Raw genomic sequence first — 55252 nt, 5'->3', positions numbered from 1 at the left:
CGGCTCGCTCATCATGCGCGAGGGCGACATCCACAAGGTCCCCGCCGGGTCCGCGCTCGCGGTCGATCGCGACGGCTTCTCCGCCGGAGTCACCGCTGCGCTCGAGGCGCATCCCAACATCACGATCGTCCGCGAGCGCGTCGACACGCTCCCCGAAGGCCCCGCGATCGTCGCCACCGGCCCGCTCACCGCGCCGTCGCTGTCGGAGGCGATCGCGGGCGAGACGGGCAAGGACGCGCTCGCCTTCTTCGACGCGATCGCCCCGATCGTCCACCGCGACTCGATCGACATGGAGCAGGCCTGGTTCCAGAGCCGGTGGGACAAGGGCGAGGGCAAGGATTACATCAACTGTGCGATGAACCGCGAGCAGTACGAAACCTTCGTCGCCGGCCTCGTCGCGGGCGAGAAGACCGAGTTCCGCGAATGGGAGAACGTCCCATATTTCGAGGGCTGCATGCCCGTCGAGGTGATGGCGGAGCGCGGGCCGGAGACGCTGCGCTTCGGCCCGATGAAGCCCGTCGGGCTCGACGATCCGCGCACCGGCCGCTGGCCCCATGCCGTCGTCCAGCTGCGGCAGGACAACGCGACCGGCACGCTGTGGAACATCGTCGGCTTCCAGACGAAGCTCAAGCATGCGGAGCAGATCCGCCTGTTCCGCACCATCCCCGGCCTCGAGAACGCCGAGTTCGCGCGGCTCGGCGGGCTTCACCGCAACACCTTCCTCCGGTCGCCCGAACTGCTCGACCCGACGCTACGGCTGAAGTCGCGCCCGAACGTCCGCTTCGCCGGGCAGATCACCGGGTGCGAGGGCTATATCGAAAGCGCCGCGATCGGGCTGATGGCGGGCCGCTTCGCCGCTGCGGAGCTCGCTGGCGCCACGCTTGCCCCGCCGCCGCCCGAAACCGCGCTGGGCGCTTTGCTCACCCACATCACCGGCGCCGCGGTCGCGGAAACCTATCAGCCGATGAACGTCAATTTCGGACTCTTCCCCCCGATCCCCGGCCGCACGAAGAAGGCCGATCGCAAGCGCATGTACACGGACCGCGCCCGCGCCGCGCTGGCGGAATGGATGGCGGCGTAGCCCGCCGGATCGCAAGTCCAATGACGAACGGGTGCAGGGGCGAATAGGGGACTTCGTCCGAACGCCCCCTAATCCTCCTCCGCCTTCACCGCCGGGCATACGCAGCGCGGCTTCGCGCTGCGCTTGGGCTTCGTCGACACGAACTCCGCCGGCGACATCGCGCCAGACTTGTCGACGTCGGCCGCTGCGAACTTCGCGGTGGTCTTCACCGCCCACTCGTCGAACGACAGCACGCCGTCATGGTTCGCATCGAGCTTCGCATAGGCCTTGCGCCGCGCCGCCAGATACTCCTCGCGCGCGATTCTGCCGTCCTTGTCCTTGTCGTATCGCGAGAACCGCTTTTCCTCGCGCGTCTTCTCGCTCGCCTCGGGCACGCTGTCGGGCAGCGGCGCGTCGGCGGACGCCTGCCCGGCTGCCGCCACCGGTTGCGGCGGGAGGGCGGGATCGCTGCGCGCGCGACCGTTGAACAAAGCCAGCCCCGCCGCGACCATCAGCAACGCCGCCACGCCACCCGCCAGATACCGCCACATCGCCCCTGCTCCCGCCAGATCGATTCCCGCCAGATCGATGCCGATGCTAACCCGCCGATCCGCATTGGCAAGGCCGGACGCTATCGCCCGCTCACCCGGTGCCACGCCAGCCGCGCAACCCGCCAGGGCGACCCCGGCGGCCGGCCGCACAGGTCCATCCGGGCCGCCAGCGCCGTCGCCCCCAGCATCCGCCCGCGCGCGCTCCAGCGCGCCGCACGTGCCCGGTCGAGCGCGCGCAGCGCATCCTCCGCCGCCGCCTGCCGCTCGCCGGAATCGCGAACCCGGCGTGACAGGTCCGCCAGTGCCCAGCCCCGCCCGGCCTCGCCGACCGGGTCGTCCGCCCCCGCGTCCAGCACCTGCCCCGCCGCCGCGAACAGCGCCGCACCCCGCGCCTCGGCATAGTCCGCACGCGCGGCGTCATCGAGCGTCTCGGCCGCGAGCAGCACCTGCCAGCCATCGACGACCGTCGCCAATCGCGTGCCCGCCACCCCCTTCGGAAGCACCACCGCCGCCAGCGCCTGCAACACCGGCTCCGCAGGCGCCGTCGCATCGTCGAGCCGGACGAGCGCATCGTGCCACCACGTCAGCCGCATCTGCCCGATCAGCGGTTCGCGCGCAGCCGCTACGATCGCGCCGAGCCGCGCGTCGAGCGCGAACAGCGCCCCCACCGCGCCGCGCGCCTCCCTGGCCGCATAGTCCAGGATCAGCGCGCGCTCCGCTGCACGAGCATCGTCCACCGCGATCGAAAGGGGAGCGTCCATGGCGTCGATGATCTTCTCGTTTCATGCTCGTCGATGTCGATCCGCCCCCCTTTCCGGGGTAGCGCCGCAGCGCGCGCTATACGCAAATTTAACGCTCCATCTATATCGCGCGCCGACGGAGATACACGCCCCTATGCGCATGCCGACTTCCCGATCGTTCCCGATCCGCCTCCTGCGCGATCGCGCAGGGGCGACCGCGATCGAGTTCGCGATCGTCGCGCCGGTGTTCCTCGGTCTGCTGCTCGCGATCCTTCAAATCACCACGACGTTCTTCGCGCAGCAGGCGCTGGAGACCGCGACGGAAAAGGCGGTCCGTCAGTTGATGACGGGACAGGTCCAGCAGGCCGGCATGTCGCAGGGCCAATTCAAGACGCTCGTCTGTTCGAAGCTGCCGATGTTCATGAAGTGCAGCAAGGTCGTCGTCGACGTGCGCCGGGCCGGATCGTTCGCGGACGCCAGCACGGCCGCCCCTTCTCTGACGCTCGACTCCAGCGGCAACCCGACCTCCGCCGGTACATACAGCCCGGCCGCCGCGGGCGAGATCACGGTCGCGCGCGTCCTGTATGTCTGGAACGTCGACAAGGGGCCGCTCGGATTCGACCTGTCGACGATGTCGGGCGGCGTCCGCATCCTCAACGCCACCTCGGTCTTCCGGACGGAATCCTATTCGTGACGATCCCGGCACACCTCCGCGCGATCGCGACGACCGCACGCCGCCTTCGCGACGACAGCCGCGGCGTCGCGCTGATCGAGATGGCGTTCGCGCTGCCGATCCTCGTCACGCTGTTCGTCGGCGGGTATCAGATCAGCGACGCGGTCTTCGCCTATCGCAAGGTCACCACCACGACGCGCATGATCGCCGACGTCGCCTCGCAATACGACGTCATCACGCCGGGGGACATCGATCAGATCCTCGATGCGTCGACCCAGGTCATGTATCCCTATTCTGCGACGGGCGCGAAGCTGTTGGTGTCGCAGGTGACGACCAATTCCAGCGGCGTCACCACCGTCAGCTGGAGCCGCGGGCGCAACGTGTCGGCGCTGGTCGAGGGATCGGCCTATACCCTGCCCGCCTCGATCAAGCAGAACGGCACGTCGCTTATCGTCGCGGAGACGGTCTACCCGTACCAGCCACGGGTCGCGACGTCGGTCCTCGGCGCCTTCAACATGAAGGACGTCATCCTGATGAGCCCAAGAAAGAGCAACTCGGTCCTATGCGACGCCTGCTGAACCCGTGCCGCCACGCCGGGGGGCGGCGCGTGCCCCTCCTGGCCGACACGCGCGGCAACGTGATGATGATCATGGCGTTCGCGCTCGTCCCGCTCACGTTCGCGACGGGAATGGTGATCGACTATTCCCGCGCCGCGCGCCTGCAGACGAAAATCAACGCGATCGCCGACGCCGCGTCGCTCGCCGCGGTCACGACGCCGATGATGAATGATACCAGCAACGCCGGCTGCGCCGCGGCGCGGCGGATGTTCGTCAACCAGGTCACCAACATCCCCGGCCTCGTCATGAATGTCGCGGACACCGCACAGCTCGCGATCGCGGTGACGGACAATGCCAGCGTCACAAGTTGCGCGACGACGCGCCTCACCACGACGTCCTCCTACAGTCGCGTCTCCAAGGTGACGTGGTCCGCCAAGTCGCAGAACTCGTTCGCCGCCGTGCTCGGGCTGACCGCGATCGAGATCGGCGGGATCGCGCAGAGCAAGGCGACCGCGGCGACCAACATCGATTATTTCGTGCTGCTCGACAGTTCGTCGTCGATGGCATTGCCGACGACCAGCGCCGGCATCAACTTCCTGAAAGCGCGCACGGTGCGCACCGACTATATCTGGAACCCCAACGGGTGCGCGTTCGCGTGTCATCAGTCCAATCCCGACAACCCCAACGTCCGCGACTCGTCCGGTAATATGATCGACTACTACACGCTCGCGCATCTCAACGGGGTGGAATTGCGGATCGATGCGGGCAAGCATGCGATCGTCGACATGATCGATCGTGCGAAGCTGACGATGGCGTCGGCGAACAACACCTATCGCTTCTCCGTGTCGACCTTCGACAAGAAGACCAACTTCAAGAACATCGCCCCGCTGACCGCGAATCTCGATACGGCCAAGGCGCAGGCGGCGACCGCGGAGACGGTCGCGGTCGCGATGCATTCTGCGAACTATGATCGCCAGACGGAGCCAGCCTACGCCTGGTCGAACCTGGAACCGCAACTGCCCAAGCCGGGTCCCGGCAACGGCTCGAAACTGCCAGGTGACACGCCCCAGGGCGTGATCGTGATGGTCACGGACGGTCTTCAGGACGAGACGGTCGGCAGCGGCCGGGTGATTGGGCCGTTCTCCGCCGATCAGTGCACCGCCCTCAAGGCGCGCGGCTTCCGTATCGCGGTACTGTACACCACGTACCAGCCCGAATCGATCAACTATGACGGCTGGTCGATCGACAACGTCCTCTGGCGACTGCCACAGATCAGCCCACCGCTCCAAAGCTGCGCGACCCCGGGGCTGTTCTTCGAGGTGTCGACCGACCAGAGCATCTCGGACGCGATGAAGAAGCTGTTCGACGCCACGGTCCAGAACGCACGCGTGACCCAGTAAACGCCCCCTGGCCGATCAGGAAGCGGGGACGGCACCAACGGCGCCGCCCCCCAAGCCTTCAGCGTCCGAGCCTTGCGCCCTAGCCTTAACCGCCCTAGCCTTAACCGGTGGTGGTCGTCACCGGTAGGTCACCTTCTTCACCGTCGCGACGATCTTGTCCGACGAGATCAGCGCCAGCTTCTCCAGGTTCGCCGCATAGGGCAGCGGCACGTCCTCGTTCGTCACGCGCAGCACCGGCGCATCGAGATCGTCGAACGCCTCTTCCATCACCACCGCGGCGATCTCAGACGCGATCGAGCAGGTCGGCCAGCCTTCCTCGACCACCACGATCCGGTTGGTCTTGGCCAGCGACTTCAGCACCGTCGCGGTGTCGAGCGGGCGCAGCGTGCGCAGGTCGATCACCTCCGCCTCGATCCCCTCTGCCGCCAGCTTGTCCGCGGCCTCGAGGCTGAGCCCCACGCCGATCGAATAGCTGACCAGCGTCACGTCCTTGCCCTCGCGCATGACGCGCGCCTTGCCGATCGGCAGCACCCAGTCGTCGAGCTTGGGCACCTCGAACGAGCGCCCGTAGAGCAGCTCGTTCTCGAGGAACACCACCGGATCCTCGCTACGGATCGCGGCCTTGAGCAGACCCTTGGCATCCGCCGCGTCATAGGGCGCGATCACGATCAGGCCGGGGACGCTCGCATACCACGGCGCGTAGTTCTGCGAATGCTGCGCACCCACGCGCGACGCCGCGCCGTTCGGTCCGCGGAACACGATCGGGCACCGCATCTGCCCGCCCGACATGTAATTGGTCTTGGCGGCCGAATTGATGATGTGGTCGATCGCCTGCATCGCGAAGTTGAACGTCATGAACTCGACGATCGGCTTCAGCCCGCCCATCGCCGCGCCCGTGCCGATGCCCGCGAAGCCATATTCGGTGATCGGCGTGTCGATCACGCGCTTCTCGCCGAACTCGTCGAGCAGACCCTGCGTCACCTTGTACGCGCCCTGATACTGCGCGACTTCCTCGCCCATCACGAACACGCGGTCGTCGGCGCGCATCTCCTCGGCCATCGCGTCGCGCAGCGCCTCGCGGACCGTCGTCTTGACCATCTCGGTGCCCGCCGGGATCGCGGGGTCGCTCACCTCGGCCTTGTGCTCCGCCGCCTCGAACATCTGGCGCGCGCCGGTCTCGACCTTCTCCTGCGCCGGATGCGCGGAGTCCTCGACCGCGTTGTCCTTCGTTGCGTCCGCCTTCGCCTCGGGCGCGGGCGTGTCATCCTTCGGCGCGGCGACCGACGAGGCGTCCTCGCCCTCCTCCAGCAGCTGCATGATGACGGTGCCGACCTTCACGTTGTCCGTGCCCTCGGCCACCAGGATCTTGCCCACGGTGCCCTCGTCGACCGCCTCGAACTCCATCGTCGCCTTGTCGGTCTCGATCTCGGCCATGATGTCGCCGGACTTGACGGTATCGCCTTCCTTGACCAGCCACTTGGCCAGCGTGCCCTCTTCCATCGTGGGCGAAAGCGCCGGCATCTTGATGTCGATCGCCATCTCAGTACGTCTCCACCAGAATGTCGGTATACAATTCGCCGGGCTCCGGTTCGGGTGTGCTCTCGGCGAAGTCGGCCGCGGCGTTCACCACCTTGCGGATCTCCGCCTCGATCGTCTTCAGCTCGTCTTCCTTCACGCCGGCCGCGTCGAGCAGCTTTTTCACGTGGTCGATCGGGTCCGACTTGTCGCGGACCGACTGGACCTCGTCGCGGCTGCGATACTTGGCCGGATCGGACATCGAATGCCCGCGATAGCGATAGGTCTTCATCTCGAGGATGACCGGCCCCTTGCCCGCGCGCACCCATTCCAGCGCGGTCTCGGCCGCGCCGCGCGACGCGAGCACGTCCATCCCGTCGACCTGGATGCCTGGGATGCGGAAGCTCTCGCCGCGGCGATACAGCTGGTCCTCGGCGGAGGCGCGGTTCACGCTGGTGCCCATCGCATACTGGTTGTTCTCGATCACGAAGATGATCGGCAGCTTCCACAGCTCGGCCATGTTGAACGCTTCGTACACCTGGCCCTGGTTCGCCGCGCCGTCACCGAAATAGGCGAGCGTCACGCCGCCATCGCCGCTGTACTTGTGCTTAAACGCCAGCCCCGCGCCCAGCGACACCTGCGCGCCGACGATGCCGTGCCCGCCATAAAATTTATGCTCGGTCGAGAACATGTGCATCGACCCGCCCTTGCCCTTGGAGATGCCCGCGGCACGCCCCGTCAGCTCGGCCATGATGACCTTGGGATCGATGCCATAGGCGAGCATGTGGCCATGGTCGCGATACCCGGTGATGACCGAGTCCTTCTCGTTGTCGAGCGCGGACTGGAGGCCCACCGCGACGGCTTCCTGCCCGATATACAGGTGGCAGAAGCCGCCGATGAAGCCCAGGCCATACAGCTGCCCGGCCTTCTCCTCGAAGCGGCGGATCAGCAGCATGTCCTTGTAGAAGGCCAGCAGCTCGTCCTTCGACGCCTGGTACGGTTGCGGTTCGCCCGGGCGCTCGCGATTGGGAATGGGGGGTTCTGCACTGTCGCGAACGGGGGCTTTTGCCACGAGAAACCTCGGTTTTCGTAAGGGAGAGCGCGCCTATAGTCCGGGAATGCCGGCCCGTGCAATCGCCGCGCGCCAAATCCGCGGGACACATGCCCGTCACCCCGGCGAATAATCCCGTCACCCCAGCGAAAGCTGGGGTCGCTCCACAACGAAGCGCAAACCCGGCCCCGCCAGCCCCCGGCCTCCGCTGGGGTGACGCCACGCAAAAAACAGATGCTCCCCGACGCATCCCCGCCTAAGCCACATCCGACATGGCCACCGCCCCGCATCCCTTCCGCATCCCGAACTTCCGCGCCTACTGGCTCTCGCGCCTCACCGGCACGATCGCGACCAGCGCGCTGGCGATCATCCTCGGATGGCAGGTCTACGGGCTCGCGCGCCAGACGATGGACATCCGCGAATCGGCGTTCCTGCTCGGCATGATGGGCGCGGCGCAGTTCGTGCCGCTGTTCCTGCTCACCCCCGTCACCGGGCTGATCGCGGACAGTTTCGACCGGCGCTGGATCGTCCGGGCCACCACCGCGCTGCTCGTCCTCGTCGCCGCGACGCTCGGCGTGCTGACGTGGCAGGGCGCGCTGACCTTGCCGATCCTTTATGTCGCGGCGGTCTTCATCGGCATCGCGCGCGCCTTCGCCGGCCCCGCCTATTCCGCGCTCGCCCCCAACCTCGTCCCCCGCGAGAGCCTGCCGACCGCGATCGCGGTGTCGTCGATCGCGTGGCAGGTCGGCACGATCGCAGGTCCCAGCGTCGGCGGGCTGCTCTACGCGATCCACCCGGACGTCGCCTACGCCACCATCTCCGCGCTGTTCGCGCTCGCGCTCGTCACGATCTTCCTGATCGGCCCGGTGCCGCAGCCGCCGGCGCAGACCGATCACCGCCCGCTCGCGCGCATCCTCGAAGGGTTCGCCTATGTCCGCGACAACCGGCTGGTGCTGGCGACGATCACGCTCGATCTGTTCGCGGTGCTGCTGGCGGGCGCGACCGCGCTGCTGCCGATCTACGCGCGCGACATCCTCCATGTCGGCGCCAGCGGGCTCGGCTTCCTGGCGGCCGGTATGGGGATCGGCGCCGCGGTTACCGCGGTCTGGTTCTCGGTCCGCCCGATGACGACGCGCGTGGGCGAGAAGATGCTGGTCGCGGTCGTGATCTTCGGCCTCGCGATCCTGACGTTCGGCGTCTCGACGAACTTCTGGCTCAGCCTCGCGGCGCTGATCGTCGCGGGCGGGGCGGACATGGTGTCGGTCTATGTCCGCCAGTCGCTGATCCAGCTCCACACCCCCGATTCGATGCGCGGCCGCGTCTCGGCCGTCTCGCAGCTCACCATTTCCGCCTCGAACGAACTCGGCGAGGCGGAGAGCGGGCTGATGGCCTCGCTGCTTGGTCCGGTCGGCGCGGTCGTCTTCGGCGGGGTCGGCGCGATCGCGATCACGCTGCTATGGGCGCGGCTGTTCCCCGAACTGCGGCTTGCAAAGACGTTCGACCCGCCCGAAATCCTCAAGACTGAACCCGAACACGGAGTGGCACAGCCATGAAGGCCAACACCATCCTCGACACGATCGGCAACACCCCGCACATCCGCGTGAGCAAGCTGTTCCCCGACAGCGAAGTGTGGATCAAGTCCGAGCGCTCGAACCCCGGCGGCTCGATCAAGGACCGGATCGCGCTCGCGATGATCGAGGCGGCGGAGGCCTCGGGCGAACTCAAGCCCGGCGGCACGATCATCGAGCCCACCTCGGGCAACACCGGCGTAGGCCTCGCGATGGTGGCCGCGGTCAAGGGCTACACGCTCATCCTCGTCATGCCCGAATCGATGTCGCTCGAGCGTCGCCGCCTGATGCTGGCCTATGGCGCCACCTTCGACCTGACCCCGCGCGAGAAGGGCATGAAGGGCGCGATCGAACGCGCGCTCGAACTGGTCGAGCAGACCCCGAACAGCTGGATGCCGCAGCAGTTCGAGAACCCCGCCAACATCGACGTCCATGTCCGTACCACCTCGCAGGAGATCCTCGCGGACTTCGCCGACACGCCGATCGACGTGCTCATCACCGGCGTCGGCACCGGCGGCCACATCACCGGCGTCGCGGAGACGCTCAAGAAGGCATGGCCGAACCTCAAGGTCTATGCGGTCGAGCCCGCCGCCTCCCCCGTCATCGCGGGCGGCCAGGCCGGGCCGCACCCGATCCAGGGCATCGGCGCGGGCTTCATCCCCGCCAACCTTCACACCCAGGCGCTCGACGGCGTGATCGAGGTCGATGCCGCGGTCGCCAAGGACATGGCGCGCCGCGCCGCGTGCGAAGAGGGGATGCTCGTCGGCATCTCGTCGGGCGCGACGCTCGCCGCGATCCTCCAGAAGCTGCCCGACCTGCCCGAGGACGCGCGCGTCCTCGGCTTCAACTACGACACCGGCGAGCGCTACCTCTCGGTCCCGGATTTCCTGCCGGAGAGCTGAGACCCGGCGATTCCCCCCGTCACCCCCGCGAACGCGGGGGTCCCGCTTCCTTCCACGTTCCGCCGATAGCGGGACCCCCGCCCTTGCGGGGGTGACGGACAAAGAAACACCGGCCCCTTGAAACCCTCCCCCCTCCTCCGCCTGATCCTGGTCGCGATCGCCGCGCTGGCGATCGTCGTCCCCGCGCTCGTCGCCACCCACGTTACCGTCGTGCCCCAGCGCGCGAAGGTCGTCCGTCCCCAGCGCGTCGTCGCGAAGACCGAACTGCCCCCCGTCGAGCCCGTCGAGCTCCAGCAGCTCGATCCCGAGGACGCGCGTAGCTTCAACGCCAGCGTCCCCTTCGTCACCGGCCCGAACCCCGCCGCGCGCGCCTTCCGCTTCGCCGGCGACGCCACCGCGCTGGCCCGCGCGACCGACTGCCTCGCCGCCGCGGTTTGGTACGAGGCGGGCGACGACGCGGTCGGAGAGCAGGCGGTCGCACAGGTCGTCCTCAATCGCGTCCGCCACCCGGCCTTCCCCAAGACCGTCTGCGGCGTCGTCTTCCAGGGGTCGGAGCGGACCACCGGCTGCCAGTTCACCTTCGCCTGCGACGGCGCGATGACGCGCACCCCCTCCGACGTCGCCTGGCGCCGCGCGCGCGACGTCGCGCGAGACGCGCTGGCCGGGCAGGTCTACGAGCCCGTCGGCTACGCGACGCATTACCATACCGACTGGGTCGTCCCCTATTGGCAGGCCAGCCTCGACAAGATCGCCGCGGTCCACACCCATCTCTTCTTCCGCTGGACCGGCTGGTGGGGCACCCCCGCCGCCTTCAACCGCATCGTCGACCCAGCCGAACCCGCCATCGCCGCGCTCGGCCGGCTGTCCGAGGCGCACCGCATCGGCGGCGCGCTGGTCGAAGCGGATGCCGCGATCGCGGGCGCGACGCCGTTCTTCGGCCGCGCGGTGATGCCGCTCGCCAGCGACCAGGACAGCTTCCTCACCAGCCTGAACCCCGCCCAGTCCGCCGGTTTCGCCGCGCTCGCCAGACAGGCCTGCGGCGAGCGGGCGAAGTGCAAGTTCATGGGCTGGACCGATCCCGCCGCGATGGGCCTCGGCCTCCCGCTCGCGCCCGATCAGATGGCGGCGATGTCGTTCAGCTACATCCGCGACCGCGCCAGCGGGCTGGAGCGGACGCTCTGGAACTGCACCGAGTTTCCCGCCACCCCGCGCGCGCAGTGCATGAAGCGCCAGGTCCTGCGCATCGAAGCCCCCGTCACCAGCGAAGCAGCGACCGTCGAGTCCGCCAAGTTCGACGAACTCTTCGGCGTCCGCCGCAAGCCCCAGCCCCAATACACGACCGCGCAGACGCCCCAGCCCACGTCCCAGACCCAGCTCACGAAACCGACGTTAAAGCGCGATTAGCCCTGTTCGGCGGCGGCGCATTCACCGCTCATGCGCTAGCCTCCGTATTCCATCACCCGGAGGCCAGAGTGGCCATGGCAGACACGGCGCTCATTCCGCGCACCGCCCCCCGCCGCAAGGTCTTCCTGCCCGGCACGATGCGCACCGGCGAGCGCAGCGTGCGGATCCATGTCCTCGACGTCTCGACGACCGGCGCGCGCCTCCACTGTGCAGGCGAAGCGGAGGCCGGCCAGACGATCGCGATCGAGATGCCCGCGGGACTCGGCATGGCACGCATATGCTGGCGCACGAATGACCGGATGGGCGTGATCTTCGCTACCCCGCTGTCGCAAGCCGCGGTGGACATTCTCCTGTCGCGTTGACGCACGCCGCACAGGCTGATCGAGATCAGGCAGACTCTTGGGAACGGACGCGCGTTCGAAGCGTCGTCACCGCCACATGTCTCTTCACGCCAAAGCTCCCCCCACCCCGATGTTCCCTTGGGCGCACGCCGCCCAGAGCGATCTGGAATCGCTGATGTACGATCATGTCGGCGCGCGGGAGTTTCCTTGCGTCGGCGCCAAGGCCGCGCTCGCCAAAGGCACGCTCAACATCCTCGCCTGCAATCGCATCGACAGCGGATGGGACGATCTGCGAATCCACGACGCGCTGCTTGCCTTCGCCGCCGCCTATCGCGAATCGCCGGGCCTGTTCCGCAGCCTCGCAGTCATTTTCGAAGGCCCCGACGATCTCACCGAAGCCGCATTCGAGACGATGCTCTGGAACCGCGTCCAGTCGCTGTCCGACAAGGATGTATGGCGCGCCCAGTCCTACGATACGCGCGTCAGCGACGATCCCGACAGCCCGCATTTCTCGCTCAGCTTCGGCGGCGAGGCGTTCTTCATCGTCGGCCTCCACCCGCGCGCCAGTCGCCCCGCCCGCCGCTTCCCGCGCCCCACGCTCGTCTTCAACCTGCATGACCAGTTCGAGACGCTGCGCGCCGACGGCCGCTACGAGCCCATGCGCGAGACGATCATGGTCCGCGACGAAAAGCTCGCGGGCTCGCGCAACCCGATGCTCTCGCGCCACGGTGACGGCAGTGAGGCACGGCAATATTCGGGCCGCGCGGTCGGCGAGGACTGGCGCTGCCCCTTTCACTATGCCGGAAAATCCGCCGAGTGACCGACATCGTCACCATCCCCGAACGTAGCGGCACCGCATTTCGGCTCATGCAAGGCAAGTACCTTACCGTGATCGATCCGAAGGGCGTTCAGGTCGCCGACCTCCTCGCCTACAACGCCGACGATATCGACGAGGTCATCTCATCGGGCCGCACGCTCGATTATGCCGAGACCATCTATCTTACGACCGGCCACATCCTCTATTCGAACCGCTCGCGCCCGATGCTCGAGATCGTCGCGGACGATGTCGGCCGGCATGATTTCCTGCTGACGCCCTGCTCCTACGACACCTTCCACCATTTCTATCCAGACCTGCCCCCGCATCGCGGCTGCTTCGGCAATCTCGCCGCCGCGCTCGAGCCGTATGGCATCACCCCAGACCGGATCCCGACCGCGTTCAATTGCTTCATGAACGTGCCGGTCAACGGCGAAACCGGCAGGCTCGAGGTCCTGCCCCCGATCAGCAAGGCCGGCGATACGATCGTCTTCAAGGCCGCGATGGATCTGGTCATCGGCCTGACCGCCTGCTCCGCTCCCGCCTCGAATGGCGGCAGCTTCAAGCCGATCCAGTACCGCGTGGATTGACGGGAAGCCCGACCCGTTCGTGCTCAGTCTGTCGAAGCACCGCCCGTCTTCCTCACTGCGGACGAATGGAAGGTATTCCGACACACTCGGCACGAACGGATGAGAACTTCAGTCCCCCGTCACCCGCACCGGCCCCAGATCCCCCTGCCCCACGCTCGCCGAGGCCATCGCCAGCATCGCATCAAGGCTCTTCTTGGCCTGCACGCGCAACCCTTCCTCGATCTCCACCCGCGGCGTCAGATCGCGGAGCGACAGGTACAGCTTCTCCAGCGTGTTGAGCGCCATGTACGGGCAAATGTTGCAGTTGCAGTTCCCGTCCGCCCCCGGCGCACCGATGAAGTGCTTGTGCGGCAAAGCCTTTTCCATCTGATGGATGATGTGCGGCTCGGTCGCGACGATCAGCGTGTCGCCCGCGAAGTCCGCCGCATAGGCCAGGATCCCGCTGGTAGATCCGACATAGTCGGCATGGTCGAGGATGATCGCCGGGCATTCGGGATGCGCCGCCACCGGTGCGCCCGGATACTGCGCCTTCAGCTTCAGCAGTTCCGTCTCGCTGAACGCCTCGTGGACGATGCACACCCCCGGCCATAACAGCATCTCGCGCCCCGTCTTGCGCGTCAGATAGCCGCCCAGATTACGATCCGGGCCGAAGATCACCTTCTGGTCCGCGGGGATCTGCGACAGGATCTTCTCCGCCGACGACGACGTCACGATGATGTCGCTCAGCGCCTTCACCTCGGTCGAACAGTTGATGTACGTCAGCGCGATGTGATCGGGGTGCGCCGCGCGGAACGCCGCGAACTGGTCGGGCGGGCAGCTGTCCTCCAGGCTGCATCCGGCGTCCATGTCGGGCAGCACGACGATCTTGTCGGGGCTCAGGATCTTGGCGGTCTCCGCCATGAAGCGCACGCCGCAGAACGCGATCACGTCCGCATCGGTCGCCGCCGCCTTGCGGCTGAGGTCGAGGCTGTCACCGACGAAGTCCGCCAGATCCTGGATCTCCGGCTTCTGGTAGTAATGCGCGAGGATCACCGCGTTGCGCTCCTTGCGCAGCCGGTCGATCTCGGCGCGCAGGTCCAGCCCAGCCAGATTGCCAACGTTCACGGTCATTCGCGTCTCTCCCTCGTGCGGCTCACATAGGGGCACCGCGCCGCGTGCGCTACCCGCGGTTCCCCAGCACCTCTGCCAGCGAGCGGCTCGTATCCCACCGTTCGTCCGGCCCGCGCCGCTCGCCCGGGAAAGTCACCACCACCCGGACGTCGCCCAGCCCCGCCGCGCGCAGCGGCCCGCCGAGCAACGACGACAGCGCGCGCCGCGCATTCTCCCGCGCCACCGCCACGCGCTCGGGCTTCTGCGCCTCCGCCTGCGCGGTCCGCTGCGCGCCCTGCGACACGCGCTGCGCCAACGCATCGGCCGCCTGCCGCGTCACGTACAGCCCGCGCGTCTGGCTCAGCGTGCGCGCCGCCTCGTCGACATTGGCCTTGCCGACCGTCACGGCGGGCGCATCGACGATCAGCGTGCGCGAGGCGGCATCCCAGCGATAGTCGCGCATCCCCATGCGCGCCATGTCGACGAAATACTCGACCTCGAACGGCGCCTTCACCACCCGGTCCGACGTCAGCATCCCGAACCCGCGGGTATCGGATGCGCTGCTCTGCACCGTGCCGGACAGTGCGCCGACCTTCAGGCTGCTGGCGTTGGCGAACGTCGCGCGGACGACCTGCGTCACCGCCGCCCCATCATCACGCCGCGCGACGGTGTAGGATGCGGTATAACGGTCATACCCCGCCTTCAGCACGACGCCGAGCACCGCCAGCACCGCGATCGCGGCAACGATGCGCCACGTCTCGCGCGCACTCACGCTACGCTCCGCCACCGGTCCCCCTCACCCCTCGCCAGCCCGCGCCGCTCCAGATCGATCAGGTGCGCCAGCACCGACCGTTCCGCCGCCGGAAACAGCCGCGGATCGATCCCGACATACATTTTCGCCACCATGTCCGGGATCGCCCCCGTGCCGCCCGCGATCAGCCGCATGATCTGCCCCTCGCGCTGCCGCCTGTGCCCCAGCAACCCGCGGACGAACCGCTTCGGCGTCTCGATCGCCTCGCCATGCCCCGGATAATAGACCCGGTCGTCGCGCGCCTGCAGTTTCTCCAGGCTCGCCATGAACTGCGTCATGTCGCCATCGGGCGGCGACACCACCGTCGTCGACCAGCCCATCACGTGATCGCCGGAAAACAGCGCCCCCGTCTCGCGCAGCGCGAAGGCGAGGTGGTTCGACGTATGCCCCGGAGTCGCGATCGCCTCCAACGTCCAGCCCTCGCCCGATACCGTGTCGCCCTCCGCCAGCACGCGATCGGGCGCATAGTCCGCATCGAACGCCGCATCCGCGCCCGTTTTCACGTCGGGCCCCACATCGGACAGATGGAACGGTGCCGCGCCCACGATCGGCGCGCCGGTCGCCGCCTTCAACGCGGGCGCGCCGGGACTGTGGTCGCGATGGTGATGCGTGATGACGATCGCGCGGACCGGTCGCCCGTCGATTGCCGCCAGCAGCGCCGCGAGGTGCGCGTCGTCCGCGGGTCCCGGATCGATCACCGCCAGGTCGGTCGCGCCGACGACATGCGTCTGCGTGCCGGTATGCGTGTAAGGCGAGGGGTTCGGCGCCAGCACGCGGACGACGAGCGGCTCCAGCGTTATCGGCAGTCCGGTAGGGGCATCGGCCATGTCAGCGCAGATGGCGGCTATCGGCGCGCGGCACAAGGTGCGCGCAAAAGAGGGCCGGCCCGCGCAGAACGCGCGCCGGCCCGGTCGGGGTCACCTCGCCTTGGCGAGATTCGCTTCGAGTTCCGCGATCGACGTGTCGATCGAGGACAGCGCCTGCAAGCGCCCTTCCGCCGGGATGTTGGCGTTCGCCTCGATTCCCGCACGTGCGCTGCGCAATCCGTTCAGCGCGCTGGCATAGGCCGATCGCTCGGACATCGCCGCCCGGGTGGCCTGCTCGGCGGCCACCTGCCCCAGCCGCTCGACCCGGTTCTTGCAGATCAACACGATGCGCTGCCCCTTTTCGGTCCGGTTGATGACGGGTTGCCCGTCGACCGGCGAGCAGGTTTCGCTGCGGATCAGCGGCATCGCGATCGAGAAGCTCTCGCCCGCCTTGCTCGGCCACGAACCCTTCGACCGGAACGTGAAGGTCCGCACCTTGGTCGCACCATCCGCGAGAACCCCCGGCGGCAGCGGCGGTGCGGGCACGGTCGGCCCCGTACCCGGCACGGGCGGCACCGGCGGCACGGGCGCCGCTGCGACCGGGTTCGCCGCGATGAACGCGTCTGCCTCGGCGCCCTCATAGGTCGTCGCCTTGCCGTCCTTGACGATCACCACGCGGTGGCGGCGCGTCTTCCCGGGCTCAGCCGGGGTCGCAGGCGCAGGCGGCGGCGTCGCCTGCACCGCCGCAACGGGTGGGACCTCCGGAAGCGACACGCCCGTCACCTCCTCCACCGTCGTCCGCACCGTCGTCCTGACCGCCGCCGCCGCGCCGCCCGACGCGGTCGCGCCGAGCCCCGCGAGCGTCAGCGCCGCGACCCCCGCGCCGCCCATCATCATCCGCGTCCGCGACGCGCGCGCCGTGCCCAGCATCCGCAACCTCCCTTTCAGATCGTCGATGGTATGAAGATGGCACACCGCGCTGATCGCGCCGCCATGCGCGGCCTTCACGATCGCGCAGGCATAGGCGTGGCGATCCCCCGCCCCGCGCCCGGCCATCACGCGCGCGTCGTTCGCCATTTCCTGGTCGTTGCGGAATGCCCGGAACGCGATCCACGCCAGCGGCGAGAACCACTGGAACGCCAGCACCGCCAGCGCCACCCAGTTCGCGATCAGGTCGCCGCGCGCATGGTGGCCGATCTCGTGCGCCAGCGCCATTTCGCGCTCGGCCGCGTCGTATCGCCCTGCGAAATCGCGCGGAAACGCGACGTAGCGATGCGCGACCCCGAACGCGAGCGGCCCCTTCGCCGCTGCCGTCTCGATCACGTCGACCCCGCCGACGCGATCGACCCGCGTCGCTCCGCGCAACAGCCGTGCGCGCAACCGGAAATAGGCCAGAGTATGCCATCCGATCAGACCGAGCATCCCGACGCCCCACGCGACCGCGATTACCGTCGCCACCGGAAACGCAGTCGCCGCCGCCGCGACAGGCCCCGCCACCGCAGCCCCGGAATCCGCAGGCACGATCAGCACCGTCACCTGCTCGCCCACCGCTGCGATCGGCGTCGTCACCGCCGCGGGCAGCGGCGGCAGCGCGAGCCGCAGCACCGGCAACGCCCACAGCGCATAGGCGACCCCGGGTCCGAACGCGCGCCGCACAGGCCCGCGCACCAGCAGAACCAGCACGATCAGGATCGACGACGCGACCAGCGCCCCGATCGCCCATTGCATCGCGGCCGCGCTCACTGCTTCAGCGCCTTCAGCAGCGCCTCGATCTCGGCGATGTCATCCGCGCTCAGCTTGTCGCGTTCCGCCAGATGCGCGACCAGCGGGGTCAGCTTGCCGCCGAACAGCCGATCGATCAGCCGCGACGATTCGCCCTCGACGTAATCACCGCGCGCGACGAGCGGGCGGTACAGATAGCGCCGGCCATCTTCCTCGTGCGCAATCGCGGTCTTGGCGAGCAGCCGCCCCAGCAGCGTCTTGACGGTATTGGCGCTCCACGCGCGCTCCGGCGCGATGCGTTCGGCGACGTCCTGTGCGGAGAGCGGGGATTCGTCCCACAGCACCTCCATCACCACATGCTCGGCATCGCTGATTCGCTCGACCACGGCGCATCCCCCCTATGACTACGGACGTAATCGCATCGATTACGGCTGTGGTCAAGAGGGTGGCGCGTCAGCAGACGACGAAGGGGCACAGTGCCTCATCCCCGTCACCCCGGACTTGATCCGGGGTCCCGCTCCTTCTCAACGCGACCGACAAAAGCGGAACCCTGGCTCAAGGCCGGGTTGACCGAGGTGACCTGATTACCCGAAGCGTCGGAAAAGTTTACACCAAGCCACCCACCCAATCACCCGTTAACCACCGGATCCCCAGCAAATGCGCGCATCCCGCCCGCTGGCACACGCCCTGCAATACGTCCCATGTACCGAGCGTCGCGACGCTTCATCGGGGCGGGCGGGTCACCAGATCCCCCGCCCCAACCCGGCCGACCTCAGTCCGCCGCGTCCGCGCCCTCGAACAGCGAGGCCAGCTCGCCGCTCTCGTACATCTCCATCATGATGTCCGATCCGCCAACGAATTCGCCGCCGACATAGAGCTGCGGGATGGTCGGCCAGTCCGAATAAGCCTTGATGCCCTGCCGGATGCCCTGGTCCTGCAACACGTCGACGCTCTCGAACTCGACGTTCAGGTGATTGAGGATCGCCACCGCACGGCTGGAGAAGCCGCATTGCGGGAACAGCGGCGTGCCCTTCATGAACAACAGCACCGGGTTCGCCTTGACCAGCTGGTCGATGCGCGCGTTCGAATCGTCGGTCATGCTCGTGCTTCCTGTCTGTCGAACGCGTTACTTCGGGACGACGGTCGTCAGTTGCAATGCGTGGAGCACGCCGCCCATCCGCCCGCCGAGCGCCGCATACACCGCCTGGTGCTGCTTCACCCGCGACACCCCTGCAAAAGAGGCGCTGGCGACGGTCGCGGCATAATGGTCGCCATCTCCCGCCAGATCGGTGATCTCGACGGTCGCGTCGGGAATGCCTTCGCAGATCAGCGCAGAAATCTCATCCGCGGTCATCGCCACCGTGGTTACTCCGGCTGCATCAGCTGGCGACGTGCCTCGACGAGCTTGTCGTCGAGCGCGCGGCGCACCGCCGCGTCGTCGATCTCCACGCCCGCCGCGTTCAGGTCACCGATCAGCTTGCGGATCACGTCCTCGTCGCCGGCTTCCTCGAAATCGGCATGGACGACCGCCTTGGCATAGGCGTCCGCCTCTTCGGGGGTCAGCTTCATCTGCTCGGCCGCCCATTGTCCGACCAGCCGGTTGCGCCGCGCGGTGATGCGGAACGCCATCTCCTCGTCGCGCGCGAACTTGGTCTCGAAAGCGCGCTCGCGATCGTCGAAGGTGGTCATGGTCGCTCCCTGATTACGGTTCGCGGCCGGGAATAGGCCGGGGTGTCCCGGAGCGCAACCGTACCCCGGCGCAGGCCGCGGCCCAGCCCCAAAACAAAAGCGGGCAGCAGCGCGTTCGACCCTGGCCACCGCACCCGCACCCCGGCCTGCGCCGGGGGTACGCTCCGCCCTATTCCCCCACCCGAACGACCAGCTTTCCGATCGCCCCGCGCGCCGCCATCTTCGCGATCGCGTCCCCGCCGCGCTCGAACGCGAACGTCTCGCTGACGACCGGCCCGATCTTCCCGTCCTTCCACAACCGGAACAGTCGCTCGATGTGGTCGCGGTTGCGCTGCGGATCGCGCGCCGCGAACGCGCCCCAGAACACGCCGCAGATATCGCAGCTCTTCAGCAGCGTCAGGTTCAGCGGCAGCTTCGGGATCCCCGCCGGGAAGCCGACGACCAGATATCGCCCCTCCCACGCCATCGATCGCACTGCGGGCTCGGCATAGTCGCCTCCCACCGGATCATAGACCACGTCGAACCCGTTCGGCCCCGCCGCCGCCTTGAACTGCTCGGCAAGCGCCTTGGACTGATCCTTGTCGAATGGCGCCCGCGCATAGACGAGGGTCTCGTCCGCACCCGCCGCCTTTGCCGCCGCCGCCTTTTCGTCGGACGACACCGCCGCGACGACGCGCGCACCGAACGCCTTGCCCAGCTCGATCGCCGCCAGCCCGACGCCGCCGGCCGCGCCCATCACCAGCAGCGAATCGCCTTCCTCCAGATGCCCGCGGTCGAGCAGCGCATGGATCGTCGTGCCATAGGTCAGCAGCAGCGAGGCGCCCTCCTCGAACGATCGCCCCTCGGGCAGCCGGTACAGCGCGCCCTCCTTGACGAGCACTTTCTCGCTGAGTCCGCCCATGCTGGTGTTGCACATCACGCGGTCGCCCGCGGCGAACCCCGTCACGCCCTCGCCGACGCTGTCGACGACGCCCGAAATCTCGCCGCCTGGCGCGAAGGGGCGCTGCGGGCGGAACTGGTACTTGTCCTCGATGACGAGCACGTCCGGGAAGTTGATCGCGCAGGCCTTTACGGCCACGACGACCTCGCCCTTCCCCGCCGCCGGATCGGGCAGCGTATCGATCTCCAGAGTTTCAGGTCCGCCCGGAGCCTTCGACAACAACGCCCGCATAACCGCTTCCTCCGCCGATCCAGGGTCGCTCGCCGGCGAGTGCCCCTTCATATTTCGAAATCGCGGTATCCCTTGCCAGCGTCAGGCCGATCTCGTCCAGCCCCTCCATCAGGCACTGGCGGCGGAACGCGTCGAGTTCGAAGACGAAGCGGTCCTGATACGGGGTGGTCACCGTCATCGTCTCGAGATCGACGGTGATCGGCTGATCTTGCGCGACCTCGACCAGCCGGTCGATCGCCGCCTGTGGCAGCACGACGGGAACGATGCCGTTCTTGAACGCATTGCCCGAAAAGATGTCGGAAAAGCTCGGCGCGATCACCGCCGTCACACCCATGTCCGCCAGTGCCCATGCAGCATGCTCTCGGCTCGATCCGCAGCCGAAATTGTCCCCCGCGATCAGGATTGGCGCCCCCGCGTAGCGCGGATCGTCGAACACATTGCCCGGCTGTGCGCGCACCGTCTCGAACGCGCCCTTCGCCAGCCCCGATCGCGTGATCGTCTTCAGCCAGTGCGCGGGGATGATGACGTCGGTGTCGATATTCTTGGCGCCCCACGGATAGGCGCGCCCCGACACGGTCGTGACCGGATCCATCGGCGTCAGCGCGCCCGCGGCTTCACGCTGGCGACCGCGGGCTTCGCGATCGCCGCATAGGCCGCGACGCCGCTCAACACCGATCCCGCGACCAGCAATACCAGAACCTTACGCATCGTTCTTCCCCTTACGCCACAAGCTCACGCACGTCCGCCAGCCGCCCGGTCACCGCCGCCGCCGCCGCCATCGCGGGGCTCAGCAGGTGGGTGCGCGCGCCCGGTCCCTGCCGTCCTACGAAATTGCGGTTCGAGGTGGAAGCGCAGCGTTCGCCCGGCGGCACCTTGTCCGGGTTCATCGCCAGGCACATCGAGCAGCCCGGCTCGCGCCACTCGAACCCCGCCTCGACGAACACCCGGTCGAGCCCCTCGGCCTCCGCCTGCCGCTTCACCAGGCCCGATCCCGGCACCACCATCGCGCGCACGCCGTCGGCTACATGCCGCCCGCTCGCCACCGCCGCGGCGGCGCGCAAATCCTCTATCCGGCTGTTGGTGCAGCTGCCGATGAAGACATGCTGGACGGGCACGTCCTGCATCCGCGTCCCCGGTGTCAGCCCCATATAATCGAGCGACTTGCGCGCCGCCTCCTGCTTCGAGGGATCCGCGAAGCTAAGCGGATCGGGCACCACCCCGGTGATCGACACCACGTCCTCCGGGCTCGTGCCCCAGGTCAGCGCCGGCCCGATCTCGTCGGCGTGCAGCATGACGACCTTGTCGTAGCGCGCCCCCGCATCGGTCGGCAGCGTCCGCCACCACGCGACCGCCCGTTCCCAGTCCGCGCCTTTCGGCGCCAGCGGCCGCCCCTTCAGATACGCGAACGTCGTCTCGTCGGGCGCGATCAACCCCGCACGCGCGCCGCCCTCGATCGACATGTTCGCGATCGTCAGCCGCCCCTCGATCGACATCGCGCGTATCACCTCGCCGGTGAACTCGATGACATAGCCGGTGCCGCCCGCCGCGCCGATCTTGCCGATGATCGCCAGGATCACGTCCTTGGGGCTGACGCCGAACCCCAGCGTCCCGTCGACGCGAATCTCCATCGTCTTCGATCGCTTGAGCAGCAGCGTCTGCGTCGCGAGCACATGCTCGACCTCGCTGGTCCCGATCCCGAACGCCAGCGAGCCCAGCGCGCCATGCGCCGACGTATGGCTGTCTCCGCACACCAGCGTCGTCCCCGGCAGCGTGAACCCCTGTTCCGGCCCCACGACATGGACGATGCCCTGCTCCGCGGCGAGCGCGTCGATATAGCGCACCCCGAACTCGGCGGTGTTGCGCGTCAGCGCGGCGAGTTGCTGCGCGCTCTCGGGATCCGCGATCGGCAACGCGCGGCCCGCGGCATCGGCGCGCGGCGTCGTCGGCAGATTGTGATCGGGCACCGCCAGCGTCAGGTCGGGCCGCCGCACCTTGCGTCCGGCGACGCGGAGCCCCTCGAACGCTTGCGGACTCGTCACCTCATGGACGAGGTGCCGGTCGATATAGACGAGGCTCGTCCCGTCGTCGCGCGTCTCCACGACATGCGCGTTCCAGATCTTCTCGTACAGCGTCTTGGGATCGTTCACCATGATGCACCGCGCCATAGCTCAACCCGGACGGAGGGCAAAGCGCGTCCCCGCGCATTTTTCGATCGCGCTGATTGCACATCTTGCGGAATCCGCACCACGGGTCGCAAAAATATATCAAGGACCCGCCGGTCGGGTTTCGCGTTTCGCCGGTCGCTCCTCCTTTTCGATCGGACCGCCGCCATGCCGAAGCCCCGCTCCGATCGCCCGCTCGACGCGGTCAATTTCTTCCTCGCGGACGTCCGCGACGGGCTCGGCCCCTATCTGGCGATCTACCTCGTATCCGTCCGCGGTCCGCAGAACGGCTGGAACGAGGCGACCGCGGGGCTCATCATGACGATCGCCGGAATCGCGGGGCTGATCGCGACCACGCCTGCGGGTGCGTTGATGGACAAGGTGCGGGCCAAGCGCGCGCTCCTCGTCGCCGCCGCGGTCGCGGTGACGCTCTCTTCGGTGTCGCTCCCGTTCGTCCACGGTTTTGCGGCCGTCGCCGCCACACAGTCGCTCGCCGCCGTCGCCGCCGCGGTGTTCGCGCCAGGCATCGCGGCGATCTCGCTCGGCATCGTCGGGCCCAAGGCGTTCACCCCGCGCGTCGGCCGCAACGAGGCGTTCAACCACGCCGGCAACGCCGTCGCCGCCGCGATCGCGGGGCTGGCGGCATGGCAGTTCGGCCCCGTCGTCGTCTTCTATCTGATGGCCGGGCTCGCGGCGTGCAGCATCGTCGCGATCCTGCGCATCGACGGCGGCGCGATCGATCACGAGGTCGCCCGCGGCTGTTCTGACGGGGAGGAAGAGGATCCCGACTGCGCCCCGCAATCGATCTGGCAGACGCTCACTGGCATCCCGGTTCTCGGCGTCTTCGCGATCTCCGCCTTCACCTTCCATCTCGCCAACGCCGCGATGCTTCCCTCGGTCGGCCAGTTGTTGTCGCGCGAGGTCGGCGCCGGGCAGGCGACCTCGCTCACCGCCGCGTGCATCGTCGGGGCACAGCTCGTCATGGTCCCGGTCGCGATCGTCGTCGGCAGGAAGGCGGACGCCTGGGGCCACAAGCCGATCTTCCTCGCGGGGTTCGCGGTGCTGGCGTTGCGCGGCATCCTCTACACGCTGTCGAACGCGCCGGGCTGGCTGTTGTTCGTGCAATTGCTCGACGGCATCGGCGCAGGCATCTTCGGCGCGCTGTTCCCCGTCGTGATCGCCGCGATCACACGCGGCACCGGGCGGTTCAACGTCGCGCAGGGCGCGGTCTCGACGCTGCAGGGCGCGGGCGCCGCGATCAGCACCACGATCGCGGGCGTGCTGATCGTGTGGGGCGGCTATTCGCTCGCCTTTCTGGTGCTGGCCGCGGTCGCGGGCGTCGGACTGCTGCTCTACTGGTGGAAGGTGCCCGAAACCGCGCGATAGTCTTCGGTCACCGTGCCGATCGCGGCGATCTCGGCGTCGTGCCCCTCTTCGCGAAACGTCTCCGCGAGCGCGGCGACTTCCCAAATGCGCATCGCCGGGTGATCGAGCATCGCCGCCACCCAAGTCGCACCCGTCGTGCCGACGTCGATCCCATAGGTGCGCACCCGAAACGCGACCGGTGCATAGAACGCGTCCACCGCGCCGAACGCGTTCCCGGCCAGCCACGGGCCACCGAACCGGTCGAGCCCCTCCGCCCACAATTCGCCCATCCGCGCCACGTCGCGTTCCAGCGCAGCGGTCGTGCCGCCCGGCGTCACCCGTTGCGCCACCGTCATCGTCCGGTCGCGACGCAACGCGCCGAACCCGCCATGCATCTCCGCCGCCGCGCACATCGCCCACGCGCGCGCCGCCGGATCCCTGGGCCAGACGCCGTCATGACGCTCCGCCAGATACATCGCGATGCCGAGCGAATCCCAGACCGTCCGGTCGCCGTCGATCAACACCGGCACTTGCCCGGTCGGCGAGAACGCGCGGAACGCGGCATGATTGTCGAGCTGCCGGAACGGCTCGATCCGGTCCTCGAACGGAATGCCCAGCGCGGTCATCAACACCCACGGACGCAGCGACCAGCTCGAATAATTCCGGTTCGCCGTGACGAGCGTATAGCCGGGCGTCGTCACCGCACGTAATGCGCGGTCGTCTTCGCCGCGATCTCGTCACCAGTCACTCCCGGCGCCATCTCGACAAGCTTGAAAGGGCTCGCATGATCGGGGCGCTGGAACACCGCGAGATCGGTCACGATCATGTCGACCGAGTTCTTCCCCGTCAGCGGCAGCGTGCACGCGGGGATGAATTTCGGGTCGCCGTTCTTCGACGTGTGCTCCATCACCACGATGATCTTCTTGACGCCCGCGACCAGGTCCATCGCGCCGCCCATGCCCTTTATCATCTTGCCGGGGATCATCCAGTTGGCGATGTCGCCATTCTCCGCGACCTCCATCGCGCCCAGCACGGTCAGGTCGATATGCCCGCCGCGGATCATCGCGAAGCTCTGCTCGCTGCCGAAATAGGCGGAGTGGGGCAGCTCGCTGATCGTCTGCTTGCCCGCGTTGATGAGATCGGGGTCGACCTCGTCGTCATAGGGGAACGGCCCGATCCCCAGCATCCCGTTCTCGCTCTGCAGCGTCACCGTCATCCCCTCGGGGATGTTGTTCGCCACCAGCGTCGGAATGCCGATACCCAGGTTCACGTAGAACCCGTCCTGCAGCTCCTGCGCGGCGCGCGCGGCCATCTGGTTGCGGTCCCAGCCCATGTCAGTTCCCCGTCGGTGCGTGTGTCGGTTCCGGCATCGGCGCCGATGCCGGTGATGGTGCGGGCCAACGCTTGTCGGCCGGAAAGACGTCGTCGAGGCGCCCCTGCAACGCGGTGCCGTAGACCGGGTTGGGCAGCATGAACCACCCCGCCCCCCACAAAGCCGACACCGCGGTGCCCGCCGCCGCGTCGCGCCGGATCGCGGTGCTCGCGGTCGCGGGTGCGGCGTTGAACAGGTCGGTGAAGTCGCCCAGCTGGTCGCCGACCATCGCGATCACGCAATATTTCTGCGCGATCCGCCAGCGCCGCGCGTCCTTGCCCGATGGCGCGCCCGCCTCCCGCAGCCACAGCGTATCGCCGACCACCGTCTTGCCAAGCCCCGCGCGCTCCAGCGCGTCCTGCGTCGCCGCCGCGCTCTCGGCCGACCGGTTGGAGTTGAACACCACCGTCACCCCCGCCTTGCGCGCCGCCGCCAGCGTATCCACCGCACCCGGCACCGCGGACACCTGTCCTGCCCCGGTCGCCTCCCACTGCGCCCAGCGCGCCGGGTCGAACCCAACACCGGTCATCGCGGCATCGCGTTCGTAGCCGAGGTTCAGCAGCGCCGTCTCGTCGATGTCGAGCACCACCGCGAGCGGCTTCTTCCCGCACGTCATGAACTTCGGTGCCGCCAGCATCGCGCCCTCGGCGAGCACGACCGCATCGGGCTCGACCCCGGCCTTCCGCAACCGCGCCTCCGCGCCGACATAGTTGCGCAGTGCCGCATAGGCCTGAAGGCTGATCGCCGCCGCCTCGCCCGATCCATAGAGATACTGCATCCCCGCCGGCGCGGTGCCGGGCACCGGTCGGACGGGCGCAGCTGGAAGCGTCCCGTCCGGTGCAGGCATCTGCCCACCCGGAATCAGCGTCAGCGCCGGCTCGCCCTTGCGCCGCTTCTCCGCCCTGGCCGGCTTGTCGCGCTTGAGCACCTGCCGCCCCATCGTCGCCCCCGCCGCGACCGGGATCACCGCCGCCACGCAGCCCGACAGGACGAGCGACGCGGCGGCAAGCGCCGAAACGGTCGCCATCCGCCCCGTCACCCGCCCGGCCGTCACGCGGTCGCCCGCTCGCGCGTCAGGCGGAATTCGATCTTCTTGTCATATGGGCTGCCGACGATCATCCGGTTCACATAGATGCCGGGCAGATGGATGCAGTCGGGGTCGAGGCTTCCTGCGGGCACCACTTCCTCCACCTCGGCGATGCAGATTTTCCCTGCAGTCGCCATCGGTTGGTTGAAGTTCCTCGCGGTCTTTCGGAAGATCAGGTTTCCCGTCTCGTCGGCCTTCCAGCCCTTGACGATCGCCAGGTCGGCGCGGATCCCGCGCTCCAGGATATACTCCTCCCCGTCGAAGACCTTCACTTCCTTGCCCTCGGCCACCTGCGTGCCCACGCCGGTCTTGGTATAGAAGCCGGGGATTCCCGCGCCGCCGGCACGGCAGCGTTCGGCAAGCGTACCCTGCGGGCAGAACTCCACCTCCAGTTCGCCGCTGAGATACTGCCGCTCGAACTCCTTGTTCTCGCCGACATAGCTCGAAATCATCTTTTTCACCTGCCGCGTGCGCAGCAGCTTGCCCAGCCCCTCGCCGTCGATGCCCGCATTGTTGCTGGCGATCGTCAGGTCCCTGGTGCCTGCATCGCGGACCGCGTCGATCAGGCGCTCGGGAATGCCGCACAACCCGAAACCGCCCGCGCAGATCGTCATCCCGTCGAACAGCACGCCGTCGAGCGCGGCGGCGGCGTCGGAGTAGAGCTTCTTCATCGCGGACGACTCTCCTGATCGGTGCGCCCGAGCGATTACGCGGGCGGGCGCGGCGCGGTCAAGCGAACCGGAGACGGCGCTCAGAAACTCGCGGCATCCACGCCGAGCGCGTCCGTCAGGTCGCGCAGCGCCTGATCCTCCCCCGTCACCTTGATCGCGCGCATCCCCAGCATCGCCGCCGGCTTGCAGTTGATGCCCAGGTCGTCGAGATACACGCACGCCGCCGCCGCGACGTCCAGTGTGTCGGTCATCATCGTGTAGATCCGCGGATCGGGCTTGCGGATCCCCACCTTGCTGCTTTCGATCACATGATCGAACTTGGCGAGGATCGCGGAGACCCTGGCGGCCTTCTCCGACGTCCCCGCCATCCCCGCCCCCTCGCCCGCAGGCACGTTGTTGGTGATGCACCCCAGCCGATAGCCATGCGTCTTCAACCAGTCGATCGCGTGCACCATCCGGGGCCGAATGTCGCCGGATAGCAACGCCAGCACATCGTCCCCCCGCACCTCATGCCCGAGCGCCTTCGCCTCCTGCGCGAACGCGGCGTCGAAACCGGCCGCGTCGAGTTCGGCGCGCTCGAACCGCGCCCAGGCATTGTCGTCGGGATCGGTCGCGTTGATCCGGCGGATCAGGTCGTGCGGCAGGCCGCGCTCGCGCTCCATCTGGTTGAACGCCTCGAACGGCGACGAGGTGACGACCCCGCCGAAATCGAAAATCACGGTCGTGTACACTGTTGCATCCTGTTCCTGAATCGATGGCTCAATATTCCAGCCTCAGCCCCGGCCGCGCCCAGCGTGTCTTCACCAGCCGTCCGGTGCCCGACAGCGTCAGCCACGCGTCGCACATATCCGCGCCGCCGAAACAGATATTGGTCGTGAAGATGTCGTCGGTCGCGACGAACTCGACCAGGTCGCCTCCGGGCGAGATCACGCTTATCCCGCTTTCCCCGATCGTCGCGACGCAGATGTTCCCGGACGCCTCCACCGCAAGCGAATCGAAGAATTTGTAACCTGCCGGTCGATACACCGGGATTCCCGGCCCGCCGGGCCCGGCATCGAGCGCGACCTCGCCGGGCGCCGTGATGTCGAACGCCATCAGCCGGCACGTGTAGGTTTCGGCCGCGTACAGTCGCTTGCCGTCAGGGGACAGCCCCACGCCATTGGGATTGTTGCTTGGAAATATCACCTCTTTCAAATGGCTTCCGTCGGCCTTCGCATAAAAGATGCCGACGACGTCATGGATGCGCGCCTCGTAATCGACCTTGCCGTGGTCGGTGAACCAGAACCCGCCATGCGCGTCGAACACGATGTCGTTGGGACCGCGCAGCACGCACCCGAAGTCGCCCGATTTGTAGAGGATCTCGACCGCGCCCGTCGCCGGGTCGATCCGCTCGATCCGCCCGCCCGAATAGTCCTTCGCGATCCCGTGCGGCGCCAGCATCCCGCCGCTCTCGAGATACTCGAACCCGCCATTGTTGCAGCAATAGAGCATCCCGTCCGGCCCGAGCGCGAGCCCGTTCGGGCCGCCCCCCGGCTCCGCGACTGTCGTCGTGACGCCATCGGCCGACACGCGCGTGATCCGCCCCGCTGCGATCTCGACCAGCATGATGCTCCCGTCGGGCATGACGACGGGCCCCTCGGGGAAACGCAATCCGTCCGCGACCAGCGTGAACTCCGCCATCATCTCTCTCCTTTGCACGCCACCGTACCCCCGCGCCGGCGGGGGTCCAGACTCTTTTGTTTGGGGCTGGACCCCCGCCGGCGCGGGGGTACAGTCGCACCATGGAGAGCATTTCACGCACCGGCGGCCGGATCCTCGTCGACACCCTGGTCGCGCAAGGCTGCGATCGGATCTTCACCGTTCCCGGCGAGAGTTTCCTCGCCGTCCTGGACGCGCTCCACGACACCCCCGCGATCGATCTGGTGACGTGCCGGCAGGAGGGCGGGGTCGCGTTCATGGCCTGCGCCGACGGCACGCTCACGCATCGCCCCGGCATCGCCTTCGTCACCCGCGGCCCGGGCGCGACCAACGCGTCGATCGGCGTGCATGTCGCGATGCAGGATTCGCAGCCGATGATCCTGTTTATCGGCGATGTCGACCGCGCGACCCGCGACCGCGAGGCGTTCCAGGAGATCGACTTCGCCGCGATGTTCGCGCCGATCGCCAAATGGGCCGCGCGGATCGACGATGCGCGCCGCATCCCCGAATATGTCGCGCGCGCCTATGCCACCGCGATGAACGGGCGGCCCGGCCCCGTCGTCCTCGCGCTGCCCGAGGACATGCTGCTCGACCGTGTCGACGCCGTCGACCGCCCCCGCGTCGAGCGCGTCCCGCAGGCCGCCGACGCCGATTCGATGGACCTGCTCGCCGATCTGCTGACCACGGCCGAACACCCGCTCGCGATCGTCGGCGGCGCGGGGTGGGACGTCGCCGCCTCGGGCGCGTTCGCCACCTGGGCCGATCGCAACGGCATCCCCGTCGCCGCCGCGTTCCGCCGGCAGGATTCGATTCCCAACGACTGCCCGGTCTGGGCGGGCAATCTCGGCTACGGCCCCAACCCGAAACTCGTCGCGCGGGTAAAGGCGGCGGACCTGCTTCTCGTCGTGGGCCCGCGGCTCGGCGAGGCGACCACCGACGGCTATGCGCTCGTCACGCCCGATCACCCCGGCCAGCGGCTGGTCCACGTCCACCCCGATCCCGACGAGCTCAACCGCAGCTACCGCGCGGATCTGGCCATCTGCGTCGGCATGGCCGAGTTCGCGGAGGCGCTGCTCCCCGTCGACCTCCCCCCGCGCACCGCAGGGCAAGCGGCGCACGCCGATTGGCAGGCCTGGTCCACACCCGCGCCGCGCGACCTGGCGATGGACCTCGGCCCTTGTGTCGCCTCGATGCGCGAGTTGCTCCCCGCCGACACGATCATCTGCAACGGCGCCGGCAATTATTCGGGCTGGTGGCACCGCTACTGGCGTTACGCCGCGCCCGGCTGCCAGCTCGCCCCGACTGCCGGCGCGATGGGCTATGGCGTTCCCGCCGCCACCGCCGCCGCACTCCGCCACCCCGAACGCAGCGTCGTCGCACTCGCCGGCGACGGATGCTTCCTGATGAATGGTCAGGAACTCGCCACCGCCGTCGCGCACGGTGCCTCGATGATCGTCGTCGTGATCGACAACGGCGCCTACGGCACTATCCGCATGCATCAGGAACGCGAGTTCCCCGGCCGCGTCTCCGCCACCGCCCTCGCCAACCCCGACTTCGCCGCGCTTGCCCGCGCCTATGGCTGCTGGGCCGAGACGGTCGAGTGCACCGACGACTTCCACTACGCGCTCGACCGCGCCGCACGGATGCCGGGCGTGCGGCTGCTCCATGTGAAGACCGACGTGGAGGCGATCACGGCAGGTACGACGCTGACCGCGATGCGCGCCTAGTCCCCTCACGCAGAGAATCCGCTCATGCAGGCGCTGACCCTCACCACGCTGGTCGTGCGAGACTATGACGAGGCCATCGCCTTCTATGTCGGGCTGCTCGGCTTCGAGCTTCGCGAAGATCGCGCGCTATCGGCGTCGAAGCGCTGGGTGGTGGTGGCACCGCCGCGCAGCGATGGCGGCCTGCTGCTCGCGAAGGCGACCGACGAGGCACAGGCGAGGCACAGGCGCGTGCGATCGGAAACCAGTCGGGCGGGCGGGTCTTTCTCTTCTTCGAAACCGACGATTTCGATCGCGACCATCGCGACTGGACCAGCCGCGGCGTCCGCTTCGTCGAGGAACCACGGCGCGAGGATTATGGCACCGTCGCGGTCTTCGAAGACCTGTATGGCAATCGCTGCGACCTGATCCAGCGGACCGCCGCCGCCCGATAGCAAAAGACCGCCCCGGTTGCCCGGAGCGGCCCTTCGTTCAGCCGAATTCGGCCGAGATCAGATCTTGTCGCCCAGCGCGCCCTTGACGCTGCCCTTGACGTCCTGGCCGGTGCCCTTGACCTGCTGCGCCTCGCCCTCGGCGACCAGCTTGTCGTTGTCGGTCGCCTTGCCGATGGCTTCCTTGACATTGCCTGCGATCTTGTTGCCGGCGGCGGCGAGCTTGTCGGTGACTTCACCCATGGTGACCTCCTCATGCTGCAAGACCGGGGATCGGTCCGCTTGATAGACGCCGAGGATAACCGCCGGAAATCAGACCGGTTCCGTGACAAAATCTTCATCCTGCCACGGGAACAAACCCGCCCGACGAGAGTCAGATCAGCCCCGCGAGTGGCGACGACGGATCGGCGTAACGCCGCATCCCCATCCGCCCGGCGCGGTACGACAAGCGCCCCGCCTCGACCGCCGACTTCATCGCGGCGGCCATCATCACCGGGTCCTTCGCCTCCGCGATCGCGGTGTTCATCAACACGCCGTCGCAGCCCAGTTCCATCGCGACGGCCGCGTCGGACGCGCTGCCGACGCCCGCATCGACCAGCACGGGCACGCTCGCCCCCTCGACGATCAGCCGGATCGTCACGCGGTTCTGGATGCCCAGCCCCGATCCGATCGGCGCGCCCAGCGGCATGATCGCCACCGCGCCCGCATTTTCCAGCCGCTTCGCCGCGATCGGATCGTCGACGCAGTAGACCATCGGCAGGAACCCTTCGTTCGCCAGGATCTCGGTCGCGCGCAGCGTCTCGACCATGTCCGGGTAGAGCGTGCGCGCCTCGCCCAGCACTTCCAGCTTCACGAGGTCCCAGCCGCCCGCCTCGCGCGCAAGCCGCAGCGTGCGGATCGCCGACTCGGCGTCGAAGCACCCTGCCGTATTGGGAAGGTAGGTGATCCGCTTCGGGTCGATGAAGTCGGTCAGCATCGGCGCGTTCGGATCGCTGACGTTCACGCGCCGCACCGCGACCGTCACGATCTCCGCCCCCGACGCCGCGACCGCGGCGGCGTTCTGCGCGAAGTCCCTGTACTTGCCGGTGCCGACGATCAGCCTCGACCGGAAGGTGCGCCCCGCAACCGTCCACGTATCCGTTTCGGCCGGCGCCACATGGTCGCCCCCGCCGACGAAATGGACGATCTCCAGTTCGTCGCCATCCTCGACGATCACCGCGTCCAGCGTCGATCGCGGCACCACCGCCAGGTTGCGCTCCACCGCGATCTTCTCCGCCACCAGCCCCATCTCGGCGGCCAGCTGCGCAAGCGTCAGGCCGGCGGCGACCCGCTTGTGTTCGCCGTTCACGGTGATCGTCACGGTTCCGTCGGTATGGGGCATAGGCTTTGCGGGGGCACCCCCCACATCCGTTCGGGCTGAGCGTGTCGAAGCCCCGTCCTCCTCTTCCGCCCGGTACGAAGAAGAAGAACAGCCCTTCGACAAGCGCAGGGCAAACGGGCTAGGGTCGTCACGTGTCCACCTAGGCTCCCCGCCCGTCCGGTTCAAGAAAGCACCCGATGTCCGATACCGATCTTCCCGTCGTCTACGTTCTCAACGGCCCGAACCTCAACCTGCTGGGCACCCGCGAGCCCGAGATCTACGGCCACGCCACGCTGGACGACATCGCGGGCGATCTCGAGGATCGCGCCGGCGAGCTGGGGCTGGCGATCGACCTGCGCCAGTCGAACCACGAGGGACATCTGGTAGACTGGCTCCACGAGGCGCAGGCCTATGACGCCAGGGCGGTGATCCTCAACGCGGGCGCCTTCACCCACACCTCAATCGCACTCCACGACGCGATCAAGGCGATCGTCACCCCGGTGATCGAGGTGCATCTGTCCAACCCGCACACGCGCGAGGACTTCCGCCATGTCTCCTTCGTCGGTCGTGCCGCACGCGGAACCATCGCGGGTTTCGGCGCGATTTCCTACACGCTCGCGCTTGAAGCCGCGGCGCGGTTCTGACAGAGCCCGCCGTTTGAAGGGGGGCAAACCCCCAAAAGATGCTCCCCCGCACTGCGGGGATAGGCAAAAGGGAAACACGTCGCATGGCCGACAACACTGATACCGGACCGATGCAGGTCGACGTCGGGCTGGTTCGCCAGCTCGCAGAGCTGCTCGATCACACCCAGCTGACCGAGATCGAGGTCGAACACGGCGATCGCAAGATCCGTGTCGCGCGCAAGGCCGCGCCCGTCGCCGCGCCGGTTCACTATGCACCCGCCCCGGCACCGATCGCGAGCGCGCCAGCTGCCGCCGAAGCCGGCGCATCGGCCCCCGCGACCAGCGCGAACGCCGTGCGCTCGCCGATGGTCGGCACCGTCTATCTTTCCGCCGAACCCGGCGCCAAGCCGTTCGCGATCGTCGGCAAGACCGTCGCGGCGGGCGATACGCTGCTGATCGTCGAGGCGATGAAGGTGATGAACCCGATCGTCGCGCCATCGGCGGGCACGATCACCGCGATCCTCGTCGAGAACGGCCAGCCGATCGAGTTCGACCAGCCGCTGGTGGTTGTCGAGTAACCTCCCTTCTACCGTTCGGGCTGAGCGTGTCGAAGCCCTGTCCTTCTTTTCAGGCCTCGCGCCCCAAGGTGACGAAGAAGGGCAGCCCTTCGACAAGCTCAGGGCAAACGGTGGCTTTCAGGCTAGGTCCTCCATGCCAAAGATACAGAAACTGCTGATCGCGAATCGCGGCGAGATCGCGCTGCGGATCCACCGCGCCTGCCATGAAATGGGGATCCAGACGGTCGCGGTGCACTCCACCGCGGATGCCGACGCGATGCACGTCCGTCTCGCGGACCAGGCGATCTGCATCGGGCCCCCCGCCGCCGCAGACAGCTATCTCAACATCCCCAACATCATCTCGGCGGCGGAAATCTCGGGCGCGGACGCGATTCATCCTGGCTATGGCTTTCTCAGCGAGAATGCGCGCTTCGCCGAGATCGTCGAGCTCCACAACCTGATCTTCGTCGGGCCTAAGCCCGAGCACATCCGCACGATGGGCGACAAGATCGAGGCCAAGCGCACCGCTGGCGCGCTCGGCCTGCCGCTCGTCCCCGGCTCCGACGGCCCGATCAGCGATCTGGCCGAGGCGAAGGCGATCGCGGCGGAGGCGGGCTATCCGGTCATCATCAAGGCCGCGTCGGGCGGCGGCGGGCGCGGCATGAAAGTGTGCACCTCGGAGGACCAGCTCGAAACGCTCATGAGCCAGGCGGGCACCGAGGCGAAGGCCGCATTCGGCGACGCTACCGTCTATCTCGAGAAATATCTCGGCAACCCGCGCCACATCGAGTTCCAGGTGTTCGGCGACGGCAACGGCACCGCGATCCACCTGGGCGAGCGCGACTGCTCGCTCCAGCGCCGTCACCAGAAGGTGCTCGAGGAAGCCCCCTCGCCGATCATCACCGCGGAGGAGCGCGAGCGGATGGGCGCGATCGTCGCGAAGGCGATGGCCGACATGGGCTATCGCGGCGCGGGCACGATCGAGTTCCTGTGGGAAGACGGCGAATTCTACTTCATCGAGATGAACACCCGGCTTCAGGTCGAACATCCGGTGACGGAGATGATCACAGGCCTCGACCTCGTCCGGGAGCAGATCCGCATCGCCGAGGGGCACCCGCTGACGCTGCGGCAGGAGGACGTCCAGTTCCGTGGCCACGCGATCGAATGCCGGATCAACGCCGAGGATCCGCGGACGTTCGCGCCCTCGCCCGGCCTTGTGAAGATGTTCCACGCCCCCGGCGGGATGCACGTTCGGGTCGATAGCGGGCTTTACGCCGGCTACCGTGTGCCGCCCTATTACGACAGCATGATCGCCAAGCTGATCGTCTACGGCACCACCCGCCAGGGCGCGCTCCGCCGCCTGCGCCGCGCGCTCGAGGAGTTCGTGATCGAGGGGCCGGTGACGACGATCCCCCTCCACCGCGCGCTGCTCGACGATCCCGAATTCCAGGACGGCGACTATACGATCAAGTGGCTCGAGGAGTGGCTGGCCAGACAGGGCTGACATCGTCCCGATTCCCCTCGTCATCCCGGACTTGATCCGGGATCCCGCTTCTTCTCGAGGCGACGCGAAAAAGCGGGACCCCGGATCGAACCCGCGGTGACGAAAACCCCAACTGTCCTACGCAAGCAAAACACCACTTCCCTCGCTCGCGGCGATCTGCCACCGTCCCCGCCAGACAGACCGGGGACCCAAAACCGATGCGCCACATCCTGCTCGCCGCGACCATGCTCGCCGCCGCCACCCCCGCCGCCGCGGAGATCGCGACACCCAACCGTCCGATCACCGATCCGAAGTCGCTGACCTCACCCGCGAACCCCGCCGCCCGACCGATCCCGATCGACGACATCGGCACCAGCCGCTCGCTCGCCGACGCGACGTGGAGCGCGGACGGCAAGGCGATCTTCGTCATCACCAACCTGACCGGCCGGTTCAACATCTGGCGCACCGCCGCCGCGGGCAGCTGGCCCGTTCAGCTCACCCAGTCCGACGACGCGCAAAGCGGCCTCGCCGTTTCGCCCGACGGCAAATGGGTCTATTTCCAGCAGGACAGGGGCGGCAACGAATATACCGACATCTACCGCGTCCCCGCGACCGGCGGTGCGGTCGAGAATTTGACGAACACGCCCGATGTCAAGGAAGGCGGCATCGTCGTCGCAAAGGACGGTCGCCTCGCGCTCGCGACCAAGACGAAGGGCCAGGCGCAGAGCAACCTCGCCGTCCTCGAAACCGACGGCCGCGTGCGCGCGCTGACGGCGGAGACGGACCCGCAGTTCGGCTGGAGCCCCGTCGCCTGGACCGATGGCGGTCGCACGCTGATCGCCAACCGCGGCCGGATCGACAGCGCGATGGCCGAGGTATGGGCGATTGACGTCGCCACCGGTCGGGCGACCGCGCTGCTGTCGAAGCCCGACACGGTCTACGCTGCCGCCAGCGCCAGTCCCGACGGCAAGCTCCTGTCGGTTACCACCAACGACACGACCGGGCAGGCGCATGCCGGGCTCTACGACATCGCCGCGAAATCATGGCGCTGGCTCCAACCGACGCCATGGGAGCAGACCGCGGGCCGCTTCGTCGAGGGCGGTCGCGCCTTCGTCGCGCGCACCAATGCGGACAGCCGCTCGACGCTGCTCCGCGTCGACACCGCGACGATGGCGGAAACGCCGCTGCCGCTTGCGCCGGGGGTGAATTCGCTCGTCGGCGGAGCCCCGGTCGCGCCCGGCGGCACGACGCTGCTCGCGGTGCATTCGGGCGCCGATTCGCCCGCAAACCTCTACGTCGTCGATCTGGCGACGAACGCCGCCGCGCCGGTCACCCGACTGGCGATGGCCAGCCTCTCGCCCGACCAGCTCCCGCGCTCGCAGGTCGTCACCTACCGGAGCTTCGACGGCACCCCCGTCTCGGCGATCGTGACGATGCCGTACAATCTGAAGCGTGATGCCGCGAACCCCGCGATCGTCATCCCGCATGGCGGCCCCACCGGCCAGGCGCAGGACGGGTTCGGTCGCGACGCCGCCGCGCTCGCCAGTCGCGGCTATGTCGTGATCCAGCCCAATTTTCGCGGCTCGACCGGCTATGGCAAGGCGTTCCAGAAGGCCAATTTCAAGGATCTGGGCGGCGGCGACCTGAAGGATACGATCGCGGCGAAGACCTTTCTCGTCGACAGCGGCTATGTCGATGCGCGGCGCGTCGGGATCACCGGCGGCTCCTATGGCGGGTTCATGACGCTAATGGCGATCGGCCGCACCCCCGATGCCTTCGCCGCCGCGGTCCAGCAATATGGCATCATCAACTGGCGCACGATGTACCGCGACCAGGACGAATTGCTGAAGGCCTATCAGCGCAGCCTGCTCGGCACCCCCGATTCGGACGCGGCGGTGTACGACGCATCCTCCCCGCTCACCTATATCCGCGCAACAAAGGCCCCACTGCTATCCCTCCAGGGCGAAAACGGCATCCGCGTCCCCCGCGGCCAGGCACAGGAGGTCGCCGACATCCTGAAGGCCAAGGGCAACATCGTCGAAACCGTCTTCTACCCCGCCGAAGGCCATGGCTTCCGCAAGCGCGAGAACCAGCTCGACGCGCTCCGCCGGATGATCGGATGGTTCGACACCTATCTTAAGCCGAAGGCCACGAATTGACGCCCGGCAGCGGAGGACCCCCGACATGTTCATCGGCCACTACGCCCCCGCCCTCCTCGCCGCGACCGACCGCCGCGCGCCGCGCCTCGGCGCCCTGTTCGTCGCGGCGCAGTTCGTCGACATCGCCTTCTTCCTCTTCGTCCTGACCGGCGTGGAGCATATGCGGGAGGTGCCCGGTTTCACCGCGATGAACCCGATGGACCTCTACGACATGCGCTTCACCCACAGCCTGCTCGGCGCGCTGGGCTTGGCAGCGCTTTGGGCGGTGGCGACGCGCGTGCTCCGGCGTAGCTGGGCCAGCGCGTGGATCGGCGCCGCAGTGGTCATGTCGCACTGGCCGATCGACTGGCTGGTCCACGCGCCGGACCTTACCCTGGCGGGCGGCGGCACGCGCCATGGCCTCGGCCTCTGGAACCACCCGATGATCGCGATGCCGCTCGAACTGGCGCTGACGTTCGGCACGCTCGCCTTCTATGCCGCGCGGACGCGCGCGACCGGTTGGCTGGGGCACGCCTCGCTCGCCGCGTTGGTGCTCGCACTGGTCGTGCTCCAGATGATCGACTGGCTCGGGCCGAAGACGACAGTCGTGCTCGATCCCGTCCCACCATCCGGGCCGCTGACCGCGCTGGTCGCCTATGCCGTTCTCGCCGCACTGGCGACATGGGTCGCGGCGTCGCGGCGCGTGAAGGGTAGACCCACGGTGACGACGCTCTAGAAGCGAGGCCCATGAAGGCGACGATCTGGCACAATCCGAACTGCGGCACCTCGCGAAAGGTGCTCGCGATCCTCACCGACGCGGGGGCAGACCTGACCGTCGTCGAATATCTCAAGCACCCGCCGACCCGCGCCGAATTGGCCCGCCTCCACGCGCTCGCCGGCGTCGCCTCACGCGACGCGGTGCGCAAGGACGCGCCGCGCTTCCCCGACGACGCGGCCGCGCTCGACGCGATGGTCGCCGATCCCACGATCATCCAGCGCCCGCTGGTCGAGACCGACAAGGGCGTCCGCCTCGCGCGTCCCCCCGAACTGGTCCGCGAAATCCTGTGAGCGCGCTCACTCCGGGCCGCAACTGCTGGCGGATCGAGCGCGCGACCAAGGCCGCCGTCATCGTCGACGCCGACGCCTATTTCCGCGCCGCGCGCGAGGCGATGCTCGACGCCCGCCACCAGATCCTGCTCGTCGGCTGGGACTTCGACGCGCGCATCCGCCTCGCCTGGGACGACGATGACCCCGAGGCGCCCGCGACGGTGGGCGAGTTCATTGGCTGGCTGGTCGATCGCACGCCCGGATTGCAGGTCTACATCCTGCGCTGGGACAAGGGCGCGCTCAAGACGCTGTTCCGCGGCAAGACGCTGTGGACCCTCACCAAATGGCGGTTCGCGCGCGACCGGATCCACCTCAAGCTCGACGGACACCACCCGACCGCGGCGTCGCAGCACCAGAAGATCGTCGTGATCGACGATTGCCTCGCCTTCTGCGGGGGCATCGACATGACCGACGAGCGGTGGGACACGCGCGCCCACCGCGACGACGATCCCCACCGGACCTCGCCGCGCGGTAACCCATACAAGCCGTGGCACGACGCCACCACCGCGCTCGCCGGCCCGATCGCGGCCGGGCTGGGCGCACTGTGCCGCACGCGGTGGGAGATCGCGGGCGGCGACCACATCCCGGCCCCGCCGCACTCGACGCATGTCTGGCCCGAGTCGATCGATCCCGATTTCACCGACATCGACGTCGCGATCTCGCGCAGCCAGCCGCTTCACGACGGGCAGGAGCAAATCCTCGAGATCGAGCGCCTCTATCTCGACCTGATCGCGCGCGCGACGCGCTTCATCTATGCCGAGAGCCAGTATTTCGCCTCGCGCCGCGTCGCAGAGGCGATCGCGAAGCGGCTCGACGAGGCCGACCCGCCCGAGATCGTCATCGTCAACCCGACGACCGCGCAAGGGTGGCTCGAGCCGCTCGCGATGGACACCGCCCGCGCCCGCCTGTTCCAGGCGCTTAAACGCCGCGACCGCCACGACCGGCTGCGCCTGTATCACCCGATGACCGCGAAGGGCGCGGCGATCTATGTCCATGCCAAGGTTCTGGTGATCGACGACGACGTGATCCGCGTCGGCTCGTCGAACTTCAACAACCGCTCGCTCCGGCTCGACACCGAATGCGACGTCACGATCGTCGACGACGGTGGCCGGATCGCCGCGATTCGTGACGACCTGATCGCCGAGCATCTCGATTGCCCGCCCGCCACTGTTACCGTCGCGATCGCCGGGCATGGCCTGATCGGCGCGATCGAGCGCCTGCGCGGCAGCGGCAAGACGCTGATCCCTTACGAGATTCCCGACCTGAACGGCGTCGAAGAGTGGCTCGCCGACAACGAGGTGCTCGATCCCGAGGGACCGGAGGAGATGTTCGAGGCCTTTTCGAAGCGCGGTTTGCTGCGCCGACTTGGCGGGCGGTTGCGCGACCGACTCCACCGCAAACCCGCGCACATCTGATCGCTCAAGGTCTCACGCGGCCGGTCCGCCCCTTCATCACTCGAGGCGCGCACGGTAGGGGCGAGCGTCCGGAGCGAGGCGCTGCGGCGGTGATCCCGCACCTCCCGCGCTAGGCCTCCAACGACAGCATCGACCCGGTATCGACTGGTGCCGTGCGTACCGCGCCGGGCGCATAGGAGAGGATCCGCGCCGCACCGTCCGCCGCAACCGCCTTCACGGCTTCGACCTTCTCGATCCGTCCCGCGGCGACGCTGGTCGCAGGGCGCGCGGGATCGATGTCCTTGCTCGCCAGCGCGATCTCGTCGGCGGTCAGGCAGGCATAGCCCCGCACGAACCGCGGCAGCGGAAATCCGGCATCGATCGGCATGGCGGTGCTCCTTTCCGTTGCGACGAGGACTGTCCGGTCATCATCCTCTCACGAACATCTTGCGCGATCCTCAACGAACATGTTGCCGAAACCTTTAAGCAGGATGCGCGCGCAAGGGTGACGCGCCGCCGCCGCCCCGCTAAGGGCACCGCATGACCGAGATCACCGCCCAGATCGTCGCCGACCACGGCCTGTCCCCCGACGAATATGATCGCGTCCTCCACGCGCTCGGTCGCGCGCCGAACCTCGTCGAACTCGGCATCTTCTCGGTCATGTGGTCCGAGCATTGCAGCTACAAGTCGAGCAAGATCCACCTGATGAAACTGCCCACAAAGGGCCCGCACGTCATCTGCGGCCCGGGCGAGAACGCGGGCGTCATCGACATCGGGGACGGACAGGCGGCGATCTTCAAGATGGAGAGCCACAACCACCCGTCCTATATCGAGCCCTATCAGGGCGCCGCGACGGGCGTCGGCGGAATCCTGCGCGACGTCTTCACGATGGGCGCCCGCCCGATCGCGAACCTCAACGCGCTGCGCTTCGGCCGGCCCGACCATCCGAAGATGCGCCACCTGATCGCTGGCGTCGTCCACGGTATCGGCGGCTACGGCAATTGCGTCGGCGTGCCGACGGTCGGCGGCGAGGTGAACTTCCACCCCGCCTATGACGGCAACATCCTCGTCAACGCGATGACGGTCGGCGTCGCGGATCAGGACAAGATCTTCTATTCGGCCGCCTCCGGCATCGGCAACCCGATCGTCTATGTCGGCTCGAAGACCGGGCGCGACGGCATCCACGGCGCGACGATGGCCAGCGCGGACTTCGGCGAGGATGCCGATGCCAAGCGCCCCACCGTCCAGGTCGGCGACCCCTTCACCGAGAAGCTGCTGATCGAGGCGTGCCTCGAACTGATGGCCTCCGACGCGATCGTCGCGATCCAGGACATGGGCGCCGCGGGCCTCACCTCCTCCTCGGTCGAGATGGCGTCGAAGGGCGGCGTCGGTATCGAACTGGTCATGGACGACGTCCCCCAGCGCGAGGAGGGCATGACCCCCTACGAGATGATGCTCTCCGAATCGCAGGAGCGCATGTTGATGGTGCTCAAGCCTGGGCGCGAGGACTTCGCCAAGGCGATCTTCACCAAGTGGGAGCTCGACTTCGCGGTGATCGGCCACGTCACCGACACCGGCCGGATGGTCCTGAAATTCCAGGGCGAGACGGTCTGCGACATCCCGCTCGGCCCGCTCGCCGACGACGCACCGCTCTACGATCGTCCGCATGTCCCGACGCCCCCGGCGAAAGCACTCGTGAACGTGCCCGAGAGCCGCGATATCGCCGCCGACCTGCTGGTGCTGATGGCCTCCCCCGACATCGCCTCGCGCCGCTGGATCTGGGAGCAGTATGACCACATGGTCGGCGCGGACACCGTCCAGCGCCCCGGTGGCGACGCCGCGGTCGTGCGCGTTCACGGGACGCAAAAGGCGCTCGCGATGACGACCGACTGCACCCCGCGCTACTGCTTCGCGGACCCGGTCGAGGGTGGCAAGCAGGCGGTCGCGGAGGCTTGGCGCAACCTCACCGCGGTCGGCGCGACCCCGCTCGCCGTCACCAACTGCCTCAACTTCGCCAACCCGCAGCGCCCCGAGATCATGGGCCAGATCGTCGGCTGCCTCGACGGCATGTCGCAGGCCTGCATCGCGCTCGACTTCCCGATCGTCTCGGGCAACGTCTCGCTCTACAACGAATCGAAGGCGACCGGCGGCGGCTCCGCGATCCTGCCCACCCCCGCGATCGGCGGCGTCGGCCTCATCGCCGAATGGACGAAGAGCGCGACGATCGCCTTCAAGGGCACCGGCGACGTCATCATGGCGATCGGCACGCGCCGCGGCGATCTCGGCCAGTCGCTGTGGCTGCGCGAATGCCACGCGCGCGAGGAGGGACCTCCGCCGCGCGTCGACCTCGCGCTCGAGCGCAAGACCGGCGACCTCATCCGCGAGGCGATCCTTGGCGGCCAGCTCACCGCGGTCCACGATGTGTCCGACGGCGGCATCGCGGTGACGCTCGCGGAAATGGCGCTGGCGGGCAATATCGGCGCGATGATCGATCGCAAGCAGCCGTTCGACTGCGCGCATTCCTTCTTCGCGGAGGATCAGGGCGTCTACATCGTCACGGTCGACGATTCGGCGCTGATGGATTTCCTCGCCGCAGCACACGCCGCCGGCGTCGAGGCCGAACCGCTTGGCCGCACCGGCGGCAGACGCCTGATCTTCGAGCGCCCGAACCGCGACGACGTCGTCACGCTCGACGCGCTGCGCGCGGCGCACGAAGGGTTTTTCCCGAGGCTCATGGGCGTGCCGGCGTAACGGGCAGCCACCGCCTCCTCGTCACCGGATCGCGCTGCGGCGGCGCGCTCGGAGAGCCAGCGATCACGGCTTTCGCTGCGCTATCCGCGAAGCTGCTATCGTTACGCCCCCGATCCATGGCACCTCTTCGCCATGACACCCCCCGCCCCCGACCGAATCGCCACGCTCGACATCATCCGCGGCGTCGCCGTGATGGGCATCCTCGTGGCGAACCTCCCCGCCTTCGCGCTGCCCGAGGCGGCCTATTTCTCGCCACTCGCAGCCGGCGGGACCAATGCCGCGGATATCGCGGTCTGGTTCGTCACCTTCGTCCTAGTCGAGGGCAAGATGCGCGGGCTGTTCACCTTCCTGTTCGGCGCGTCGATGCTGCTCGTCGTCGATCGCGCGACCGCGAGCGGACAGAACGCCGCCGCGGTCCATTACCGCCGCATGGCTGTGCTCTTCGCGATCGGCTGCGCGCATCTCTATCTTCTCTGGTGGGGCGACATCCTCGCGCATTATGCGCTGATCGGCGCGATCGCATTCGTGTTAGCGGGATTGAAGGCGCGCCCGCTGGTCGTGATCGGGCTGACGACGCTGCTGCTCAGTCTGCTGCTCGACAGTCTCGCGGTCGTCACCGTCTTCGCCAGCGCCGCGCGCGACACGCCGCAGGCGATCGCGACGTGGGCCGCCTTCGCCCAGTCGTTCGGCATGCCCCCCACCGCCGATCTTGCCGCCGAGATCGCGGCGATGCGCGGCGACTGGTCCGGCGGGGTCGCATGGCGCTGGGCGCACGCGATGTCGCCCCTCACCGCGCTGACGACGTTCGGGCTGGAGACCTTCAGCGCCACGCTGCTCGGCATGGCTGCCTACCGCTCGGGCTTCCTGACCGGCGCTTGGGAGCGCGCGCGCTATCGTCGCTGGGCGAAGATTTGCCTCGGCATCGCGCTCCCCGCCTATGCGCTACTCGGCATCAACACGATCGCGCACGGGTTCGACCAGCGCTGGGTGGTGTTCGCGTCGATCTTTGCCGTGGGCCCATTCCGCGCGCTCGGCTTCGTCGGCTATGCCGCGCTGCTGATCCTCCTCGCCCGCCCGGGCGGCCGGCTGACGACGCGCGTCGCCGCGACCGGGCAGGCCGCATTCACCAACTATCTCGGAACCACGCTGGTGATGGCGCTGATTTTCCAGGGTTGGGGGCTCGGCCTGTTCGCCACCCTGCCCCGCGCCGCGCTCTATCTGCTGGTGCCGCTGGCCTGGCTGGCGATGCTCGCCTGGTCGAAGCCGTGGCTGGACCGATTCGCCTATGGTCCGCTCGAATGGCTGTGGCGCAGCGCCGCGCGTCTGGAGATCCAGCCGATACGCCGCGCTGCAATTGCGACAAGCCGCAGCGGATAGCCTGCGAATTAGACGCAAGAGCCTTGCGATCGGTTCGCATTAGCCGTAGACCGCCCTGCATAGCGAGGGAGTGGTCATGGTCGTCTGCGTCTGCAATGCCATCCGCGAATGCCAGGTGCGCGAAGCTGCGCGCTGCGGCTCGACGACCGCGTGCCAGGCCTATCGCTCGCTCGGTCGCCAGCCGAAGTGCGGCCAGTGCGTTCCGTTCGCGCGAGCCATTATCGATGAGGAGCGCGCGGCTGCGTAGCGTTCGCAGACGCTGAAACCCGCGGAATTCCGCCACTTTTACGATTGCCGAACCGCTATTTGACCCTGTATCACGCCCCCATTCAAACGGAGGCGTATATGAAGGGCGACCAGAAGGTCATCGATTTCCTGAACGAGTCGCTCAAGAATGAGCTGACCGCGGTCAACCAGTATTGGCTGCATTTCCGGATGCTCGATCACTGGGGCGTCTACAAGCTCGCGCAGTTCGAACGCCACGAATCGATCGACGAGATGAAGCACGCCGACATGCTGTCGGAGCGCATCCTGTTTCTCGACGGCCTCCCCAATTTCCAGATGCTGGGTCGCCTGCGGATCGGCGAGACGGTCGAGGAGGTCCTCAAAGCCGACCTCGCGCTCGAGATCGAGGCGGTCGGCCAGCTCAAGGAAGCCGTCGCCTATTGCGAGAGCATCCGCGACTTCGTCAGCCGCGACCTGTTCCAGCGCATCCTCGCCAGCGAAGAGGAGCATGTCGACACGCTGGAGCGCCAGTTCGAGATGATCGAGCGTATGGGCATCCACAACTATATCCAGCTGAACTCGGTCAGCGAGCACGACAAGGAGGCGTAAGCCCGACGCCTCATCCGTCCCCGCCGGCGCGGGGACGGGCCGGCGTCAGATTGTCCGCCGGCCGAATCCCGCCGCCGGCTTGCGCTGCGCCAGCGGATTGGCCTCGCGCTCCAGCAGCGCCAGCGTCTCCTGAAAGAGCGGACGCAGCTTCACGATATGCTCCAGTGCCTCGTCGGGCGTGTCGCGCACCTCGACGCAGTCGCGCGCGATACCTTCGATGATCTCGGCGAGCGCTCCCAGCGGTTCCGCGCCAAACTGGCGGGCCTCGCCTTTCAGCGTATGCGCGGGGATGACCATGGCCGCGGCGCTCTTCGCGCGCATGGCTTCCTCGATCGCGACGACCGACTTCACGCCGTCCTCACGGAAATAGCCCAGGATACGGACGAATCCCGCGCCAAGCTCGGCGCGCGATCGCGAATAGGCGGCCCAATCCACCAGGGTGCTGCCTTCGAACGACACCGTTTTCTCCCCCGTCCCCCCACCGACCCCCGGCGCGACGGTTTTTCCGGCGTCATCATTACCCGCAAACGGTAAAGAGGGGGTTGATAGGGCACGAGATTTTTGTCCGGCGCCTCGATGACCTCAGTTTTTGTCGTGATCGAACGGGTTCTTCGGCGCACGCATCGTCACCCGCACCGGCACCGCGCCGAATCCCAGCTCGCGCCGCATGGAATTGACCAGATAGCGTTCATAGCTCGCGGGCAGCTGATCGACGCGCGTGCCGAAGATCACGAAGCTGGGTGGGCGCGTCTTCACCTGCGTTACGTAACGCATCTTGATCCGCCGGCCGCCGGGTGCCGGCGGCGGGTTCGCCTCGATCGCGCGTTCGAACCAACGGTTGAGCTCGCCCGTACCGACGCGTCGCGACCATGCCTCGCGCGTCTCGAACGCCGCGCCGATCAGCTGGTCGATCCCGCGCCCGGTAACGCCCGACACGGTGATGACGGTCACGCCCTTCACCTGGCTCAGGCCGTCCTCGAGCGCCTTCTTGACTCCGTTGAACAGCGACGAGGCGTTCTCCGCCACGTCCCACTTGCTCAGCGCGATGACGAGCGCACGCCCTTCCTCGAGAACCCGGTCCGCGATACGCAGGTCCTGCGCCTCCAGCCCCAGCGTCGCGTCGAGCAGCAGCACCACCACCTCCGCGAAGTCGACCGCGTGGAGCGCATCGGCGACCGACAACTTCTCCAGCTTGTCCTGCACCTTCGCGCGCTTGCGCATCCCGGCGGTGTCGATCAGCCGAACCGGCCGCTGTCCACCCTTGGGATCCTGCCACATCCAGTCGACCGCGATCGAATCGCGCGTGATCCCTGCCTCGGGACCTGTAATGAGCCGGTCTTCGCCCAGAATGCGGTTGATGAGCGTCGACTTGCCCGCATTCGGCCGCCCGACGATCGCCAGCTTCAACGGCGCATCGGGGCTCTCGTCGTCCTCCTCAGGGTCGCCGAGATCGTCGCGCCCTTCGAGATGCGGCAGCAGCGCCTCGAACAGGTCCGCGATCCCCTCGCCATGCTCCGCAGACAACTGGACGGGATCGCCGAACCCCAGCGCGAGCGATTCGAGGATCCCCTGCTCGCCCGCACGTCCTTCGGCCTTGTTCGCGGCCAGGATGATCGGCGTCGTGGAGCCGCGCAGCCACCGCGCGATCTCCTCGTCGAGCGGAACGATGCCCGCGCGCGAATCGAACACGAACAGCGCGACATCGGCCTGCGCCACCGCCGCTTCGGTCTGCAACCGCATCCGCCCCGGCAGCGTCTGCGCGTCGTGATCCTCATACCCCGCGGTATCGATCACGATGAAGTCGAGCCCGAGCAGGTTCGCCTCGCCCTCGCGACGATCGCGCGTCACGCCGGGACGATCGTCGACGAGCGCCAGCTTCTTGCCGACGAGGCGGTTGAAAAGCGTCGACTTGCCGACGTTGGGACGGCCGACGATCGCGACGACAGGAAGACGGGACATGCGTGCCCCCTACCCGGTTATGCGCGGCGCGTCACCCCGCGGCGACGGCGCCCGTGCCGCCTCACCGATACGCCGTCACATGCCCCTTCTGGTCGAGCACATAGAGCGTCGAGTTCGCGACCACCGGCGGCAGCGTGATCGCGTCCTTGGTCTCGATCGTCGCCTGCACCGCGCCGTCCGCAGGGTTCACGCCGACGATCTGGCCTTCCGAATTGGTCAGCCACAGCTTGTTGCCCGCCAGAACCGGGCCGAACCAGATGATCCCGCCCTTCTTCTTCTTCAGGTTGCGGTACTGGTCGAGCTGGCCGATCCACCGCACCTTGCCGGTCGCGCGCGACAGGCAAACGACGCGCGCGTCGTCGGTCACCACGAAGATCCACTCGCCGCCGATCCACGGCGTCGAGATGCCGGCCAGGTTCTGCTCCCAAAGCCGCTGCCCGGTCGCGATCTCCAGCGCGACCATTCGGCCACCCTGCCCGACCGCATAGGCGCGTCCATCCGCAATCACCGGATCGGCATCGATGTCCGCCAGGCTCGACACCGAAGTCGAGATCGAGGTGCGCGAAAGAGCGTCCTGCCACAATGTGCGGCCGTTCTCGTAACGATATGCGTTGAGTTCGCCCGACGAGAAGCCTGCGACGATCGTACCCGAGCTCGCCGCCGGCGCAGCGACGCCGAAGACGCCCTGCGATTCGAGGCTGCCCGACTGGGTCCACGCGACCTTGCCGTTGCCCTCGTCGAGCGCGAACAGCTGGTTGTCCTGGCTCAGCACATAGACCTGCCCGTTGGCCACGCTCGGTGCCCCGCGCAGCGGACCTCCGGGTTTCGAACGCCATACCTCGCTGCCGTCCGCGGCGTTGAGCGCGACGACGTCGCCCAGCCCGTCGGTCGCGAACACCTTGCCCTCGTCATAGCTTACGCCGCCGCCGAACCGCGCGGAGCGTGTCTTTTTCTCGTCCGACGCGATCGGCTTGCTCCATAACTTCGCGCCGGTATCGGCGGCGAAGGCATGGACGGTCGCGTCGACGTCGACCGCGAACAGCTTGTTGTCCGCGATCACCGGGGCCGCGCCAAGCCGCTGGCGGTTGCTGCCGCCGTCGATCTGCGCGGTCCAGGCACGCGTCGGCGAGTCCGCCAGCGCCAGATGCCCCATCGCCTTGGCCGCGTTGCCGCCGGACTGGGTCCACGCGTCGTTCACAACCGCGGGCGGCACCGCGACGGGCACCGCCGCGATCGTCTTGTCCGCCTCGGCCTCGTTCTCGGACACCAGGATCGGCACGCGGTTGCCCAGCGTCGGGGTGCCCTTGCCCTTGCCCTTGAACACCCCGCAGGCACTCAGCGCCACCATCGACGCGATCGCGACCGAGGTCACCAGCTTGCTTTTCATGTGCGTGTCTTGTCCTCGTTCGCGCCCGCAGCGGGGGTCTGCACCGCATCGACGCCCAGTACGCCGGCCATCTGAACCGCGCGTTGACGGATCGTGTCGGGCACGCCTTCGGCCTTGGCGATCTGGCCGAACAGCTTGCCGGCCAGATCGCGCCGGCCCTGCTTCATATACGATACCGCGACCAGCTCGCCCGCGCTGCCGAACCACGGATTGCCGTCGATCGCCAGTCCGCGCAGCCGCTGGATCACCACATCGGGCTTCAGCGTGTCGAACTCCGCGGTGGTCCGGCGGATCGTCGCGAGATCGCGGAACGGCTGCGCGACGCCCTCGTCCGCGGCGATCGCGGCGAAGGTGGCGGCGGCGCCCTTCAGGTCGTTCTTCTGGAGCTGGATGTCGCCCTGCGTGAACCGCGCGAGCGCGCGATAGCCGTCGCGGTCCGATGTCGCGAGCTCGCCCAGCGGCTTGGCTGCGGCCGCCACGTTCTGCGAGCCCAGCGCATCATAGGCGCTCTGCAGCGTCTCGCCCTCGACCCCCGCGGCCTGCGCCTGCCGGTGTTGCCAGAACAGATACCCCGCCAGCGCGATCAGCGCAACGACCACCGCGACCAGCGCGGCGATGCCGTAGCGCTTCCACAGCCGCGCGGCCTGGTCGCGGCGGAGTTCCTCGTCGACCTCGCGCAGGAAGGCCTGGTTTTCGGGCGCTACAGCCAAGACATGCTCCGGGTGCGATAGGGGACAAACGGCAAGTCGCGAGCCTTAGCCCCACGCGCGCCGAAACGGAAGCGCGCTCAGTCTTTGGGCGCGTACACCTGGTCCGCGGTCGGGAACGCGCGCGATCGCACCTCGCCGGCATAGGCCTCCGCGCGTTCGGAGATAAACGCCGCCATGTCGCCATAGCGCTTCACGAACTTCGCGGTCCGCTCGAACAGCCCCAGCATGTCCTCCGCGACCAGCACCTGCCCGTCGCATTGCGCGGATGCGCCGATCCCGATCGTGGGGCAGTCGACCGACGCGGTGATCTCGTCCGCGATGGTCTCCACCACGCCCTCGATCACCATCGCGAACGCACCCGCATCCGCAACCGCCTTCGCATCGGCGACGATCTTCGCCGCCTCCGCCGCGCTGCGCCCGCGCGCACCATACCCGCCCAGCGTGTTGACCGCCTGCGGCGTCAGCCCGACATGCGCCATCACCGGGATGCCGCGCTCCGACAGGAAGCGTATGGTCGGCGCCATCGCCGCTCCGCCCTCGAGCTTCACCGCCGCCGCCCCCGTCTCCTTGAGCAGCCGCGCCGCGCTCGCGAACGCCTGCTCCGGCGACGCTTCGTAGCTGCCGAACGGCATGTCGATCACCACCACCGCGTGGAAGCTGCCCCGCACCACCGCCGCGCCGTGCGCCGCCATCATCTCGAGCGTGACCGGCACCGTCGACGGCAGGCCGTAGATCACCTGCCCCAGGCTGTCGCCGACCAGCAGCAGGTCGCAATGCGGATCGAGCAATTGCGCGGTGCGCACCGTATAGGCGGTCAGCATCACCAGCGGCACGCCCTTGCCAGCAGCGATCTCCGCCTTGCGCCGGCGGATCGCGGGAACGGTCAGCCGCTTCATCGGCGCTGCCACCGGGGTCGCACGACTCGTCGAGCTATCGATCGTGAAGGTCGTCGACATGGGTTATCCGATCCATCCGCGCACACGCCCGTGTCGCGCCATCCACAGCGCGAATGCCGCCACGCCCGCGATCAGCAGCGGGAACGGCACGACCGTCGCCGCGCCTTTGTGCGCGACGATATCGGTCGTCGTGAACAACCAGCCGAACTGGATCACGACCGCCACCAGCGAGATCGCGGTCAGCGGCACCGCCAGCACGCTGCGCGCCACCAGCGCCAGCGCGCCGAAGAATCCACATCCGACCGCGACCGCGTACACCGCATTGTACCACACCGGCAGCGCAGCATAGAGCGCGCGGTCATAGTCCGTCGCCGGCCCCATCGCCTCCGCACCCAGCCGGAACTGCTGGAGGCAAGCGTAACACCCCGCCAATCCCCAAACGACCAGTATGATCGCAACCATGCGAAACCAAACCGGCGGCGGCGAACGAAATCGCGACATCGGGCCCTCCCCCTCGAACTCGCGCGACTGTCTGCGCCGCCGCGCGCGGATTGGCAATCAACGACCGAACAGCGTGGCGTAGCGGTCCGCACCGAACCCGATCTCGATCGCGTCGTCCGTGACAACGACAGGCCGCTTGATGAGCGACGGGTTGGCGACCATCAGCGCCGTCGCCGTGGCGCGGTCGATCCCCGTCTTGTCGGCGTCGGGCAGCTTGCGGAACGTCGTGCCCGCCGTGTTGAGCAGTGGCTCCCACCCGACCCGGTCGATCCATCCGGACAGCGCCGCGGCGTCGACACCCGCCTTCTTGTAATCGTGGAACACATAGTCGACGCCGTTGGCGACGAGCCAGGCACGCGCCTTCTTGACCGTATCGCAATTGGGGATTCCGTAGACCGTCGTCATCACAGCGACTTTCGTTGCTTGGTGAGGTCCACATCCAACGCATCACGAGCCTTGGCGACCAATTGCCCGAGCAGCGCCGGATCGACGAACCGCAGCCCCCCGCCCGCCGCCTTGCGCGGCATCACGTCGGCAATCTCGGGATGCGCCGGCAGTACGACATCGGCCTTCAACGCCCCCAGTCGCGCGAGGCTGCGCCGGAAATCTGCGACGATCCCGGGATAGCGCGCGTTCCCCACCAGCCGGTTGCCCGCCACCGAGATACTGCACGGGAAGATGACCATCAGCCGACGCCCCGCCTCGAGCGTACGCATCGTCCACGTCGTGCATCCCGGCGTATGCCCCGGCGTCGCCACCGCGGTCATCACCGTCCCGCCGAGGACCACCCGCTCGCCATCCCGCACTGCCCGGTCGACCTTCACCGCCGGAAACCGCACCGCCGGATACAGCGTTTCGCCCGGCGGACTCCCCGATTCGAGCGCAGCGACGTCCCGGACTCCGGCCACCAGTTCAGCCCCCGTCGCACGCTTCATCGCCGCGTCGCCCGCCGCATGATCGAAATGCGCATGGCTGACGAGGATCGTCTTCACGTCTCCGGGCACAACCCCGATCGCGCGCAGGTTGGCGAGGATCGCGGGGACGTTCTCGGCCATCGTCGCATCAAGGAGGATCGTGCCAGCGCGCGTCCGGATCGCATAGGCGGCCAAACCTTCGGTCCCGACGTACCAGATGTTGCCGACGACGTGAAACGGCGTAGTCGGGCGCGTCCATGCGGGCGGATCCTGTCGCGCGGACGCTGGATCTGCGATCGCCAAAATAGCGACTGCGATCGCCCGCTTCGCATTACCACCAGCGAAGGGGCGCCTGGCCCATCGCCGCGTTGCCGCGCCGAATGATCGGGGCGAACGGCTCCCGGCCGTTCGCTTCTTCCCGATCATTCCCACTCGATCGTCCCCGGCGGCTTGGAGGTATAATCGTAGGTCACGCGATTGATCCCCTTCACCTCGTTGATGATCCGCGTCGTCACACGGCCGAGGAAGCCGCCCGGAAACTCGAACGCCTGCGCGGTCATCCCATCGGTCGATGTGACCGCGCGCAGTGCGAGCACCGAATCATAGGTTCGCCCGTCGCCCATCACGCCGACCGAGCGCACCGGCAGCAGCACCGCGAACGCCTGCCAGATCGCATCGTACAACCCTGCCTTGCGGATCTCGTCGAGATAGATCGCATCCGCCTTGCGCAGGATGTCGCACCGCTCGCGCGTCACCTCGCCCGGGATGCGGATCGCGAGCCCGGGCCCCGGGAAAGGATGCCGGCCGACGAATATCTCGGGAAGGCCCAGCTCACGACCGAGCGCCCTCACCTCGTCCTTGAACAGCTCGCGCAGAGGCTCGACGAGCTTCATGTTCATCCGCTCGGGCAGCCCGCCGACATTGTGGTGGCTCTTGATCGTAACGGACGGCCCGCCCGTGAAACTGACGCTCTCGATCACGTCGGGGTAGAGCGTGCCCTGCGCCAGGAACTCCGCGCCGCCGATCTTGCGCGCCTCCTCGTCGAACACGTCGATGAAGGTCTTGCCGATGAACTTGCGCTTCTCCTCGGGATCGGTGACGCCGGCGAGGCCATCCATGAACAGGTCCTGCGCCTGCACATGGACCAGCGGGATGTTGTAGTGGCCGCGGAATAGCGACACGACCTGCTCCGCCTCGCCCGCCCGGAGAATGCCACCATCGACGAACACGCACGTCAGTTGGTCGCCGATCGCCTCGTGGATCAGCAGCGCCGCGACCGACGAGTCGACGCCGCCCGACAGGCCGCAGATGACCTTGCCCCCATTCGGACCAACGCCCACCTGCGCCCGGATTTCGGCGATCTTGGCGTCGCGGAACTCCGCCATCGTCCAGTCGCCCGCCAGCCCGCAGACATGGCGCGCGAAATTGGCGATCAGCTTGCCGCCATCGGGGGTGTGGACCACCTCGGGGTGGAACTGCATGCCATAGCGGCGCTTCGTATCGTCGGCGGTGATTGCGTAGGGCGCGCCCGGACTTGAGGCGACCGGCGCGAAGCCGGGGGCGAGCTCGGCGACATGGTCGCCGTGGCTCATCCACACCTGGTGGCGCTCGCCATCCTGCCACAGCCCGTCGAACAGCGCGCACGTCGCATCGACCGTGACAAACGCCTCGCCGAACTCGCCCGCATTGCCCTTCTCGACCTTACCGCCAAGCTGCGCGGTCATCGCCTGCTGGCCGTAGCAGATGCCGAGCATCGGCAGGTCGCTGTCGATCAGCGTCTGCGGGATCCTGGGACTGCCTTCGTCGACGACCGAGGCCGGCCCGCCCGAGAAGATCAGCCCCTTCGGCTTGAGCCGTTCGAACGCCGCCTCGGCCGCCTGGAACGGCGCGACCTCGCTATACACCCCCGCCTCCCGGACGCGGCGCGCGATCAGCTGGGTTACCTGGCTGCCGAAATCGACGATGAGGATCGTGTCTGGGTGCTGCATGGCGGGCCTGTAGCGAGGGACCGCGCGAAACGAAAGAGGCCGCGTCCCGGGCGGGGCGCGACCTCTTCGATATGTCCCGCCGCGACAAAGCCGCGTCGTCGATCGGCGCCCATAGCACCGCCGGCCGGACGAGGCTTGAGTCTCGTCGCAACAGGGTTGCGACTTACGCCGCCTCGTCGAAGTCCTCGTTCGACATCACCGGGCCCGAATCCTGGCCCTTGGCCGAGACGTCGCGGTCGACGAACTCGATGATCGCCATCGGCGACGCGTCCGACATGCGGATGCCCGCCTTGATGACGCGGGTGTAACCGCCGTTGCGGGTCGCGTAGCGCGATGCCAGCACGTCGAACAGCTTCGTCAGCTGCGCATCGTCGAGCAGCCGGGCATGCGCCAGGCGACGGTTCGACAGGCCGCCCTTCTTGGCGAGCGTGATGAGCTTCTCGACATAGGGACGCAGTTCCTTCGCCTTGGCGACGGTCGTCGTGATCTGCTCGTGCTTGATGAGCGCTGCCGACATGTTGCGGAACAGTGCGATGCGGTGGGCCGAGGTCCGCTGGAGCTTACGGCCGCCAACACGATGACGCATGGTATTTCCTTCGTTCGTTAAGGAGCCGTCTGACGGAACCCCAGACCAGGTGGCGGCGCGGACCACCCCAAGTTTTTAGCGCCAACCGTACCCCGGCAAAGGCCGGGGTCCAGTCCCCAAAAAAGCGCCGCGGCAAAGCCGCGTCGTCGAACGGGTCGGCAGAGCCGACCCGCCGGCCCGGCTAGCCGCGTCTCGCACGCAGCTTTTGCTGCGCGCGTGCGCGTTAGCCCATGATCTCCTGCTCGAGCTTCTTGGCCATTTCCTCGATGTTCTCGGGCGGCCAGCCGGGAATCTCCATACCCAGGCGAAGCCCCATCGACGACAGCACTTCCTTGATCTCGTTCAAGGACTTGCGGCCAAAGTTCGGAGTCCGCAGCATCTCGGCCTCGGTCTTGCCGACCAGATCGCCGATATAGATGATGTTGTCGTTCTTGAGGCAGTTCGCCGAGCGCACCGACAGCTCGAGCTCGTCCACCTTCTTGAGAAGGTAGCGGTTGATCTGCTGCGTATCGCCAGCGACCTCGCCGGTCGAGGCCGGTGCGGCATGGCCGATCGGCGCCGAGCGGGTGACCGCCGAATCGTCGAAGTGGACGAACAGGGCCAGCTGGTCCTGGAGGATGCGCCCGGCATAGCCGACCGCGTCTTCCGGGGTGATCGTGCCGTCGGTCTCGATCGTCAGCGTCAGCTTGTCGTAATCGAGATCCTGCCCGACGCGTGTCGGGTCGACCTTGTACGACACCTGGCGCACCGGCGAGTAAAGCGCGTCGACCGGGATCAGCCCGATCGGCGCGTCGACCGGACGGTTCGCGACAGCCGCGACATAGCCCTTACCGACATCCGCGGTCAGTTCCATGTTGAGCGTCGCGCCTTCGTCGAGATGACAGATGACCAGCTTGGGATTCATCACCTCGATGTCACCCGACACCGCGATGTCGCCCGCGGTGACTTCGCCCGGGCCGGTCGCCGACAGCTGGAGCCGCTTGGGCCCCTCGCCCTGCATGCGCAGCGCGATCTGCTTCACGTTGAGGACGATATCGGTCACGTCCTCGCGCACGCCCGCGAGCGACGAGAATTCGTGCAGCACGTTCTCGATCTTGATCGAGGTGACCGCTGCGCCCTGAAGCGACGACAGCAGCACGCGGCGCAGCGCGTTGCCCAGCGTCAGGCCGAACCCACGCTCGAGCGGCTCGGCGACGAAGGTCGCCTTGCGCTTGGGATCGCCACCGGTCTTCTTTTCGAGACCGCTGGGCTTCTTCAGTTCTTGCCAGTTCTTAGCGTTGACAGACAAGCCGTGTCCCCTGATGTTGGGCCGGCGCGGGGGCGGCGCTGGCCGTGTAGGAAAAGGCGCACCGGCTCGTCAGCCGGGGCCTGTAGATCGCGGGCGCCCCGCTATCGGAGCGCCTGCAAAATATCAGACGCGACGACGCTTCGACGGACGCACGCCATTGTGCGGGATCGAGGTGACGTCACGGATCGAGGTGATCTGGAAACCGACCGCCTGGAGCGCGCGCAACGCCGACTCGCGACCCGAACCGGGGCCCTTGACCTCGACCTCGAGCGTACGGACGCCGTGCTCGGCGGCCTTCTTGCCCGCGTCTTCCGCCGCGACCTGCGCGGCGTACGGGGTCGACTTGCGCGAGCCCTTGAAGCCCATCGTGCCGGCCGACGACCACGAGATCGCGTTGCCCTGTGCATCGGTGATCGTGATCATGGTATTGTTGAA

At 67.9% G+C, this 55252-nt stretch carries 59 protein-coding genes and 1 pseudogene (2 of these 60 running past the window's edge); 24 read left to right on the top strand and 36 right to left on the bottom strand.

What is annotated here, in order from left to right; genetic code table 11:
- A protein-coding gene (gene trmFO / locus ACV7NO_RS08975) for a methylenetetrahydrofolate--tRNA-(uracil(54)-C(5))-methyltransferase (FADH(2)-oxidizing) TrmFO (RefSeq protein ID WP_463405661.1) crosses the window boundary here: on the top strand, positions 1-1081 show its 3' portion. Its footprint begins 230 nt before the window's first position; 1081 of the gene's 1311 nt are visible here — the last part of the coding sequence; the start codon falls outside the window, past its left edge; it ends in the stop codon at positions 1079-1081.
- A 68-nt stretch (positions 1082-1149) separates the two neighbouring features.
- Here trmFO and ACV7NO_RS08970 read toward each other — a convergent pair whose 3' ends face one another.
- Both ACV7NO_RS08970 and ACV7NO_RS08965 read right to left on the bottom strand, forming a co-directional pair.
- Complete coding sequence (locus ACV7NO_RS08970) at positions 1150-1611, bottom strand: EF-hand domain-containing protein (RefSeq protein ID WP_463405660.1); 462 nt, start codon at positions 1609-1611, stop codon at positions 1150-1152.
- Positions 1612-1691: 80 nt separating this feature from the next.
- Positions 1692-2372 (bottom strand): squalene/phytoene synthase family protein, encoded by a 681-nt coding sequence (locus ACV7NO_RS08965; protein WP_463405659.1) that lies wholly within the window; start codon positions 2370-2372, stop codon positions 1692-1694.
- A gap of 139 nt (positions 2373-2511) precedes the next feature.
- Between ACV7NO_RS08965 and ACV7NO_RS08960 the strand changes: the two genes are divergently transcribed.
- From ACV7NO_RS08960 to ACV7NO_RS08950, 3 genes are read left to right on the top strand one after another with little or no spacing between them, the layout of a single operon-like run.
- On the top strand, positions 2512-3045 hold the full coding sequence (locus tag ACV7NO_RS08960; protein ID WP_463405658.1) for a TadE/TadG family type IV pilus assembly protein: 534 nt from the start codon (positions 2512-2514) through the stop codon (positions 3043-3045).
- Complete coding sequence (locus ACV7NO_RS08955) at positions 3042-3602, top strand: TadE/TadG family type IV pilus assembly protein (protein ID WP_463405657.1); 561 nt, start codon at positions 3042-3044, stop codon at positions 3600-3602. The genes ACV7NO_RS08960 and ACV7NO_RS08955 overlap by 4 nt, the downstream gene beginning before the upstream one ends.
- A 29-nt stretch (positions 3603-3631) precedes the next feature.
- On the top strand, positions 3632-4981 hold the full coding sequence (locus ACV7NO_RS08950; protein WP_463405656.1) for a pilus assembly protein TadG-related protein: 1350 nt from the start codon (positions 3632-3634) through the stop codon (positions 4979-4981).
- 117 nt (positions 4982-5098) lie between these two features.
- On the opposite strand, the gene ACV7NO_RS08945 is transcribed toward ACV7NO_RS08950, so the two are convergent.
- Positions 5099-6520: a pyruvate dehydrogenase complex E1 component subunit beta gene (locus tag ACV7NO_RS08945; RefSeq protein WP_463405655.1), complete on the bottom strand. Its 1422-nt coding sequence runs from the start codon at positions 6518-6520 to the stop codon at positions 5099-5101.
- A gap of 1 nt (position 6521) precedes the next feature.
- Complete coding sequence (gene pdhA, locus ACV7NO_RS08940; RefSeq protein ID WP_463405654.1) at positions 6522-7568, bottom strand: pyruvate dehydrogenase (acetyl-transferring) E1 component subunit alpha; 1047 nt, start codon at positions 7566-7568, stop codon at positions 6522-6524.
- A 251-nt stretch (positions 7569-7819) separates the two neighbouring features.
- On the opposite strand from pdhA, the gene ACV7NO_RS08935 reads away from it, so the two are divergent.
- From ACV7NO_RS08935 to ACV7NO_RS08910, 6 genes are all read left to right on the top strand, one after another.
- A complete protein-coding gene (locus ACV7NO_RS08935; RefSeq protein ID WP_463405653.1) occupies positions 7820-9100 on the top strand; it encodes an MFS transporter in 1281 nt (426 codons plus the stop codon).
- The gene (gene cysK / locus ACV7NO_RS08930) at positions 9097-10017 is read left to right on the top strand and encodes a cysteine synthase A (protein WP_463405652.1); all 921 of its coding nucleotides are present in this window, start codon (positions 9097-9099) and stop codon (positions 10015-10017) included. The genes ACV7NO_RS08935 and cysK overlap by 4 nt, the downstream gene beginning before the upstream one ends.
- A gap of 117 nt (positions 10018-10134) precedes the next feature.
- Entirely contained in the window at positions 10135-11421 is a 1287-nt protein-coding gene (locus ACV7NO_RS08925) for a cell wall hydrolase (protein ID WP_463405651.1), read from the top strand.
- Positions 11422-11495: 74 nt separating this feature from the next.
- The gene (locus ACV7NO_RS08920; RefSeq protein WP_463405650.1) at positions 11496-11783 is read left to right on the top strand and encodes a PilZ domain-containing protein; all 288 of its coding nucleotides are present in this window, start codon (positions 11496-11498) and stop codon (positions 11781-11783) included.
- A 109-nt stretch (positions 11784-11892) separates the two neighbouring features.
- Entirely contained in the window at positions 11893-12582 is a 690-nt protein-coding gene (gene gntA, locus ACV7NO_RS08915; RefSeq protein WP_463405649.1) for a guanitoxin biosynthesis heme-dependent pre-guanitoxin N-hydroxylase GntA, read from the top strand.
- A complete protein-coding gene (locus ACV7NO_RS08910; protein ID WP_463405648.1) occupies positions 12579-13166 on the top strand; it encodes a DUF1989 domain-containing protein in 588 nt (195 codons plus the stop codon). Before gntA ends, ACV7NO_RS08910 begins: the two co-directional genes overlap by 4 nt.
- A 108-nt stretch (positions 13167-13274) precedes the next feature.
- Here the strand turns inward: ACV7NO_RS08910 and nadA are convergent, their stop codons facing one another.
- From nadA to leuC, 11 genes are all read right to left on the bottom strand, one after another.
- The gene (gene nadA, locus ACV7NO_RS08905; protein ID WP_463405647.1) at positions 13275-14276 is read right to left on the bottom strand and encodes a quinolinate synthase NadA; all 1002 of its coding nucleotides are present in this window, start codon (positions 14274-14276) and stop codon (positions 13275-13277) included.
- Positions 14277-14325: 49 nt separating this feature from the next.
- Positions 14326-15042, bottom strand: a complete 717-nt coding sequence (locus tag ACV7NO_RS08900; RefSeq protein ID WP_463405646.1) for a DUF4230 domain-containing protein — start codon at positions 15040-15042, stop codon at positions 14326-14328.
- Positions 15024-15893: an MBL fold metallo-hydrolase gene (locus tag ACV7NO_RS08895; RefSeq protein WP_463405645.1), complete on the bottom strand. Its 870-nt coding sequence runs from the start codon at positions 15891-15893 to the stop codon at positions 15024-15026. The genes ACV7NO_RS08900 and ACV7NO_RS08895 overlap by 19 nt, the downstream gene beginning before the upstream one ends.
- A gap of 90 nt (positions 15894-15983) precedes the next feature.
- Complete coding sequence (locus tag ACV7NO_RS08890; RefSeq protein WP_463405644.1) at positions 15984-17615, bottom strand: M56 family metallopeptidase; 1632 nt, start codon at positions 17613-17615, stop codon at positions 15984-15986.
- Positions 17612-17980 carry a BlaI/MecI/CopY family transcriptional regulator gene (locus ACV7NO_RS08885; protein ID WP_463405643.1) on the bottom strand — a complete coding sequence of 123 codons (369 nt, stop codon included), beginning with the start codon at positions 17978-17980 and terminating at the stop codon, positions 17612-17614. The genes ACV7NO_RS08890 and ACV7NO_RS08885 overlap by 4 nt, the downstream gene beginning before the upstream one ends.
- 386 nt (positions 17981-18366) lie before the next feature.
- Positions 18367-18693 carry a Grx4 family monothiol glutaredoxin gene (grxD, locus tag ACV7NO_RS08880; protein ID WP_463405642.1) on the bottom strand — a complete coding sequence of 109 codons (327 nt, stop codon included), beginning with the start codon at positions 18691-18693 and terminating at the stop codon, positions 18367-18369.
- Positions 18694-18720: 27 nt separating this feature from the next.
- Positions 18721-18954, bottom strand: coding sequence for a BolA family protein (locus ACV7NO_RS08875; RefSeq protein ID WP_463405641.1), 234 nt, complete (start codon positions 18952-18954; stop codon positions 18721-18723).
- Between the two features lie 5 nt (positions 18955-18959).
- Positions 18960-19283 carry a DUF1476 domain-containing protein gene (locus tag ACV7NO_RS08870; RefSeq protein WP_463405640.1) on the bottom strand — a complete coding sequence of 108 codons (324 nt, stop codon included), beginning with the start codon at positions 19281-19283 and terminating at the stop codon, positions 18960-18962.
- 169 nt (positions 19284-19452) lie between these two features.
- Positions 19453-20454, bottom strand: coding sequence for an NADPH:quinone oxidoreductase family protein (locus ACV7NO_RS08865; RefSeq protein WP_463405639.1), 1002 nt, complete (start codon positions 20452-20454; stop codon positions 19453-19455).
- Positions 20417-21046: a 3-isopropylmalate dehydratase small subunit gene (leuD, locus tag ACV7NO_RS08860; RefSeq protein ID WP_463405638.1), complete on the bottom strand. Its 630-nt coding sequence runs from the start codon at positions 21044-21046 to the stop codon at positions 20417-20419. Before leuD ends, ACV7NO_RS08865 begins: the two co-directional genes overlap by 38 nt.
- A gap of 127 nt (positions 21047-21173) precedes the next feature.
- Positions 21174-22604 (bottom strand): 3-isopropylmalate dehydratase large subunit, encoded by a 1431-nt coding sequence (gene leuC, locus ACV7NO_RS08855; RefSeq protein WP_463405637.1) that lies wholly within the window; start codon positions 22602-22604, stop codon positions 21174-21176.
- Positions 22605-22784: 180 nt separating this feature from the next.
- Between leuC and ACV7NO_RS08850 the strand changes: the two genes are divergently transcribed.
- On the top strand, positions 22785-24002 hold the full coding sequence (locus tag ACV7NO_RS08850; protein ID WP_463405636.1) for an MFS transporter: 1218 nt from the start codon (positions 22785-22787) through the stop codon (positions 24000-24002).
- On the opposite strand, the gene ACV7NO_RS08845 is transcribed toward ACV7NO_RS08850, so the two are convergent.
- From ACV7NO_RS08845 to ACV7NO_RS08820, 6 genes are all read right to left on the bottom strand, one after another.
- Positions 23969-24682: a glutathione S-transferase N-terminal domain-containing protein gene (locus tag ACV7NO_RS08845; RefSeq protein ID WP_463405635.1), complete on the bottom strand. Its 714-nt coding sequence runs from the start codon at positions 24680-24682 to the stop codon at positions 23969-23971. The genes ACV7NO_RS08850 and ACV7NO_RS08845 overlap by 34 nt on opposite strands.
- Entirely contained in the window at positions 24679-25314 is a 636-nt protein-coding gene (locus tag ACV7NO_RS08840; RefSeq protein WP_463405634.1) for a 3-oxoacid CoA-transferase subunit B, read from the bottom strand. The genes ACV7NO_RS08845 and ACV7NO_RS08840 overlap by 4 nt, the downstream gene beginning before the upstream one ends.
- Before the next feature lies 1 nt (position 25315).
- On the bottom strand, positions 25316-26380 hold the full coding sequence (locus ACV7NO_RS08835; RefSeq protein ID WP_463405633.1) for a 5'-nucleotidase, lipoprotein e(P4) family: 1065 nt from the start codon (positions 26378-26380) through the stop codon (positions 25316-25318).
- 23 nt (positions 26381-26403) lie between these two features.
- On the bottom strand, positions 26404-27111 hold the full coding sequence (locus ACV7NO_RS08830) for a CoA transferase subunit A (RefSeq protein WP_463405632.1): 708 nt from the start codon (positions 27109-27111) through the stop codon (positions 26404-26406).
- Positions 27112-27191: 80 nt separating this feature from the next.
- Positions 27192-27842, bottom strand: a complete 651-nt coding sequence (locus ACV7NO_RS08825) for an HAD-IA family hydrolase (RefSeq protein WP_463405631.1) — start codon at positions 27840-27842, stop codon at positions 27192-27194.
- A gap of 28 nt (positions 27843-27870) precedes the next feature.
- The gene (locus ACV7NO_RS08820; RefSeq protein WP_463405630.1) at positions 27871-28791 is read right to left on the bottom strand and encodes an SMP-30/gluconolactonase/LRE family protein; all 921 of its coding nucleotides are present in this window, start codon (positions 28789-28791) and stop codon (positions 27871-27873) included.
- A gap of 101 nt (positions 28792-28892) precedes the next feature.
- On the opposite strand from ACV7NO_RS08820, the gene ACV7NO_RS08815 reads away from it, so the two are divergent.
- Both ACV7NO_RS08815 and ACV7NO_RS08810 read left to right on the top strand, forming a co-directional pair.
- A complete protein-coding gene (locus ACV7NO_RS08815) occupies positions 28893-30536 on the top strand; it encodes a thiamine pyrophosphate-binding protein (protein ID WP_463405629.1) in 1644 nt (547 codons plus the stop codon).
- Between the two features lie 24 nt (positions 30537-30560).
- A pseudogene (locus tag ACV7NO_RS08810) lies at positions 30561-30967 on the top strand (VOC family protein).
- A gap of 57 nt (positions 30968-31024) precedes the next feature.
- Here the strand turns inward: ACV7NO_RS08810 and ACV7NO_RS08805 are convergent.
- Positions 31025-31207, bottom strand: coding sequence for a CsbD family protein (locus ACV7NO_RS08805; RefSeq protein WP_463405628.1), 183 nt, complete (start codon positions 31205-31207; stop codon positions 31025-31027).
- Positions 31208-31337: 130 nt separating this feature from the next.
- Complete coding sequence (thiS, locus tag ACV7NO_RS08800; protein ID WP_463405627.1) at positions 31338-32345, bottom strand: sulfur carrier protein ThiS; 1008 nt, start codon at positions 32343-32345, stop codon at positions 31338-31340.
- Positions 32346-32521: 176 nt separating this feature from the next.
- Here thiS and aroQ point away from each other — a divergent pair, with 176 nt between their 5' ends.
- From aroQ to ACV7NO_RS08765, 7 genes are all read left to right on the top strand, one after another.
- Entirely contained in the window at positions 32522-32968 is a 447-nt protein-coding gene (gene aroQ, locus ACV7NO_RS08795) for a type II 3-dehydroquinate dehydratase (protein ID WP_463405626.1), read from the top strand.
- Between the two features lie 83 nt (positions 32969-33051).
- Entirely contained in the window at positions 33052-33525 is a 474-nt protein-coding gene (accB, locus tag ACV7NO_RS08790) for an acetyl-CoA carboxylase biotin carboxyl carrier protein (protein ID WP_463405625.1), read from the top strand.
- A 133-nt stretch (positions 33526-33658) separates the two neighbouring features.
- A complete protein-coding gene (gene accC / locus ACV7NO_RS08785) occupies positions 33659-35008 on the top strand; it encodes an acetyl-CoA carboxylase biotin carboxylase subunit (protein ID WP_463405624.1) in 1350 nt (449 codons plus the stop codon).
- A 197-nt stretch (positions 35009-35205) separates the two neighbouring features.
- Entirely contained in the window at positions 35206-37146 is a 1941-nt protein-coding gene (locus ACV7NO_RS08780; RefSeq protein WP_463405623.1) for a S9 family peptidase, read from the top strand.
- 25 nt (positions 37147-37171) lie between these two features.
- Entirely contained in the window at positions 37172-37861 is a 690-nt protein-coding gene (locus ACV7NO_RS08775) for a hypothetical protein (protein WP_463405622.1), read from the top strand.
- An 11-nt stretch (positions 37862-37872) separates the two neighbouring features.
- Positions 37873-38193, top strand: a complete 321-nt coding sequence (locus ACV7NO_RS08770; RefSeq protein WP_463405621.1) for an arsenate reductase family protein — start codon at positions 37873-37875, stop codon at positions 38191-38193.
- The gene (locus tag ACV7NO_RS08765; RefSeq protein ID WP_463405620.1) at positions 38190-39647 is read left to right on the top strand and encodes a phospholipase D-like domain-containing protein; all 1458 of its coding nucleotides are present in this window, start codon (positions 38190-38192) and stop codon (positions 39645-39647) included. Before ACV7NO_RS08770 ends, ACV7NO_RS08765 begins: the two co-directional genes overlap by 4 nt.
- Positions 39648-39756: 109 nt before the next feature.
- On the opposite strand, the gene ACV7NO_RS08760 is transcribed toward ACV7NO_RS08765, so the two are convergent.
- A complete protein-coding gene (locus ACV7NO_RS08760) occupies positions 39757-40014 on the bottom strand; it encodes a hypothetical protein (protein WP_463405619.1) in 258 nt (85 codons plus the stop codon).
- Between the two features lie 152 nt (positions 40015-40166).
- Here ACV7NO_RS08760 and purL point away from each other — a divergent pair, with 152 nt between their 5' ends.
- From purL to bfr, 4 genes are all read left to right on the top strand, one after another.
- Positions 40167-42377 (top strand): phosphoribosylformylglycinamidine synthase subunit PurL, encoded by a 2211-nt coding sequence (gene purL / locus ACV7NO_RS08755; RefSeq protein ID WP_463405618.1) that lies wholly within the window; start codon positions 40167-40169, stop codon positions 42375-42377.
- Positions 42378-42509: 132 nt separating this feature from the next.
- Positions 42510-43754 carry a DUF418 domain-containing protein gene (locus ACV7NO_RS08750; RefSeq protein ID WP_463405617.1) on the top strand — a complete coding sequence of 415 codons (1245 nt, stop codon included), beginning with the start codon at positions 42510-42512 and terminating at the stop codon, positions 43752-43754.
- A 76-nt stretch (positions 43755-43830) separates the two neighbouring features.
- Complete coding sequence (locus ACV7NO_RS08745) at positions 43831-44001, top strand: (2Fe-2S)-binding protein (protein WP_463405616.1); 171 nt, start codon at positions 43831-43833, stop codon at positions 43999-44001.
- Positions 44002-44099: 98 nt separating this feature from the next.
- The gene (bfr, locus tag ACV7NO_RS08740; protein WP_463405615.1) at positions 44100-44588 is read left to right on the top strand and encodes a bacterioferritin; all 489 of its coding nucleotides are present in this window, start codon (positions 44100-44102) and stop codon (positions 44586-44588) included.
- A 45-nt stretch (positions 44589-44633) separates the two neighbouring features.
- On the opposite strand, the gene ACV7NO_RS08735 is transcribed toward bfr, so the two are convergent.
- From ACV7NO_RS08735 to rpsK, 12 genes are all read right to left on the bottom strand, one after another.
- A complete protein-coding gene (locus ACV7NO_RS08735; RefSeq protein WP_463405614.1) occupies positions 44634-45047 on the bottom strand; it encodes an Hpt domain-containing protein in 414 nt (137 codons plus the stop codon).
- Between the two features lie 123 nt (positions 45048-45170).
- Positions 45171-46547: a ribosome biogenesis GTPase Der gene (der, locus tag ACV7NO_RS08730; protein WP_463405613.1), complete on the bottom strand. Its 1377-nt coding sequence runs from the start codon at positions 46545-46547 to the stop codon at positions 45171-45173.
- Positions 46548-46608: 61 nt separating this feature from the next.
- Positions 46609-47934 (bottom strand): outer membrane protein assembly factor BamB family protein, encoded by a 1326-nt coding sequence (locus ACV7NO_RS08725; RefSeq protein ID WP_463405612.1) that lies wholly within the window; start codon positions 47932-47934, stop codon positions 46609-46611.
- On the bottom strand, positions 47931-48644 hold the full coding sequence (locus ACV7NO_RS08720; RefSeq protein ID WP_463405611.1) for a tetratricopeptide repeat protein: 714 nt from the start codon (positions 48642-48644) through the stop codon (positions 47931-47933). Before ACV7NO_RS08720 ends, ACV7NO_RS08725 begins: the two co-directional genes overlap by 4 nt.
- 77 nt (positions 48645-48721) lie before the next feature.
- A complete protein-coding gene (gene panB / locus ACV7NO_RS08715; RefSeq protein WP_463405610.1) occupies positions 48722-49600 on the bottom strand; it encodes a 3-methyl-2-oxobutanoate hydroxymethyltransferase in 879 nt (292 codons plus the stop codon).
- A gap of 3 nt (positions 49601-49603) precedes the next feature.
- Entirely contained in the window at positions 49604-50002 is a 399-nt protein-coding gene (locus tag ACV7NO_RS08710) for a hypothetical protein (protein ID WP_463405609.1), read from the bottom strand.
- Between the two features lie 96 nt (positions 50003-50098).
- Positions 50099-50449 (bottom strand): ArsC family reductase, encoded by a 351-nt coding sequence (locus ACV7NO_RS08705; protein ID WP_463405608.1) that lies wholly within the window; start codon positions 50447-50449, stop codon positions 50099-50101.
- On the bottom strand, positions 50446-51258 hold the full coding sequence (gene bla / locus ACV7NO_RS08700; protein ID WP_463405607.1) for a subclass B3 metallo-beta-lactamase: 813 nt from the start codon (positions 51256-51258) through the stop codon (positions 50446-50448). Before bla ends, ACV7NO_RS08705 begins: the two co-directional genes overlap by 4 nt.
- A gap of 119 nt (positions 51259-51377) precedes the next feature.
- Positions 51378-52943 carry a glutamine-hydrolyzing GMP synthase gene (guaA, locus tag ACV7NO_RS08695; protein WP_463405606.1) on the bottom strand — a complete coding sequence of 522 codons (1566 nt, stop codon included), beginning with the start codon at positions 52941-52943 and terminating at the stop codon, positions 51378-51380.
- Positions 52944-53106: 163 nt separating this feature from the next.
- The gene (rplQ, locus tag ACV7NO_RS08690) at positions 53107-53529 is read right to left on the bottom strand and encodes a 50S ribosomal protein L17 (protein WP_463405605.1); all 423 of its coding nucleotides are present in this window, start codon (positions 53527-53529) and stop codon (positions 53107-53109) included.
- Between the two features lie 223 nt (positions 53530-53752).
- Positions 53753-54817, bottom strand: a complete 1065-nt coding sequence (locus tag ACV7NO_RS08685; RefSeq protein ID WP_463405604.1) for a DNA-directed RNA polymerase subunit alpha — start codon at positions 54815-54817, stop codon at positions 53753-53755.
- 123 nt (positions 54818-54940) lie between these two features.
- Positions 54941-55252 carry the 3' portion of a 30S ribosomal protein S11 gene (gene rpsK / locus ACV7NO_RS08680; RefSeq protein ID WP_281125350.1) on the bottom strand. 78 nt of this gene lie beyond the right edge of the window, so only the last 312 of its 390 coding nucleotides appear in the window; its start codon lies off the right edge, out of view; it ends in the stop codon at positions 54941-54943.

The sequence above is a fragment of the Sphingomonas sp. Ell38C01 genome (assembly GCF_055231975.1).
This window is presented reverse-complemented; position numbering and strand designations above follow the sequence as displayed.

What these genes read in the sequence shown, in the direction of transcription:
- grxD (WP_463405642.1), bottom strand. Translation starts at nt 18,693, where the DNA reads ATGACCGACGATTCGAACGCGCGCATCGACCAGCTGGTCAAGGCGAAC.
- ACV7NO_RS08965 (WP_463405659.1), bottom strand. Translation starts at nt 2,372, where the DNA reads ATGGACGCTCCCCTTTCGATCGCGGTGGACGATGCTCGTGCAGCGGAG.
- ACV7NO_RS08945 (WP_463405655.1), bottom strand. Translation starts at nt 6,520, where the DNA reads ATGGCGATCGACATCAAGATGCCGGCGCTTTCGCCCACGATGGAAGAG.
- ACV7NO_RS08970 (WP_463405660.1), bottom strand. Translation starts at nt 1,611, where the DNA reads ATGTGGCGGTATCTGGCGGGTGGCGTGGCGGCGTTGCTGATGGTCGCG.
- ACV7NO_RS08725 (WP_463405612.1), bottom strand. Translation starts at nt 47,934, where the DNA reads ATGAAAAGCAAGCTGGTGACCTCGGTCGCGATCGCGTCGATGGTGGCG.
- ACV7NO_RS08815 (WP_463405629.1), top strand. Translation starts at nt 28,893, where the DNA reads ATGGAGAGCATTTCACGCACCGGCGGCCGGATCCTCGTCGACACCCTG.
- ACV7NO_RS08770 (WP_463405621.1), top strand. Translation starts at nt 37,873, where the DNA reads ATGAAGGCGACGATCTGGCACAATCCGAACTGCGGCACCTCGCGAAAG.
- leuC (WP_463405637.1), bottom strand. Translation starts at nt 22,604, where the DNA reads ATGGTGAACGATCCCAAGACGCTGTACGAGAAGATCTGGAACGCGCAT.
- ACV7NO_RS08870 (WP_463405640.1), bottom strand. Translation starts at nt 19,283, where the DNA reads ATGACCACCTTCGACGATCGCGAGCGCGCTTTCGAGACCAAGTTCGCG.
- ACV7NO_RS08850 (WP_463405636.1), top strand. Translation starts at nt 22,785, where the DNA reads ATGCCGAAGCCCCGCTCCGATCGCCCGCTCGACGCGGTCAATTTCTTC.
- ACV7NO_RS08935 (WP_463405653.1), top strand. Translation starts at nt 7,820, where the DNA reads ATGGCCACCGCCCCGCATCCCTTCCGCATCCCGAACTTCCGCGCCTAC.
- accC (WP_463405624.1), top strand. Translation starts at nt 33,659, where the DNA reads ATGCCAAAGATACAGAAACTGCTGATCGCGAATCGCGGCGAGATCGCG.
- leuD (WP_463405638.1), bottom strand. Translation starts at nt 21,046, where the DNA reads ATGGATCCGGTCACGACCGTGTCGGGGCGCGCCTATCCGTGGGGCGCC.
- ACV7NO_RS08840 (WP_463405634.1), bottom strand. Translation starts at nt 25,314, where the DNA reads ATGGGCTGGGACCGCAACCAGATGGCCGCGCGCGCCGCGCAGGAGCTG.
- guaA (WP_463405606.1), bottom strand. Translation starts at nt 52,943, where the DNA reads ATGCAGCACCCAGACACGATCCTCATCGTCGATTTCGGCAGCCAGGTA.
- ACV7NO_RS08865 (WP_463405639.1), bottom strand. Translation starts at nt 20,454, where the DNA reads ATGCGGGCGTTGTTGTCGAAGGCTCCGGGCGGACCTGAAACTCTGGAG.
- ACV7NO_RS08780 (WP_463405623.1), top strand. Translation starts at nt 35,206, where the DNA reads ATGCGCCACATCCTGCTCGCCGCGACCATGCTCGCCGCCGCCACCCCC.
- gntA (WP_463405649.1), top strand. Translation starts at nt 11,893, where the DNA reads ATGTTCCCTTGGGCGCACGCCGCCCAGAGCGATCTGGAATCGCTGATG.
- panB (WP_463405610.1), bottom strand. Translation starts at nt 49,600, where the DNA reads ATGTCGACGACCTTCACGATCGATAGCTCGACGAGTCGTGCGACCCCG.
- ACV7NO_RS08920 (WP_463405650.1), top strand. Translation starts at nt 11,496, where the DNA reads ATGGCAGACACGGCGCTCATTCCGCGCACCGCCCCCCGCCGCAAGGTC.
- ACV7NO_RS08820 (WP_463405630.1), bottom strand. Translation starts at nt 28,791, where the DNA reads ATGGCGGAGTTCACGCTGGTCGCGGACGGATTGCGTTTCCCCGAGGGG.
- ACV7NO_RS08775 (WP_463405622.1), top strand. Translation starts at nt 37,172, where the DNA reads ATGTTCATCGGCCACTACGCCCCCGCCCTCCTCGCCGCGACCGACCGC.
- ACV7NO_RS08830 (WP_463405632.1), bottom strand. Translation starts at nt 27,111, where the DNA reads ATGAAGAAGCTCTACTCCGACGCCGCCGCCGCGCTCGACGGCGTGCTG.
- ACV7NO_RS08805 (WP_463405628.1), bottom strand. Translation starts at nt 31,207, where the DNA reads ATGGGTGAAGTCACCGACAAGCTCGCCGCCGCCGGCAACAAGATCGCA.
- accB (WP_463405625.1), top strand. Translation starts at nt 33,052, where the DNA reads ATGGCCGACAACACTGATACCGGACCGATGCAGGTCGACGTCGGGCTG.
- ACV7NO_RS08835 (WP_463405633.1), bottom strand. Translation starts at nt 26,380, where the DNA reads ATGGCGACCGTTTCGGCGCTTGCCGCCGCGTCGCTCGTCCTGTCGGGC.
- aroQ (WP_463405626.1), top strand. Translation starts at nt 32,522, where the DNA reads ATGTCCGATACCGATCTTCCCGTCGTCTACGTTCTCAACGGCCCGAAC.
- thiS (WP_463405627.1), bottom strand. Translation starts at nt 32,345, where the DNA reads ATGCCCCATACCGACGGAACCGTGACGATCACCGTGAACGGCGAACAC.
- bfr (WP_463405615.1), top strand. Translation starts at nt 44,100, where the DNA reads ATGAAGGGCGACCAGAAGGTCATCGATTTCCTGAACGAGTCGCTCAAG.
- cysK (WP_463405652.1), top strand. Translation starts at nt 9,097, where the DNA reads ATGAAGGCCAACACCATCCTCGACACGATCGGCAACACCCCGCACATC.
- ACV7NO_RS08760 (WP_463405619.1), bottom strand. Translation starts at nt 40,014, where the DNA reads ATGCCGATCGATGCCGGATTTCCGCTGCCGCGGTTCGTGCGGGGCTAT.
- purL (WP_463405618.1), top strand. Translation starts at nt 40,167, where the DNA reads ATGACCGAGATCACCGCCCAGATCGTCGCCGACCACGGCCTGTCCCCC.
- ACV7NO_RS08745 (WP_463405616.1), top strand. Translation starts at nt 43,831, where the DNA reads ATGGTCGTCTGCGTCTGCAATGCCATCCGCGAATGCCAGGTGCGCGAA.
- ACV7NO_RS08895 (WP_463405645.1), bottom strand. Translation starts at nt 15,893, where the DNA reads ATGGCCGATGCCCCTACCGGACTGCCGATAACGCTGGAGCCGCTCGTC.
- ACV7NO_RS08960 (WP_463405658.1), top strand. Translation starts at nt 2,512, where the DNA reads ATGCCGACTTCCCGATCGTTCCCGATCCGCCTCCTGCGCGATCGCGCA.
- ACV7NO_RS08750 (WP_463405617.1), top strand. Translation starts at nt 42,510, where the DNA reads ATGACACCCCCCGCCCCCGACCGAATCGCCACGCTCGACATCATCCGC.
- nadA (WP_463405647.1), bottom strand. Translation starts at nt 14,276, where the DNA reads ATGACCGTGAACGTTGGCAATCTGGCTGGGCTGGACCTGCGCGCCGAG.
- ACV7NO_RS08710 (WP_463405609.1), bottom strand. Translation starts at nt 50,002, where the DNA reads ATGGTTGCGATCATACTGGTCGTTTGGGGATTGGCGGGGTGTTACGCT.
- rplQ (WP_463405605.1), bottom strand. Translation starts at nt 53,529, where the DNA reads ATGCGTCATCGTGTTGGCGGCCGTAAGCTCCAGCGGACCTCGGCCCAC.
- der (WP_463405613.1), bottom strand. Translation starts at nt 46,547, where the DNA reads ATGTCCCGTCTTCCTGTCGTCGCGATCGTCGGCCGTCCCAACGTCGGC.